The organism is Streptomyces sp. NEAU-W12 (genome assembly GCF_026242095.1).
Classification (GTDB): Bacteria; Actinomycetota; Actinomycetes; order Streptomycetales; family Streptomycetaceae; genus Streptomyces.
Map to the genome: position 1 here is coordinate 169,468 of NZ_JAPJDM010000003.1, position 57,157 is coordinate 226,624.

General features: G+C 73.6%; 49 protein-coding genes, 1 other RNA gene and 4 pseudogenes (1 of these 54 cut by a window edge). 29 read left to right on the top strand and 25 right to left on the bottom strand.

Annotated elements, in window-relative coordinates; translation table 11 throughout:
- Positions 1-32 precede the first annotated feature (32 nt).
- A complete protein-coding gene (locus tag ORI94_RS05025; protein ID WP_266072839.1) occupies positions 33-1,346 on the bottom strand; it encodes a peptidoglycan-binding domain-containing protein in 1,314 nt (437 codons plus the stop codon).
- Between the two features lie 161 nt (positions 1,347-1,507).
- Here ORI94_RS05025 and ORI94_RS05030 point away from each other — a divergent pair, with 161 nt between their 5' ends.
- On the top strand, positions 1,508-3,700 hold the full coding sequence (locus ORI94_RS05030; RefSeq protein WP_266072841.1) for an MDR family MFS transporter: 2,193 nt from the start codon (positions 1,508-1,510) through the stop codon (positions 3,698-3,700).
- Between the two features lie 29 nt (positions 3,701-3,729).
- On the opposite strand, the gene ORI94_RS05035 is transcribed toward ORI94_RS05030, so the two are convergent.
- Positions 3,730-4,386: a GNAT family N-acetyltransferase gene (locus ORI94_RS05035; protein WP_266072843.1), complete on the bottom strand. Its 657-nt coding sequence runs from the start codon at positions 4,384-4,386 to the stop codon at positions 3,730-3,732.
- Between ORI94_RS05035 and ORI94_RS05040 the strand changes: the two genes are divergently transcribed.
- From ORI94_RS05040 to ORI94_RS05060, 4 genes are all read left to right on the top strand, one after another.
- A complete protein-coding gene (locus tag ORI94_RS05040) occupies positions 4,367-5,041 on the top strand; it encodes a hypothetical protein (RefSeq protein WP_266072845.1) in 675 nt (224 codons plus the stop codon). The two genes, ORI94_RS05035 and ORI94_RS05040, sit on opposite strands and share 20 nt — an antisense overlap.
- A 5-nt stretch (positions 5,042-5,046) precedes the next feature.
- A complete protein-coding gene (locus ORI94_RS05045) occupies positions 5,047-5,670 on the top strand; it encodes a hypothetical protein (protein WP_266072847.1) in 624 nt (207 codons plus the stop codon).
- A gap of 770 nt (positions 5,671-6,440) precedes the next feature.
- Positions 6,441-6,833, top strand: coding sequence for an FHA domain-containing protein (locus ORI94_RS05055; RefSeq protein WP_266072849.1), 393 nt, complete (start codon positions 6,441-6,443; stop codon positions 6,831-6,833).
- Between the two features lie 315 nt (positions 6,834-7,148).
- The gene (locus ORI94_RS05060) at positions 7,149-9,278 is read left to right on the top strand and encodes a bifunctional glycosyltransferase 87/phosphatase PAP2 family protein (protein ID WP_266072850.1); all 2,130 of its coding nucleotides are present in this window, start codon (positions 7,149-7,151) and stop codon (positions 9,276-9,278) included.
- 80 nt (positions 9,279-9,358) lie between these two features.
- Here ORI94_RS05060 and ORI94_RS05065 read toward each other — a convergent pair whose 3' ends face one another.
- The 4 genes and pseudogenes from ORI94_RS05065 to ORI94_RS05080 all read right to left on the bottom strand — a co-directional run bounded on the left by ORI94_RS05065 (position 9,359) and on the right by ORI94_RS05080 (position 13,215).
- A complete protein-coding gene (locus ORI94_RS05065) occupies positions 9,359-9,769 on the bottom strand; it encodes a transglycosylase SLT domain-containing protein (protein ID WP_042170228.1) in 411 nt (136 codons plus the stop codon).
- A gap of 357 nt (positions 9,770-10,126) precedes the next feature.
- A pseudogene (locus ORI94_RS05070) lies at positions 10,127-10,754 on the bottom strand (ECF transporter S component); the annotation flags it as partial.
- A gap of 135 nt (positions 10,755-10,889) precedes the next feature.
- Entirely contained in the window at positions 10,890-12,266 is a 1,377-nt protein-coding gene (locus tag ORI94_RS05075; protein WP_416237776.1) for an endo-1,4-beta-xylanase, read from the bottom strand.
- Between the two features lie 289 nt (positions 12,267-12,555).
- On the bottom strand, positions 12,556-13,215 hold the full coding sequence (locus ORI94_RS05080) for a TetR family transcriptional regulator (RefSeq protein WP_416237777.1): 660 nt from the start codon (positions 13,213-13,215) through the stop codon (positions 12,556-12,558).
- Positions 13,216-13,471: 256 nt separating this feature from the next.
- On the opposite strand from ORI94_RS05080, the gene ORI94_RS05085 reads away from it, so the two are divergent.
- From ORI94_RS05085 to ORI94_RS05095, 3 genes are read left to right on the top strand one after another with little or no spacing between them, the layout of a single operon-like run.
- Positions 13,472-14,893, top strand: coding sequence for a glycosyltransferase family 4 protein (locus ORI94_RS05085; RefSeq protein ID WP_266072854.1), 1,422 nt, complete (start codon positions 13,472-13,474; stop codon positions 14,891-14,893).
- Positions 14,887-15,684, top strand: coding sequence for a class I SAM-dependent methyltransferase (locus tag ORI94_RS05090; RefSeq protein WP_266072856.1), 798 nt, complete (start codon positions 14,887-14,889; stop codon positions 15,682-15,684). Before ORI94_RS05085 ends, ORI94_RS05090 begins: the two co-directional genes overlap by 7 nt.
- Positions 15,681-16,757 carry a prenyltransferase gene (locus ORI94_RS05095; RefSeq protein WP_266072858.1) on the top strand — a complete coding sequence of 359 codons (1,077 nt, stop codon included), beginning with the start codon at positions 15,681-15,683 and terminating at the stop codon, positions 16,755-16,757. Before ORI94_RS05090 ends, ORI94_RS05095 begins: the two co-directional genes overlap by 4 nt.
- A gap of 265 nt (positions 16,758-17,022) precedes the next feature.
- On the opposite strand, the gene ORI94_RS05100 is transcribed toward ORI94_RS05095, so the two are convergent.
- The 5 genes from ORI94_RS05100 to ORI94_RS05120 form a co-directional block, all read right to left on the bottom strand.
- A complete protein-coding gene (locus ORI94_RS05100; RefSeq protein ID WP_266072860.1) occupies positions 17,023-17,316 on the bottom strand; it encodes a hypothetical protein in 294 nt (97 codons plus the stop codon).
- Positions 17,317-17,447: 131 nt separating this feature from the next.
- Positions 17,448-18,275 (bottom strand): DUF5336 domain-containing protein, encoded by an 828-nt coding sequence (locus ORI94_RS05105; RefSeq protein ID WP_266072862.1) that lies wholly within the window; start codon positions 18,273-18,275, stop codon positions 17,448-17,450.
- 157 nt (positions 18,276-18,432) lie between these two features.
- Positions 18,433-19,428, bottom strand: coding sequence for an N-acetylmuramoyl-L-alanine amidase (locus ORI94_RS05110; protein ID WP_266072864.1), 996 nt, complete (start codon positions 19,426-19,428; stop codon positions 18,433-18,435).
- A gap of 89 nt (positions 19,429-19,517) precedes the next feature.
- Positions 19,518-20,180: a class I SAM-dependent methyltransferase gene (locus ORI94_RS05115; protein WP_266072866.1), complete on the bottom strand. Its 663-nt coding sequence runs from the start codon at positions 20,178-20,180 to the stop codon at positions 19,518-19,520.
- A gap of 145 nt (positions 20,181-20,325) precedes the next feature.
- Positions 20,326-21,894 (bottom strand): MFS transporter, encoded by a 1,569-nt coding sequence (locus tag ORI94_RS05120; RefSeq protein WP_266072868.1) that lies wholly within the window; start codon positions 21,892-21,894, stop codon positions 20,326-20,328.
- 191 nt (positions 21,895-22,085) lie between these two features.
- On the opposite strand from ORI94_RS05120, the gene ORI94_RS05125 reads away from it, so the two are divergent.
- Entirely contained in the window at positions 22,086-23,513 is a 1,428-nt protein-coding gene (locus ORI94_RS05125; protein WP_266072869.1) for an MFS transporter, read from the top strand.
- Positions 23,514-23,849: 336 nt separating this feature from the next.
- Here the strand turns inward: ORI94_RS05125 and ORI94_RS05130 are convergent, their stop codons facing one another.
- Both ORI94_RS05130 and ORI94_RS05135 read right to left on the bottom strand, forming a co-directional pair.
- Positions 23,850-24,017 (bottom strand): hypothetical protein, encoded by a 168-nt coding sequence (locus ORI94_RS05130; protein ID WP_266072870.1) that lies wholly within the window; start codon positions 24,015-24,017, stop codon positions 23,850-23,852.
- A gap of 97 nt (positions 24,018-24,114) precedes the next feature.
- The gene (locus ORI94_RS05135) at positions 24,115-25,317 is read right to left on the bottom strand and encodes a hypothetical protein (protein WP_266072872.1); all 1,203 of its coding nucleotides are present in this window, start codon (positions 25,315-25,317) and stop codon (positions 24,115-24,117) included.
- A 195-nt stretch (positions 25,318-25,512) separates the two neighbouring features.
- Here ORI94_RS05135 and ORI94_RS05140 point away from each other — a divergent pair, with 195 nt between their 5' ends.
- The 3 genes from ORI94_RS05140 (at position 25,513) to ORI94_RS05150 (ending at position 28,879) form a co-directional block, all read left to right on the top strand.
- On the top strand, positions 25,513-26,379 hold the full coding sequence (locus ORI94_RS05140; RefSeq protein WP_266072874.1) for a Nif3-like dinuclear metal center hexameric protein: 867 nt from the start codon (positions 25,513-25,515) through the stop codon (positions 26,377-26,379).
- A complete protein-coding gene (locus tag ORI94_RS05145; protein ID WP_266073219.1) occupies positions 26,376-27,119 on the top strand; it encodes a zinc ribbon domain-containing protein in 744 nt (247 codons plus the stop codon). Before ORI94_RS05140 ends, ORI94_RS05145 begins: the two co-directional genes overlap by 4 nt.
- Before the next feature lie 68 nt (positions 27,120-27,187).
- Positions 27,188-28,879 carry a bifunctional RNase H/acid phosphatase gene (locus ORI94_RS05150; RefSeq protein WP_266072876.1) on the top strand — a complete coding sequence of 564 codons (1,692 nt, stop codon included), beginning with the start codon at positions 27,188-27,190 and terminating at the stop codon, positions 28,877-28,879.
- Positions 28,880-28,963: 84 nt separating this feature from the next.
- On the opposite strand, the gene eda is transcribed toward ORI94_RS05150, so the two are convergent.
- The 4 genes from eda to ORI94_RS05170 form a co-directional block, all read right to left on the bottom strand.
- Entirely contained in the window at positions 28,964-29,644 is a 681-nt protein-coding gene (gene eda, locus ORI94_RS05155; protein ID WP_266072878.1) for a bifunctional 4-hydroxy-2-oxoglutarate aldolase/2-dehydro-3-deoxy-phosphogluconate aldolase, read from the bottom strand.
- 98 nt (positions 29,645-29,742) lie between these two features.
- On the bottom strand, positions 29,743-30,525 hold the full coding sequence (gene yaaA / locus ORI94_RS05160) for a peroxide stress protein YaaA (protein ID WP_266072879.1): 783 nt from the start codon (positions 30,523-30,525) through the stop codon (positions 29,743-29,745).
- 22 nt (positions 30,526-30,547) lie between these two features.
- A complete protein-coding gene (locus ORI94_RS05165; protein ID WP_266072881.1) occupies positions 30,548-31,177 on the bottom strand; it encodes a hypothetical protein in 630 nt (209 codons plus the stop codon).
- Positions 31,174-31,953: a MerR family transcriptional regulator gene (locus ORI94_RS05170; RefSeq protein WP_266072883.1), complete on the bottom strand. Its 780-nt coding sequence runs from the start codon at positions 31,951-31,953 to the stop codon at positions 31,174-31,176. The genes ORI94_RS05165 and ORI94_RS05170 overlap by 4 nt, the downstream gene beginning before the upstream one ends.
- A 164-nt stretch (positions 31,954-32,117) precedes the next feature.
- Between ORI94_RS05170 and ORI94_RS05175 the strand changes: the two are divergent.
- From ORI94_RS05175 to ORI94_RS05205, 7 genes and pseudogenes are all read left to right on the top strand, one after another.
- Positions 32,118-32,709 (top strand): annotated as a pseudogene (locus tag ORI94_RS05175) (Uma2 family endonuclease).
- 16 nt (positions 32,710-32,725) lie between these two features.
- Positions 32,726-32,887 (top strand): hypothetical protein, encoded by a 162-nt coding sequence (locus ORI94_RS05180; protein WP_266072884.1) that lies wholly within the window; start codon positions 32,726-32,728, stop codon positions 32,885-32,887.
- Positions 32,888-33,016: 129 nt separating this feature from the next.
- Positions 33,017-33,925, top strand: coding sequence for a DUF3800 domain-containing protein (locus ORI94_RS05185; protein ID WP_266072885.1), 909 nt, complete (start codon positions 33,017-33,019; stop codon positions 33,923-33,925).
- Between the two features lie 55 nt (positions 33,926-33,980).
- A pseudogene (locus ORI94_RS05190) lies at positions 33,981-34,217 on the top strand (AraC family ligand binding domain-containing protein); the annotation flags it as partial.
- Positions 34,206-34,637: pseudogene (locus ORI94_RS05195) on the top strand (EamA family transporter); the annotation flags it as partial. The pseudogenes ORI94_RS05190 and ORI94_RS05195, both read left to right, overlap by 12 nt.
- Before the next feature lie 117 nt (positions 34,638-34,754).
- An RNA gene (gene rnpB / locus ORI94_RS05200) (RNase P RNA component class A) lies at positions 34,755-35,156 on the top strand.
- A 696-nt stretch (positions 35,157-35,852) separates the two neighbouring features.
- Positions 35,853-37,517 carry a serine/threonine-protein kinase gene (locus ORI94_RS05205; RefSeq protein WP_266072887.1) on the top strand — a complete coding sequence of 555 codons (1,665 nt, stop codon included), beginning with the start codon at positions 35,853-35,855 and terminating at the stop codon, positions 37,515-37,517.
- A 151-nt stretch (positions 37,518-37,668) separates the two neighbouring features.
- On the opposite strand, the gene ORI94_RS05210 is transcribed toward ORI94_RS05205, so the two are convergent.
- Entirely contained in the window at positions 37,669-38,226 is a 558-nt protein-coding gene (locus tag ORI94_RS05210; RefSeq protein ID WP_266073221.1) for a TetR/AcrR family transcriptional regulator, read from the bottom strand.
- A 5-nt stretch (positions 38,227-38,231) separates the two neighbouring features.
- Positions 38,232-38,594, bottom strand: a complete 363-nt coding sequence (locus tag ORI94_RS05215; protein ID WP_266072889.1) for a DUF1304 domain-containing protein — start codon at positions 38,592-38,594, stop codon at positions 38,232-38,234.
- A gap of 681 nt (positions 38,595-39,275) precedes the next feature.
- Here ORI94_RS05215 and ORI94_RS05220 point away from each other — a divergent pair.
- Positions 39,276-40,007 (top strand): hypothetical protein, encoded by a 732-nt coding sequence (locus ORI94_RS05220; protein ID WP_266072890.1) that lies wholly within the window; start codon positions 39,276-39,278, stop codon positions 40,005-40,007.
- A gap of 463 nt (positions 40,008-40,470) precedes the next feature.
- On the opposite strand, the gene ORI94_RS05225 is transcribed toward ORI94_RS05220, so the two are convergent.
- Both ORI94_RS05225 and ORI94_RS05230 read right to left on the bottom strand, forming a co-directional pair.
- Positions 40,471-42,060: an acyl-CoA carboxylase subunit beta gene (locus ORI94_RS05225; RefSeq protein ID WP_266072892.1), complete on the bottom strand. Its 1,590-nt coding sequence runs from the start codon at positions 42,058-42,060 to the stop codon at positions 40,471-40,473.
- Between the two features lie 142 nt (positions 42,061-42,202).
- The gene (locus ORI94_RS05230) at positions 42,203-42,994 is read right to left on the bottom strand and encodes an AfsR/SARP family transcriptional regulator (protein ID WP_266072893.1); all 792 of its coding nucleotides are present in this window, start codon (positions 42,992-42,994) and stop codon (positions 42,203-42,205) included.
- 300 nt (positions 42,995-43,294) lie between these two features.
- Here ORI94_RS05230 and ORI94_RS05235 point away from each other — a divergent pair, with 300 nt between their 5' ends.
- The 4 genes from ORI94_RS05235 (at position 43,295) to ORI94_RS05250 (ending at position 48,014) form a co-directional block, all read left to right on the top strand.
- Positions 43,295-43,531 (top strand): hypothetical protein, encoded by a 237-nt coding sequence (locus ORI94_RS05235; protein WP_266072894.1) that lies wholly within the window; start codon positions 43,295-43,297, stop codon positions 43,529-43,531.
- Positions 43,528-45,930: a TOMM precursor leader peptide-binding protein gene (locus ORI94_RS05240; RefSeq protein WP_266072897.1), complete on the top strand. Its 2,403-nt coding sequence runs from the start codon at positions 43,528-43,530 to the stop codon at positions 45,928-45,930. Before ORI94_RS05235 ends, ORI94_RS05240 begins: the two co-directional genes overlap by 4 nt.
- A 94-nt stretch (positions 45,931-46,024) precedes the next feature.
- Positions 46,025-47,374, top strand: a complete 1,350-nt coding sequence (locus ORI94_RS05245) for a sensor histidine kinase (RefSeq protein ID WP_266072899.1) — start codon at positions 46,025-46,027, stop codon at positions 47,372-47,374.
- A 31-nt stretch (positions 47,375-47,405) separates the two neighbouring features.
- Entirely contained in the window at positions 47,406-48,014 is a 609-nt protein-coding gene (locus ORI94_RS05250; protein ID WP_266072901.1) for a response regulator transcription factor, read from the top strand.
- An 18-nt stretch (positions 48,015-48,032) separates the two neighbouring features.
- On the opposite strand, the gene ORI94_RS05255 is transcribed toward ORI94_RS05250, so the two are convergent.
- From ORI94_RS05255 to ORI94_RS05275, 4 genes are all read right to left on the bottom strand, one after another.
- On the bottom strand, positions 48,033-49,268 hold the full coding sequence (locus ORI94_RS05255) for an acyltransferase domain-containing protein (protein WP_323056024.1): 1,236 nt from the start codon (positions 49,266-49,268) through the stop codon (positions 48,033-48,035).
- A gap of 108 nt (positions 49,269-49,376) precedes the next feature.
- The gene (locus ORI94_RS05265; RefSeq protein ID WP_266072903.1) at positions 49,377-51,110 is read right to left on the bottom strand and encodes a fatty acyl-AMP ligase; all 1,734 of its coding nucleotides are present in this window, start codon (positions 51,108-51,110) and stop codon (positions 49,377-49,379) included.
- Between the two features lie 225 nt (positions 51,111-51,335).
- Entirely contained in the window at positions 51,336-51,581 is a 246-nt protein-coding gene (locus ORI94_RS05270; RefSeq protein ID WP_266072905.1) for an acyl-CoA carboxylase epsilon subunit, read from the bottom strand.
- Between the two features lie 342 nt (positions 51,582-51,923).
- On the bottom strand, positions 51,924-52,559 hold the full coding sequence (locus tag ORI94_RS05275) for a hypothetical protein (protein ID WP_266072906.1): 636 nt from the start codon (positions 52,557-52,559) through the stop codon (positions 51,924-51,926).
- Between the two features lie 176 nt (positions 52,560-52,735).
- Here ORI94_RS05275 and ORI94_RS05280 point away from each other — a divergent pair, with 176 nt between their 5' ends.
- The 5 genes from ORI94_RS05280 to ORI94_RS05300 form a co-directional block, all read left to right on the top strand.
- The gene (locus ORI94_RS05280; RefSeq protein ID WP_266072908.1) at positions 52,736-52,975 is read left to right on the top strand and encodes a hypothetical protein; all 240 of its coding nucleotides are present in this window, start codon (positions 52,736-52,738) and stop codon (positions 52,973-52,975) included.
- Positions 52,976-53,030: 55 nt separating this feature from the next.
- Positions 53,031-54,800 (top strand): acyl-CoA dehydrogenase family protein, encoded by a 1,770-nt coding sequence (locus tag ORI94_RS05285; RefSeq protein WP_266072910.1) that lies wholly within the window; start codon positions 53,031-53,033, stop codon positions 54,798-54,800.
- Between the two features lie 43 nt (positions 54,801-54,843).
- Positions 54,844-55,644, top strand: coding sequence for a 4'-phosphopantetheinyl transferase family protein (locus ORI94_RS05290; RefSeq protein ID WP_266073224.1), 801 nt, complete (start codon positions 54,844-54,846; stop codon positions 55,642-55,644).
- A gap of 76 nt (positions 55,645-55,720) precedes the next feature.
- Entirely contained in the window at positions 55,721-56,581 is an 861-nt protein-coding gene (locus tag ORI94_RS05295) for a thioesterase II family protein (protein ID WP_266072912.1), read from the top strand.
- A gap of 37 nt (positions 56,582-56,618) precedes the next feature.
- A protein-coding gene (locus tag ORI94_RS05300) for an AfsR/SARP family transcriptional regulator (protein WP_266072914.1) crosses the window boundary here: on the top strand, positions 56,619-57,157 show its 5' portion. It continues 343 nt past the right edge of the window; only the first 539 of its 882 coding nucleotides appear in the window; it begins with the start codon at positions 56,619-56,621; the stop codon falls past the right edge of the window.

Consider the following 57,157-nt stretch of genomic DNA (forward strand, 5'->3'; position numbering starts at 1 on the left):
CTGTCCGGGGCCGGACCCACCGGCCCGCCGCGTCAGAGGTTCTGGGTCTCGGACTCCAGCCGGGCGCGGGTCTCCGGTCCGTACACGCCCAGCTCGTCACCGCGGATGCCCCGTGACCACTGGTAATTGCGGAGGGCGCCCTCCGTGTCACGGTCGAACCGGCCGTTGACCTCGTCGTTGTACAGGTACACCTTGCTCAGGCGCTCCTGGAGCGCGGCGACCTCCGGCCCCCGGTCACCGCGCTTCAGCGTGGGACCGGTGGCGTCGCCGCCGTCCAGCTCCTCCGCGTCCTCGGGGGCCTCGGCCGGCGGGACGGTGGTCGGGGTCGCGGACGGCTCCGGATCATCCGACGGGGCCGCCGAGGCGCTCGCCTCCGCCGACTCGGAGCCCGACGGCGACGCCGACGGGCTCGCGCTCCCGGACGGCGTGGCCGAGGCCGACGCCGGGGCGGACGCCTCCGGTGAGCCGGACGCGCTCGTGACCGGTGCCGCCGAGGGCGCGTCGGACGGCGCGTCCGGCACGCCCGCCCGTACGTCGTCCGCCGAGACGCCGTCCCGGGACGGCGTCTCGTAGGCGAACAGCCCGCTCGCCCACCCGGCGGCCCCGATCACCGCCACCACGGCCCCGGCGGCCACGAACAGCGCGGTGCGGCGACGGCGGCCACCGCCGGGGGGAGCGGCGTCGCCGGCGGCCGGAAGCGGGGGTGTGGCCGGGCCTGCGGGTGGGCGAGCGGCGGCGGGCACCGCCCTGAGAGGGCGGGTGGAGTCGAACAGATGCAGGTCGGTCGCGTTCGGCTCGGTCGTGGGCGGCGCGAGGGGCGCGGCGAGGGGCGCGGGCCGGGAGGCCGGGGCCTCAGGGGCTCCGGCGGTGCCGGGTGCGGCGAGCGCGTCGGGGGTGACGGCGCGCAGCTGCACGGTGGCGTCCGCGGCCGGCTCCGGCGCGCCGGGCGCCGTCTGCCCGGCCCGGGCCTCGGGCGCGCCCTGCCCGTTCGGGCCGTCCTGGGCGCGGGCCTCCTCGGCTCCCTGCCCGGTCTCCCGCTCCGGAGGGCGGCCGTTGTCCGGCGCGCCGCCGTCCGCCGGGGCGTCACCGTCCTCCGGTGCCGCGTTCGGCGTACTCACCGCCCCTGCCCCCGCTCCTGCCTCCGTCTCCGCTGCCGTGGTGCCGTCGTCGAGTTCGACGTACGGGCGGATGCGGAGCGGAGTGAAGTCCTCGGCCTGGGCCGCCTGCGCCGTCCGGGCGTCGCGGAGGGCGTCGGACGCGCGCAGAGTGCAGGCGCAGGAAGGGGTGTTGTCCCTGTTCCTGGGCGTACCGCATTCCGGGCACGGGGTGCCCGTCGAATCGTTCACGCGTAGTCCCTCCCCTCGCGATCTCCAGAGATTATGCAGATCTCCTCCACCACTCCGACGCGCCCGCCCCCGGAACGCGGCCTTCCGGAAGGACTCAACAGGCCATAACCGGTCACACCGATCACGATGGACCGTGGAATCGAGAACCTGTGGAGGTGGTCATGTCCGGGCACGCGCACGGCGGGGCGGAGAGAGCGGGCGGCACGCGGCCCTCGCGCGGTGCCGGTTTTGGACCACCGGCCCCCGGCGCCGGTCCGGGCCGTCCGGGGGGTCCGGGCGGCCCGGGTGGTCCGGGCGGTTCCGGCGAGCCCCCGGAGCAGGTGTCCCGCAACGTCGTCGTCTCGATGGGTGCCCTGCTCCTCGGCCTGCTGCTCGCCGCCCTCGACCAGACCATCGTGGCCACCGCGCTGCCCACCATCGTCAGTGAACTGGGCGGCCTGGAGCATCTGTCCTGGGTGGTCACCGCGTATCTGCTGGCCTCGACCGCCGTGACCCCGCTGTGGGGCAAGCTCGGCGACCAGTACGGCCGCAAGCGGCTGTTCCAGGCCGCCATCGTCATCTTCCTGGTGGGGTCCGCGCTGTGCGGCGCGGCGCAGGACATGGTCCAGCTGATCGGCTTCCGAGCGCTCCAGGGGCTGGGCGGCGGCGGACTGATCGTGCTGTCCATGGCGATCGTCGGGGACCTCGTCCCGCCCCGCGAACGGGGCAGGTACCAGGGCATGTTCGGCGCCGTCTTCGGCACGACGAGCGTCCTCGGGCCACTGCTCGGCGGACTGTTCACCGAGCACCTGAGCTGGCGCTGGGTGTTCTACGTCAACCTGCCCCTCGGCATCCTCGCCCTCGTCGTCATCGCGACGGTGCTGCACATCCCGCGCACCTCGACCCGCCACGTCATCGACTACCTCGGCACCTTCCTCATCGCCTCCGTCGCGACCTGCCTGGTCCTGGTCGCCTCCCTCGGCGGCACCACCTGGGCCTGGGGCTCGCCGCGGATCATCGGCCTCGCGGTCCTGGGCGCCGTCCTCGCCGCCGCGTTCGTGGCCGTGGAGCGGCGGGCCGTCGAACCGGTGCTGCCCCTGGGGCTGTTCCGGATCCGCACCTTCACGCTCACCGCCGTGATCAGCTTCATCGTCGGCTTCGCCATGTTCGGCACGAGCGTCTATCTGCCGACGTTCCTCCAAGTGGTCCAAGGCACCAGCCCGACCATGTCCGGTGTGCACATGCTGCCGATGGTGGCCGGAACGCTGCTGGCCTCGACCGCCTCCGGACAGATCGTCAGCCGTACCGGCCGCTGGAAGGTGTTCCCGATCGCGGGCACCGGCCTCATCGCCGTCGGCCTGCTGCTGCTCCACCAGCTCGACGAGAACAGCCCCACCGTCGTGATGAGCGCCTTCTTCTTCGTCTTCGGCCTGGGGATCGGCCTGGTGATCCAGGTCCTGGTACTGATCGTGCAGAACGCCGTCTCCTACCAGGACCTCGGCGTCGCGACCTCCGGCGCGACCTTCTTCCGCTCCATCGGCGCCTCCTTCGGCGTCGCCGTCTTCGGCATGATCTTCACGAACGGTCTCGACGACAGACTCACCGCCGCCTTCCGCGGTGTCCAGCTCCCGCCCGGCGTCTCCGCCGACGCGCTGGAGTCCGACCCGCGCGGCATCGGGGACCTGCCGGCCGCCCTGCGACCGGAGGTCGTCCACGCGTACGCCTCCGCCATCACCGACGTGTTCCTGTACGCCGTTCCCGTCGTCCTCGCCGGGTTCGTCCTGTCCTGGTTCCTCAAGGAGGACAGACTGCGTGCCTCGGTCACCGCGCCCGACGCCACCGAGACACTGGCCAGCAACCCGGTGGAGCGCTCCTCGTACGACGAGGTGTGCCGTGCGCTGTCCCTGCTCGGCACCCGGGAGGGCCGGCGAGACATCTACCGGAAGACCACCGCCCGTGCGGGCTACGACCTGCTGCCCGCCACGAGCTGGCTGCTGCTGCGGATCAGGAGGCACGGCTCGGTGGAACCGGCCCTGCTCGCCGAGCGCAGCCCCGTCCCGCTCGGCATCGTCCTGGAGGCCGCCCGCCAGGCCGAGGTGCGGCACCTCGCCCGGCGCGAGGGCCTCGGCCTCGTCCTGACCGACGAAGGGTTCGAGGCCGCCGAGAAGCTGGCCCGGGCCCGGGAGGAGTCCCTGGCCGAACTGCTCGGCGACTGGTGGGGGCCGGACCGGCCGACCGATCTGGTCCACCTGGTGCACGAGTTGTCGCGGGAGCTGGGCGGATCGCGCGGGGAACGCCCGCACGGCGACGGCGACGGCGGGCGTCCGGGCGGTACGCGCGACGGGCGCCCGGGTACGGGTACGCCGGTCGGCTGAGCCGGCGTGGAGTCACCCGGACCGCCCGTTCACCCCACCCGGCCGTCCGCCCGACCGAGTTGCCTGGCGAACCAGTGCTCCGCGGTCGGTTCGTCGTGGTGCGGTTCCGTCTCGGTGAAGCCGAGCCGGGCGTACAGGGCGCGGGCCTCCACCAGGTCGCCGCGCGTGTCCAGGATCAGCCGGATGGCCCCCGAGGTGCGGGCCACCTCCTCGGCGGCCCGCACCAGGAGCACCGCACCACCCCTGCCCCGCATCCCCCGGTACAGGAAGACCCGGGTGGGTTCGGCGGTCGCACCGCCCAGCAGCCGGATCCCCGCGCTGCCCGCCGCCTCGCCCCCGTACCGCGCGATCAGCAGACGCCCGTGCGGCGGAACCAGGTCGGCGCCCGACTCCGCGGCGATCTCGCGCTCCAGCTCCGCCGGGTCGGTCCGGCGCCCCTCGTGCAGCAGGTACCAGCGGTCGCTCACCTCGGTGCAGTACGCCCGCCAGAGCGCGGCGGCGACGGGGGAGCCGGGGAGTTCGGGGGCGACGGTCCAGACCGTGACCGCATTCTCCGCTCCTCCGGCACCGGGCCCGCAACCCTGTTTGCGGGCGGGTCTTCGGGCAACACGAACGGAGAACCGGCGCGCGAGAAGTGCCGGTTGGCCGAGATACCGGAAGGCATCCATGTCCACTGGCCTGATCATTGCGTTGATCGTGATTGTGGCGGTCGTTGTCGTCGCGGCGGCCGTACTGACCCTGCGCGCCCGTGGCCCACGCCACGGCACGAACCTGAAGCGGCGCTTCGGCCCCGAGTACGACCGGGCCGTCGCCCGGCACGACGGGGACGCCGAGGCCGCAGAACGTGAACTGGCCCAGCGCGTACAGCTCCACGGCGACCTGCGGACACGACCGCTGGAGTCCGCCGAACGGGAGAGGTACGAGGCGGGCTGGACGGCCGCGCAGGAGCGGTTCGTCGAATCGCCGCGGGAGGCGGTCGCCGAGGCGGACCGCCTGCTCGCCGACCTCGCCTCCGCCCGGGGCTTCCCCGACGGCGCACAGTACGAGGAGCAGCTGGCCGCGCTGTCCGTGCACCACGCCCACCACGTCGACGGCTACCGGCGCGTGCACCGGGTCGCGCAGACCCGCGTGAACGGCGGGCACGAGGGCGGCGCGGGCACCGAGGAGATGCGCGAGGCCATGGTCGAGGCCCGTGCCCTCTTCGACGACCTGGTGCGGTCCTCCCACCACGACGGCGGAGACCACCGCGGCGGCCCGGACGGCCACCAGGCGAGGACGGCCGAACGCGGCCGCCTCCACACACCCTCATTGCTCCACCGGCGACAGGCGAAGGAGAGCTGAGCGAGATGACCGACAGGACCCGCCGCCCCGGCGGCGACCCGCTGACCGGAACGCCCCGCACCACCCCCACCACCCCCATGGCCGCCGACGGGACCCGTGACGGTGTCCACGGGGACCTCCCCCAGGACCTCCACGGCGACCCGCGCCGTGACGCCTACGAGAAGGGTGCCCGAGACGGCACCCCGGACCTCCGCGAGCACACCGGCACGGTGCCCCCCGCCCGTGGCGGCGCGGACTCTCCGGGCACCGACCGCCCGCGGAGCGGCGGCACGCCGGACCCGTACACGTCCCTGGACGACCGCCAGGCCGGTGACCGCACCCCCGGCGCGGCGCGCGGCGCCGGTCTGCTCCCGCACGACGACTGCGACAAGCTCTCCGCGCAGCTGCAGCACGCCGTGTCCGGTTTCGTGGACGCCCCGAGGGACTCCGTCGAGGAGGCCGATCACCTGCTGGAGGAACTCGCCGCCCGCTTCACGGACGCGGTCACCGAGCGGCGCCGTACCCTGCGCCGGTCCTGGCAGACCGCGGAGGTCGGCGAGGGCCCGAACGCCGCGGAGACCGGCACCGAGCAACTGCGCCTGGCCCTGCGGGACTACCGCGAACTGGCGGACCGGCTCCTGCACGCCTGACCGGCTCCGGGCCCGGGGCCGCCGTCAGACATCCCCGGGCCCCGGCCCGTCCGCCCCCGCCCGGCGCTCCCGCCACTGCCGTACGACGTCCCCGACGTCGTACGGCCTCTTGCTGAGGGGGCCTTTCCCCGGACCCGGGCGGGGCCGGGGGGGGGGGGGGGGGGCGCCCCGCCGGGGGGGGGCCCCCCCCCCCCCCCGGCGCGGGCGGGGGGGCCCGGTCCCGGGCCGCCCCGCGGGCCCGGACCACGCGACCCGATCGGACGCTCACAGGGAGAGGCCCCCTCAACGGGGGTCCGGACGGCGGCTTGTACGCCATGTCGCGATCCTGGTGTCGGCCTCCGTGAGGACCTTCCGCACGATCCGCTCCGAGGGAGCCGCGAAGGCCGCCCCCGGGGGCCCCGCCCTCCTTGCGCAGGGCCCCGGCGTCGGCGGCAGCACCGAGCAGCCCTCGCGGGCCGGCTTCCGCTCGGGGGCCCACCGCATCTCGTCGTACGCGGCCGTGCGAAGTCCCCGCGCGCCTCGGCATCATGGATCTGCCGGTCCGCCCTCCCCCACTCCCCCTCCGTTCGAGCGGGGCCCCACCTCGAGATCGACGTCCGGCGGCTTCCGCCCGGTCATGAGGCCATGGTGCCCGCGGAACGGGCGGACGGGAGGCAGCCGGGCGTTTTATCATGCGGCGACAGCGGGCCTTCCGGCCACCGCACCAGGCCGCTTCGGTCGTTGCCGGGCCGGTGCCACCGGCCCGCCGGGACGTCTCAGGAGGAGCGCACGTGCTCGAACTCACCATGGCCACGGTGTCGTCGGCGGAATCGGGGGCCACGGCCGGCATGCTCATGGCCGACGCGCCGACCGAGCCGGGCGCCGTGCTGCGGGTGGGCCGGGACAGGTCGGTGTGCCGTCTCTCCACGCCGGACGACTGGCTGTTCGTGTCCAGGGTCCACCTGGAGTTCCAGTGCGCCCAGGACGGCACCTGGTACCTGAGCTGGCTGCGCGGTTCGCTCCCCGAGCCGTCCTCCGAGGTCCGGCTGACCATCGGGGACCGGACCCACCCGGTCGCCTACGGCGGCAGCGTCGCGCTGCCCCGGGGAGGCAACGGCGAGGTCGTCGTCCTGGACCGCGCGGCCCCGCGCAGCGTCAACGTGGGCTTCTACCACGAGGTGTGAGGCCGGCCGGCTCCTCGGGGATTTCGCGAGGGGCCGCCCCGGGACGGCTCGCTTTGGCACCCGCGCCGGGGCGAAGCCGTCGTACCGGCCATGCGGGTGAGGGTACGTTTTCGGCCTCCCGCGTGGCCCGTCGCGCACTCGGGGAGGCAACCCGACCCCCCTCCGTCTATCGTCATCCGGACCAAAGAGGGACGGACGTCAGGTGAACCGGGGGTTGCCTGCGTCTCTTCCGGGGGCGGGGCGAGCCTCATAGGGTTCGCAGAGGGATCCTCACGCGCGGACGCGGGGACCAACGGGGCGGGAGGCCGACGAGGCGTGGCAAACGCGGAACACAGGGGGCGGCCGGCGGAGGCTTTCGCGGCCACGGACGTCGGCGACACCGGAACACGCCTGCACACGGTGCGACTCGGACTGTGGCTGCTCGCCGCCGTCCTCGCCGTACGCCAGGTCGCCGCCGTCCTGACCACCCCGCACGGGGAGCGGCTCACGGACCTGGAGACCTGGTTCGGACACGACGGCGTGCTGCGGGTCAGCGGCTCACTCTACGAATCGACCCGTTTCACCGGTACGCCGTTCGGCGGGCTCGTCCTCAAACCCCTCACCCGAGCGGCCGAACAAGCGCTCGGCTGGGGCTGGACCTTCGGCACGCTGCTGCTGGTCGTCGCGCTGGGGCTGGTCGCCGCCCGCGCCCTGCCCCAGCCGGTCGGCCGCCGCACCGCGCTGCTGGCCGCGCCGGTCGCGGTCAGCCTGCTCATGCTGTCCCTGCCGGTGCGCAACACCCTGTGGCTCGGGCAGACCAGCATCCTCCCGGTCCTCCTCGTCCTGCTGGGCTGCTTCGTCGCCCGCGGGCAGCGGGCCGGCGGCATCCTGATCGGTGTCGCCGCCGCCCTCCAGCCGACCCTGCTGCTCTTCGCCCCGCTGCTGTGGTTCACCGGCCGCCGCCGGGCCGCCGCCGCGTCCGCCATCACCTTCGCCACGGGCACCGCGCTCGCCTGGGCCGCGCTGCCCCAGGACTCGTACACCTACTGGGTGCACCACATGGCGGGCGCCGGACTCGGCGGCCGGGCCGACGACCTCGCCAACCAGTCCCTGCACGGTGCCCTCCTCCGCCTGGGAGCCGAGGGCCCCCTGGAGATCGGCCTCTTCCTGCTGCTCGGCGCGGCCGTCGCCACCCTCGGCCTGCGCCGCGCGGTGCGCTACGCCCACGACGGCCAGCTGCTGCTCGCCGTCGCGATCACCGGCTGCACCGCCGTCGCCGTGTCCCCGACCGCGTGGCAGCACCAACTGCTGTGGGTGCTGCTCACCGTCGTCGGCACGGTCGGCAGACGCGCATCCGACCGGCCGGTGTGGCCCGTCGCCGTCATCCTGGTGATGACGCTGCCGGCCCCCATGGTCCTGCCGAACATGGCGGCCCTCCACCCCGTCCGCGACAACGTCGTCCTGCTCGCCGCGCTCGCCGCCGCCACGGTGATCCCGTTCCTGTCGCGCACCTCGCCGTACTTCCGGGCGCCCGTCCCGACCCGGTACGCCGACCCCGTCCCCACCCGCCTGCGGTACGTTCCGCTGCTGCCGTTCCTGCGCCGGGTCCTGACCCGTCCCAACCTCCTGCTGGAACTGCTGCTGATCCGGGTCACCTACGCCGCCTACTCCAAGGTGCGGCTCGCGGCGACCGGCGGCCGGGAGCGGGCGGAGGAGCACGCCCGGCAGATCCTCGACCTCGAGCGTCTGCTCCACCTGGACATCGAGTACGCGGTCAACCACGCCGTCGTGCAGATCGGCTGGCTGCGGAACTTCTTCGACTTCTACTACACGTCGTTCCACTTCGCCGTCCCGCTCACCGTCCTCGGCCTGCTGTACTGGCGGCGCCCCGTCGACTACCGCTGGGCGCGCGCGAGCCTGGGCTTCACCACGCTGCTGGCCCTGGTCGGCTTCTGGCTCTACCCGCTGGCCCCGCCGCGCCTGATACCGAACCTCGGGATCATCGACACCGTGCACGGCGTGCAGGACTTCTCCAAGCCGGACTACGGCACCCTCACCGCCCTCACCAACCAGTACGCGGCGATGCCGTCCCTGCACTTCGGCTGGTCCCTGTGGTGCGGCCTGGTCATCGCGGTCATCGCGCCCAGGGTGTGGATGAAGGCGCTCGGCCTGCTCCACCCCCTGTTCACCGCCGCCGCGATCATCGCCACCGGCAACCACTGGGTCCTGGACGCGGCGGGCGGCGCCCTCGTCGTCGCGGCCGGCTTCGGCCTGACGTACCTCTTCCAGGGGCCTCGGGCCCGGGTGGCGAGGGCCGCCACCGACGCCGACGCCACCGCGCCGACGCCGAAACCCGCGGAGGTGAGGTCCACGGACGTGAAGTCGACGGACGTGAAGTCGACGGACGTGAAGCCGCAGGTCCCCGCTCCCGCACCCCCCGTGCGGGAGGACCCGGTCCGGAAGTAGCGGCACGACCATGGCGAAAGCGGCGGCCCCGGGGATCTGGGGGCCGCCGCTTCCGGTCTGCGGGGTGGTGCCGGGGCCGGTCAGTACCAGTTGTTGGCCTGCCAGAAGTCCCAGGCGGCGCACGGGCTGCCGTAGCGCTCGTTCATGTAGCTGAGGCCCCACGAGATCTGGGTGGCGGGGTTGGTCTTCCAGTCCGAGCCGGCCGACGCCATCTTCGACGCGGGCAGGGCCTGGACCAGGCCGTAGGCGCCGCTGGAGGCGTTGGTGGCGGTCGGGTTCCAGCCGCTCTCGTGCTGGACGATGTTCGAGAAGCACTGGTACTGCGCGGAGTCGCCGATCATCGACTGCGCGGTCGCCTGGGCCGAGCCCGTGGTGGCTGCCTGCGCGGGTGCGGCGGCGATCAGCGTGCCGCAGGCGGCGGCGGCGAGGGCGGCACCGGCGACGGCCTTCTTCGGGGTGGCGACGGTGCGGAGGATGGAAACGGCGGACACGTGGAGCCTTTCTTCGGGTACAGGGCGGTCGTCGTGGGCCCGGTGCCCGAACACCCGGAGGGCGTGGGGCGGGGCACACGGCGGCGCCGCGGCCCGTGGGGGCACGTCGGCGCCTGGCGACTGCTCCACAGAAACAGCTTCCGGTGTTTGTCCGCAAAGGTCCCTTTTACTAGCTCTGGTCGCATTCAAGGGAAATGCGGATTCGGTGCCGGTGGCCGTCTGCGCAGGTCGGGGCGACGGACGAGGGGGCGGGGGAGGATGTGAGGACTACGACCCCGCTTCGTATGTGACCCGGGTCATGTGGGGTGCCTCACGACGGGCCGTCAGCTGCGTCACTGTCGGCGTGCGCGGGGACACTCAGGGGTGACCGGTGAAAGTGACCGGCGTCTCGAAAGCCGCCCTGCGGGTGGCGCGGCGCCGGGCGCGCAGGACCGGGGCCCCGGGGCCAGGGCCGGCACGACGGTGAGCAGGTCCCGGCCCAGTGACGTGGCCAGGCGGTGCGCCAGGAAACGGGCCAGGTTGGCGGGGGCCGACGCGTCCGGGTCGAAGGAGATGTTCGAGGCGAGGGCCGCTTTGAAGGGTCGGCCCGCCATGTTCATGGCCGTGCCGCAGGCGAAGGCCGCCAGGAAGCCGTAGGCGGCGAGCAGGCGCAGCTCGTCCCGGCCCCGCAGCCCGTCCTGGCCCGGGAGCAGGCCCGGGCCCGTCGTGAACCAGCCCGTCGCCGGCATCTGGAACGGAAGTCACGGGCCCACCCCGCCCGTGAGCAGCGCGGGCGCGAACATCGTCACCGAGCCGAGCCGAGCCGAGCCGAGCCGAGCCGAGCCGAGTCGAGCACGAAGCCGAAGCCCGGCCCGAGGAACCGGCCGCTGAGGACCATCGGGAGGAACACGGGCTCCAGGCCCGCGGTCCCCGCGCCGATGGGGCGCAACGCCGCGCCCGTCGCAGCCAGGACGCCCAGTCGGCCGCCTGCGCCCGGACCGCGCCCGTCGGCAGGAGCAGGAACGCGGCCGGGAACAGGACGGCGGCCCGGCCGCGCCGGCCCGGCGGTGCACACCGCCGGGCCGCCCCGTGGGCTCCGGGGCGGGCCGGCGGGTCTGCCTGTGGTGCGGGGCGGGGGCGGTCAGGACGCGGTGCAGGCGCCGACGCTCGGTGGTGTCGTGTTGCCGTTCGTCATGACGGTGAACCCGAAGCTGGTCGACGCCCCGGCCGCCAGCGAGCCGTTGCCGTTGGGCCGCATCGTCATCACGTTGCCGCTGCCGTCCCAGCTGGGTGAGCCGTTCCAGGTGGCCGAGACCTTCTGCGGGGACGTCACCGTGACGTTCACCGACCAGTTGCTGATCGCCGAACTGCCCGCGGTGATGGTCACCCTGCCGTTGAAGCGGTCACCCCACACCTCCGCCCTGCTGTAGACGGCGGTGCAGCCCGCGCCCGGGTTGCCGGGGTCGCCGCCCCCGCCGTCGGAGCCGCCGAGGGCGCTCAGCACCGCGTGGTAGGCGGGCTTCTTGTTGTAGTTGTCGTCGAACAGCAGGGGTGTCCCGCTCGACCGCCACGAGTACTTGTCCGGGATGCCCCACACCGTGATGCCGGTGCACCGCGCCACCGCGAGGCAGGCCGTGACGACGTTGCCGTAGCTGGTGGCCTGGGACGAGCCCGAGCCCTCGATGTCCAGCTCGGTGATCTGCACGTCGACGCCCAGGTCGGCGAAGCGCTGGAGGTTGGCCCGGTAGTCGGACGGGACCGGGGAGGCGTTGTTGAAGTGCGACTGGAAGCCCACGCAGTCGATGGGCACGCCACGGGACTTGAAGTCGCGGACCATGGTGTAGACCGCGTTGCTCTTCGCGTTGACGCCGTCGGTGTTGTAGTCGTTGTAGCAGAGCTTGGCGTTCGGGTCGGCCGCGCGGGCCGTGCGGAAGGCCTCCTCGATGAAGCCGTCGCCGAGCCTGTCCTGGAAGGGCGAGCTGCGCCGGGCGCCGCTGTTCCCGTCCTGGAAGGCCTCGTTGACCACGTCCCAGGAGTGGATCTCGCCCCGGTAGCGCCCCATGACCTGGTTGATGTGGTTGTTCATCGCCGAGCGCAGGTCGGAGGTGCCGAGGCCGGAGACCCAGCCGGGCAGCTGGGAGTGCCACACCAGGGTGTGCCCGCGGATCGCCATGCCCCGGCTCTGGGCGTGGTTCACGATGCGGTCGGCGTTGCCGAAGCTGAACGAGCCGCGGCTGGGCTCGAGCGCGTCCCACTTCATCTCGTTCTCGGCCGTCACCGAGTTGAACTCGGTGTTCAGCGTGTTGACGTACTGCGCCTCACCCAGGTGGTTCGCGGCGACCGCGGCACCGAAGTAGCGGCCCTTCTCGGCCGCCGCCGCGCCCAGGGTGTCGGCGGCGTGCGCGGCGCTCTGGGGGAGCGCCACGAGCGCGGTCGCGGTGAGCAGCGCGGTCGCGGCGACGGCCAGGGGGCCCCTGGCCGCTCCGGCTCTCGTCTTCCGGACTCCCAGCTTGATCATGCGCATGTCATCCCTTTTCCGGTGGGGGTGCCGTAGTGGTGCGGAGGTATGGAGGTACGGGTGTGCGGGTCTGCGTCTGCCGCCGTGCTCGCTCCGCGCGCCCAGGGGGCCGGAGGCTGCATCGGGTGGTCGAATGTTTCGGAATGAATTCCGAATGACAGCGCAGACGATAGGGATGAACGGAGGGCCGGTCAACCGTCTGTACGCAACTGGAGTGCGCATGGCTGAAGGGTGACAGGTGCTGGGCGGGGGCGGGTGCGTCGACCCGGCGTCGAAAGTTTCGACGCCCTCAGTCGGAATCCTTCGCCGCCGTCGGGTCGATCAGGCGGCACACCGTCTCTATGTCGATCCTGACCTGGGCGATGGAGGCCCGCCCCGACAGCCAGGTGATGAGCGCCGAGTGCCACGTGTGCTCGATGACGCGGACCGCCGAGAGCTGTTCCGGCGTGGGGTCCGCCAGACCCATGGCGTCCAGAATGATCATCGTCGTCTGACGGGAGACCTGGTCGACCTCCGGGCTCACACTGCGGTCCGCGAACGTCAGGGCGCGCACCATCGCGTCGGCCAGCTGCGGCTCGCGCTGGAGCGCGCGAAAGGCCCGCATCAGGGTCTCGGCGACCCGTTCGGCCGCCGTCTCGCCCGTCGGCGGCCTCTTCCGCAGGGTGCCGTGCATGTGCTCCAGCTGGTCCTGCATCGTGGCCACCAGCAAGTGGATCTTGGACGGGAAGTACCGGTACAGCGTGCCCAGCGCCACCTGCGAGGACTCCGCGACCTCGCGCATCTGCACCGCGTCGAAACCGCCCCGGCCGGCCAGCTGGGTGCTCGCGCGCAGGATGCGGCGCCTGCGCGCCTCCTGCTGCTCGGTCAGGGGGGAGGCAGGGGGGGTTCGGGTGGTGCCGGCTTCCATCTTCGCCGCCTTGTTCGCCTTGTGGGTCCTGGCCGGTTCCATCCGGCTCCGCCGCCCCGGCCGCCTTGTCCCTGAGGGCTTCCGCGGGCATGGGCCCCGTTTCGTGACCGTCGGTGAGGGTTGGTGATCGGACAGCATGGCACGCATCCCGCCGTGGCGTGAATCACCTGATCCACTGCTCGCCGCGTCCTTACCTGCCGGTAGATTCGAAGCCTCCGAACGATCAACTCTATAACTTGTTCTAGGTTAGCGTCCCGGCGTACAGTCGCGGGACCATGCAGGGAGAAGGGGGCCCAGGGTGACCGCTGAGGCCAGTCAGGCCGGGCTCTCGCAGGGCTCGGCCTCCGATGGCTTGCGACCGCTCCGCATCGCGCTCCTCACCTACAAGGGGAACCCGTTCTGCGGCGGGCAGGGCGTCTACGTCCGTCACCTCTCCCGTGAGCTCGCCCGCCTCGGCCACCGGGTCGAGGTCATCGGCGCCCAGCCCTACCCCGTCCTCGACGAGGGCTACGACGGGCTGAGCCTGACCGAGCTGCCCAGCCTCGACCTCTACCGTCAGCCGGACCCCTTCCGCACCCCCGGCCGCGGCGAGTACCGCGACTGGATCGACGCCCTCGAGGTCTCCACGATGTGGACCGGCGGCTTCCCCGAACCACTGACCTTCTCGCTGCGTGCCCGCCGCCATCTACGGGCCCGGCGCGGCGACTTCGACGTCGTCCACGACAACCAGACGCTCGGCTACGGCCTGCTCGGCGACGTCGGCGCGCCCCTGGTGACCACGGTCCACCACCCCATCACCGTCGACCGGCAGCTGGAACTGGACGCGGCGGGAAGCAGGCGCCGGCGCGCGTCGGTGCGCCGCTGGTACGCGTTCACCACCATGCAGAAACGGGTCGCCCGCCGTCTGCCCTCCGTGCTCACCGTCTCCGGCACCTCCCGTGACGAGATCGTCGACCATCTGGGCGTACGGCGGGACCGCATCCACGTCGTCCACATCGGCGCCGACACCGACCTGTTCTCGCCGGACGCGTCGGTGCCCGTCGTACCGGGCCGGATCGTGACGACGTCCAGCGCGGACGTGCCGCTCAAGGGCCTGGTCTTCCTCGTCGAGGCGCTGGCGGAGGTCCGCGCCGAACAGCCCGGGGCGCACCTGGTCGTGGTCGGCAAGCGGCCCGCCGAGGGGCCCGTCGCGCAGGCCGTGGAGCGGCACGGGCTCGGCGACGCCGTCGAGTTCGTCAAGGGCATCTCGGACGCGGAACTGGTCGACCTCGTGCGCTCCGCCCAGGTGGCCTGCGTACCGTCGCTGTACGAGGGCTTCTCGCTGCCCGCCGCCGAGGCCATGGCCACCGGCACCCCGCTGCTCGCCACGACCGGCGGCGCGATCCCGGAGGTCGCCGGCCGCGACGGCGAGACCTGCCTGGCCGTCCCGCCCGGCGACCCGCAGGCGCTGGCCGTCGGACTGAACCGGCTGCTCGGCGACCCGGAGCTGCGCGCCCGCCTCGGCGCGGCCGGACGGGAACGGGTGCTGCGGCACTTCACCTGGGCCCGCGCGGCCGAAGGCACGGTGGCCCGCTACCGCGAGGCGATGGCCCGTGCCGCGGCCGCGGCCGGGGGCGCCGGGACCGGTCCTGCCGCCGCCGGCCCGGCACCCGGGGCCGCTCGGACGCCCGTCGCAGAAGAATCCGTCCCCTCCGACCGTGAAAGCAGGGCCACGTGCTGACCGTCGACTTCTCCCGGTTCCCGCTCGCCCCGGGCGACCGTGTCCTGGACCTCGGATGCGGTGCCGGCCGGCACGCGTTCGAGTGCTACCGGCGCGGGGCGCGGGTCGTGGCGCTGGACCGGAACGGCGAGGAGATCCGCGAGGTCGCCCAGTGGTTCGCCGCGATGAAGGAGGCCGGGGAGGCGCCCGCCGGGGCCACCGCCACGGCGATGCAGGGCGACGCCCTCGCCCTGCCCTTCCCCGACGACTCCTTCGACGTCGTGATCATCTCCGAGGTCATGGAGCACATCCCCGACGACAAGGGCGTCCTCGCCGAGATGGTCCGCGTGCTCCGGCCCGGCGGCCGCATCGCGGTCACCGTGCCGCGCTACGGACCCGAGAAGGTGTGCTGGACCCTGTCCGACGCCTACCACGAGGTCGAGGGCGGCCACATCCGCATCTACAAGGCCGACCAGCTGCTGGCCAGGATGCGCGAGGCAGGCCTGCGCCCCTACGGCACCCACCACGCGCACGCGCTGCACTCGCCGTACTGGTGGCTGAAGTGCGCCTTCGGCGTGGACAACGACAAGGCGCTGCCGGTACGGGCGTACCACAAGCTGCTGGTCTGGGACATCATGAAGAAGCCGCTGGCGACCCGCCTCGCGGAGCGGACCCTGAATCCGGTGATGGGCAAGAGCTTCGTGGCGTACGCGACCAAGCCGCACCTGCCGCGCGCCGGCGCCACGTCGGCCGCCGACGCCGCGACGGCCGACGCCACGAAGGCCGCCGGCGCCGGAACGGCCACCTCGTGACGACCCCCCGGACAGAACACCTCGTCCTGCCCGGGGTCCTCACCGCCGAGGATGCCGCCGACACCGTCGCCGGCATCCTCGCCGTGCAGCGTGAGGACGGGGCCATCCCGTGGTTCAGGGGCCACCACCTCGATCCGTGGGACCACGTCGAGGCCGCGATGGCACTGGACGCCGCGGGCGCCCACGAGGCCGCCGAACAGGCCTATCTGTGGCTGGCCAGGCACCAGTTGGCGGACGGATCCTGGTACGCGGCGTACGCCGACGGCGACCCGGACGACGTCACCGACCGGGGGCGGGAGACCAACTTCGTCGCCTACGTCGCCGTCGGCGTCTGGCACCACTACCTCTCCACCGGCGACGACCCCTTTCTGGACCGCCTGTGGCCCACCGTGTACGCGGCCGTGGAGTGGGTGCTGCGGCTCCAGCAGCCCGGCGGGCAGATCGGCTGGCGGCGCGACGACGACGGCACGCCCACCGCGGACGCGCTGCTCACCGGCTGCTCCTCCGTCCACCACGCGCTGCGCTGCGCCCTCGCCATCGCCGAGCAACGGGAGGAGCCCCAGCCGGACTGGGAGCTGGCGGCCGGCGCGCTCCGGCACGCGATCCGGCACCACCCGGAGCGGTTCCTCGACAAGGACCGCTACTCCATGGACTGGTACTACCCCGTGCTGGGCGGCGCCCTCACCGGCGCCGAGGCCAAGGAACGGATCGAGGAGGGCTGGGACCGTTTCGTCGTCCCCGGGCTCGGGGTGCGCTGCGTGGTCCCCAACCCGTGGGTGACCGGCGGCGAGTCGGCCGAACTCGCCCTGGCCCTCTGGGTGATGGGCGAGTCCGACCGCGCGCTGGAGGTGCTCCAGTCCATCCAGCACCTGCGCGATCCGAAGAGCGGCCTGTACTGGACGGGGTACGTCTTCGACGACGAGGCGGTCTGGCCGGTCGAGCTGACCTCCTGGACGGCCGGCTCACTGCTGCTGGCCGTCGCCGCGCTCGGCGGCCACGAGGCCACCTGCGCGGTCTTCGGCGGCGACCGCCTCCCCAGGGGACTCGCCCCCGACTGCTGCGCCCTGGACTGAGCGGCACGGCCGCCGGGGCGGGCCCGGCCCGGTGCTGCGGACGGGGGAGGGAGAGCGGAGGCTCTCGCCCTCGGTGCCGGTGGAGGCTGTTGGCGATGGCGTGGCCGGTGAAGAGGTGGGCCACGGCGGCCGGGCGGTGTCCGGTGACGGCGTGGGGGTGCTCCTCGTCGAGCGTGTCGTGTTCCCCGGGAGCGTGTTCCCGGGCCCGCCCGGTCACGTGCGCGTTGGCCGGGCGGGCGGTGGGGGAGGGTCCGGGAGGGGTGGGTCAGCGGCGGTGGAGGCTGTTGGCGATGGCGTGGCCGATGAAGAGGTAGACCACGGCGGCCAGGCCGTAACCGGCGACCACACGGGCCCACTCCTCGTCGAACGTGAACAGGTCGCGCGACCAGCCGGCCAGCCAGTTGGCCGCGTCATGGACGAACTGGACCAGCTCATTGGCCCGGTTGGCGTCCAGCAGGTACATCAGGATCCAGAGTCCGAGAATGAGGGCCATGATGTCCGCGATCACCGCGACGGCCGTTCCGGCGGAGTTGGAACCACTGCGATTTCGTGGGGACATGGTCTCCGTCTGGCCCCGAAACCGCGATTGAAACCCGCACGTGCGGACGACCGACCGGGCGTCGACCGCACGACGACGGCCCCCCGCCGGAAGGGCGGGGGGCCGTGCGTGCTGTGGCTCGCAGGGGCGGGTCAGCCGCGCTGGATGCCCGAGGTGTCCTGGAGGACACCGCGACGGCCGTCCTGCGTCTGGGCGACGAGGGCCGGGCCGCGCTGCTCGACGGCCAGGTACCAGGTACCGGGGGCCAGTTCGGCGATCGGCGTCTGCGAACCGTCCTCCGGGAACAGCGGCCGGGGCACCGGCACCGCGAACCAGAACGGGGAGAAGTCACCGGCGGGCGGCGCGGCCGGCTGACCGGGGAACGACTGGCCGGGCTGGCCGGGCTGGCCGGGACCGCCCGGCTGCGGCTGACCGCCGAACCCGGCCTGCTGCGCACCCGGGTAGCCGTAACCACCGGGCGGCTGGGCGCCGTAGGGCTGCGGGGCGGCGGGGCGGGGCGCCGGTACGAGCGCGCCCTTGAGGGCCGGAACCAGCGGGGTGGCCACCGCGGCGGCGGCCATGACCAGTGTCGCGATGAGGGCCAGGATGAGGCCGACACCGGAGTCGGGCCCGTCGGAGGACGAACCGGTGGTGACGTTGTTCGCCCCACCGGCCGGGTCGAAGATGTTGCCGAGCGCGCTCCAGGCGGCGAAGACCGTGAACGCGACCCCGAACTGGCCGAGGTCCAGCCCCGCGACCTTCAGCGGCTGCGGCAGGGCACGGGACGCGACGACGAGCGCCGCACCGATGATGCCCGCCAGCACGACACCGAGCACGACCGGGCCACTGCTCCACAGGTTCGGGATGATGTCGTCGGGGGCGCCGTCGATCGAGTAGAGGTCGAGGAACGACGCGATGAACAGCAATACCGCTGCTCCGATCACCACGCCGTCGCCTCGAGTGAGGGAGCGGATATTCACTTCAGGTCCTTCTCGGTCGTCTCGTCGTCAGCAGAGGCGTCGCTGTCACCACGTCGCCCTCAGGGCCCGGTGTGAAGCGCGGGGGTGACCCCTCGTCGTGCGGACGACACTATCGTCCGCACGATCGGGCTGTCCGCCCGGACCGGAGCGCCGATCCCTACCCGCGCAGGAAACTCACGATTCCCTCAGAGATTCCCTGCGCCGCTTTCTGCCGCCAGGCACCGCTGGTCAGAAGTGCCGCGTCCTTGCTATCGCGCATGTTGCCGCATTCGACGAACACCTTGGGAACCGTTGACAGATTGAGACCGCCCAGGTCCTTACGTGTGACGAGACCGGTCCTGCCGCCCACGTAGTTGGACGGCGCGTTGCCGGTGACGCGTACGAAGTTGCCCGCGATGCGCTCACCGAGGTCGCGGGACGGCTCGACGATGGCCCGGGTGTCGGCGGCGCCGGAGTTCACGGAGCCGGGCAGGATCACGTGGAAACCGCGGTTCCCGGCGCCCGAACCGTCCGCGTGGACCGACACGACGGCATCCGCCCGCGCCTCGTTGCCGATCCGTGCCCGCTCGTCGATGCACGGCCCGAACGGCCGGTCGTCGTCCTGGGTGAGCTTCACCGTGGCGCCCTGCTCCTCGAGGAGTGCGCGCATCCGGTGGGCGACGTCCAGGTTGAACTCCGCCTCGGTGAAACCGTCGTCGGTGGACGTACCGGTGGTGTCGCACTCCTTGGAGTTCGTCCCGATGTCCACCCGGCGGTTGATCTCGGCGGTGTGCTGGAAGTTGCCGGGATTGTGCCCGGGGTCGATGACCACGATCTTCCCCTTGAGCGGCCCGGTCCCGGCAGGCGCGGACGCGGACGGGGAGGAGGCGGCCGGGGAGCCGGAGTCGGGGGAGGGGCTCGGCCTCCTGCCGTCCGTGGCGTCGGCCCCGCCCGGCGCACCCCCCGACGGCGAGGCGCCGGCGGAGGACGCGGCGGCGGACACCCCGGCGGACGTGCTCGCGCCGCCCCCGTCGTCGTCCGGCCCCCCCACGGTCGCGTAGACGGCCCAGCCGAGCAGCGCGCCCGGTACGAGCGCGGCGAGCACCACGGTCAGCGGTCCGCGTCGGAAGCGGCGGGACTGCGGCGGATCGAAGTCGGGCCCGGTGTACGACACGCAGCCACCCTAACGGCCGCCCGCACCGCCCTCGTCCCGGTCGGGAGGCGCTCACCCCCGGCGGTGTTCACGGCCGGGCGGCACCCGTCTCAGATCCCGCCCCCCGTGCGGCGCAGGACCCGCAGCGAGTCCGTCGCCGGGAGTTCCGTGAAGGCGCCGGAGGCCAGGGCGCGGAGGTAGACGCGGTACGGGGCCTGACCGGTGAACTCGTCGGCCGGGTCGGGGAAGACGTCGTGGATGACGAGGAGACCGCCCTCGGCCACGTGCGGGGCCCAGCCCTCGTAGTCGGCCGTGGCGTGCTCGTCCGTGTGGCCACCGTCGATGAAGACCAGGGCGAGGGGGGAGTTCCACAGGGCCGCGACCCTGGGGGAGCGGCCGACCAGGGCGACCACGTGGTCCTCCAGGCCCGCCCGGTGGAGCGTGCGGCGGAAGGCGGGGAGGGTGTCCATCACGCCCAGCTCGGGGTCGACCGTCTCCGGGTCGTGGTACTCCCAGCCCGGCTGCTGCTCCTCGCTGCCCCGGTGGTGGTCCACGGTGAGCGCGGTGACCCCGGCCTCACGGGCGGCACCCGCGAGCAGGACCGTGGAGCGGCCGCAGTAGGTGCCGACCTCCAGCAGGGGGAGGCCCAGCCGTCCCGCCTCCTCCGCCGCCGCGTACAGGGCCAGGCCCTCGCCGACGGGCATGAAGCCCTTCGCCGCCTCGAACGCGGCCAGGACCTCGGGCTCGGGGGCCGGGGGGTTCGGTGTCGGCATCGGTTCCGGCGTCCTCTCGGTCGTGTGCGTCTCGTGATGTGTCCCGGGGACGCGTCCGGGGGTGCCCATGCTGCCCTACCGCCTACCGCCTACCGCCTGCCGCCTGCCGCCTGCCGCCTGCCGCCTGCCGCCTGCCGCCTGCCGCTTACCGCCTGCCGCGCGGCCCGGCAGGGGCACCGGCGGCCACCGCGGAGTGATCCCGGTCCCGGAGCAGGTCCGGCGGTCGGACCGGGACCGGTCCGCGCAGGGCCTGTTCCGCGCGGACCGGGTGGGCGTCCTCCGCGCTGCTCGCGCGCAGCCGCAGGGTGCTCGACGGGCGCCGGCCGGGGATGAACAGGGCCAGCACCAGGCCCACGGTCACCGCCGCCGTCGCGATCAGGAAGGAGAGGCGGAAGCCGTGCATGCTCGGGATCTCCGCCCCGCCCACCGTGTTGGCCGTACTGGCCAGCACCATCCCGACGACCGCGCTCGACACCGACGTACCGATCGAGCGCATCAGGGTGTTGAGGCCGTTGGCCGCGCCCGTCTCCGAGGCCGGGACCGCACCGACGATCAGCGCGGGCAGGGAGGCGTAGGCGAGCCCGATGCCCGCGCCGATGACGACGGAGATGACGACGGCCCCCCAGACAGCGTGCAGCAGGCCCAGGCCGCCGCCGTAACCGGCCCCGATGACCAGCAGGCCCAGGACGAGGGTGACCTTGGGCCCGTAGCGGGCGGACAGACGGGCGTAGACGGGGGCCGTGAACATCATCGTCACGCCCAGCGGTGCCACGCACAGCCCCGCCACCACCATCGACCGGCCGAGGCCGTACCCGGTGGAGGCGGGGAGCTGGAGCAGTTGGGGCAGCACCAGGGAGATGACGAAGAAGGAGGCGCCGATCATGATCGACGCGAGGTTGGTGAGCAGGACCTCGCGGCGGGCGGTGGTGCGCAGGTCCACCAGGGGTGCGGGCACCCGCAGTTCCATCAGGCCCCAGAGCAGGAGCACCACGACCGCCGCCCCGGACAGGCCGAGCGTGGTCCCGGAGGTCCAGCCCCAGTCGGCGCCCTTGGTGAGGGGCAGGAGGAAGAGGACGAGACCGGCGGACAGGCCCAGCGCGCCCGGCAGGTCGAAGGTGCCGGGCGCGCGTGCCGGGGACTCCGGCACGAGGGCCAGGGTGAGTGCGACGGCGAGGACGCCGAGGCCGGCCGCCCCGAAGTAGAGGGCGTGCCAGTCGGAGTTCTGGGCCACCAGCGCGGCGGCGGGCAGCGCGAGACCGCCGCCGACGCCGATCGAGGAACTCATCAGCGCCATCGCGGAGCCCAGCCGCTCCGGGGGCAGCATGTCGCGCATCAGACCGATGCCGAGCGGGATCGCACCCATCGCGACGCCCTGGAGCGTACGGCCGGCGATCATCACCAGCAGGTCGCTGGTGAGCGCGCTGACGAGCGCGCCGGCCACCATGACCGAGAGGCTGGCGACCAGCATGCGCCGCTTGCCGTAGAGGTCGCCGAGACGGCCCATGACGGGGGTGGCGACGGCACCGGACAGCAGCGTCGAGGTCAGGACCCACGTGGCGTCGCCGGGCGTGGTGTCCAGCAGGCGCGGCAGATCCTTGATCACCGGGATGAGCAGGGTCTGCATCACCGCGACGACGATGCCCGCGAAGGCGAGCACCGGGACCACGGCCCTTCCCGCTCCGCCCGCGGGACGGCCGTTCGTCGACTGCGTCATGTGAAGGGGCCTCCAGGCCGGGAACGTGAGGTCGGCACGGGAGAAGGCGTGCCGGATACGTGGGCACGGAACCTGTGCGCCAGGGCAACTATTCCGATGCTTTGACATACTAACGATTTCTTGACCAACCCTTGGGCCCGCCCGGCGAAATCCCGGTGCAAGGGGCGCTGGGCGGTTGAGACCATGACCCCATGCTCAGAGTCCCGGACGCCGCCACCGCCCGCGCACCCCGTCGCCGTACGCCGCCCCCGTGGCTGGCGGTGGCGCTCGCGTGCGTCGGGCAGTTCCTCGTCGTGCTCGACATCTCCGTGGTCAACGTCGCACTGCCGTCGATGCGGACCGGCCTCGGGCTCAGCGAGCAGGGCCTGCAGTGGGTGGTGAACGCGTACTCGATCGCCTTCGCCGGCTTCATGCTGCTCGGCGGACGCGCCGGGGACCTCTACGGGCGCAAGCGGATGTTCCTCGTCGGCCTCGGCCTGTTCACGCTGGCCAGCCTGGCGGGCGGGCTGGCCCAGGACGACTGGCAGCTGCTGCTGGCGCGGGCCGCGCAGGGGCTCGGGGCCGCGGTCCTGGCGCCGTCCACCCTCACCCTGGTCACCTCGGCGGTCCCCGAGGGCCCCGCGCGGGCCCGCGCCATCGCGACCTGGACCGCCGTCGGCGCCGGCGGCGGCGCGGCCGGCGGCTTCGTCGGCGGGGTCCTCGTGGACACCCTGTCGTGGCGGTGGGTGCTGCTGATCAACGTGCCGATCGGGGTGCTGGTGCTGGCCGGCGCCGCCTGGTGGCTGGCGGAGGGCCGGGCCGGCGACGGACGGCGGCTCGACCTGCCCGGCGCCCTGCTCGTGACGGCCGGTCTCGCCACCCTGGCCTTCGGCATCTCCCAGACCGAGGCCGAGGGGTGGACGGCGCCGCCCACCCTGGTGCCGCTCGGTGCCGGACTCGCCCTCATCGCCCTGTTCCTCCTCGTCGAGGCACGGGCCAAGGCCCCGCTGATGCCGCTGGGACTGTTCCGGGTGCGGTCGGTGTCGTCGGCGAACGGGGCGATGTTCCTGAGCGGCGCCGCCATGTTCTGCATGTGGTTCTTCATGACCCTCTACGCCCAGAACGTCCTCGGCTACACCCCGCTCGAGGCCGGCCTCGCCCTGGTGCCCAGCTCGCTCGCCGTGGTCGTCGGCTCCAAGATCGCGCCACGGCTGATGCGTGCCGCCGGGGCACGGACCGTGGCCGTGCTGGGCACGCTCGTCGCACTGTCCGGTTTCGCCTGGCAGTCGACGATGACGGCCGACGGCGCGTACCCGACGGCGATCCTGTTCCCCGGCATCCTGATGATGCTGGGTGCCGGCCTCGCCGGGACCCCGCTCGCCGCACTCGCGACCTCCGGCACCGCACCGGAGGAGGCCGGCCTGGTCTCCGGCCTGATCAACACCTCGCGCACGATGGGCGGTTCACTCGGCCTCGCGGTCCTCTCGACGGTCGCGGCGGCCCGTACGGGGGACAGCGCCACCCCGCAGGCCCTGACCGAGGGCTACGCCCTCGCCTTCCGCACCGGAACGGGGGTCCTGGCGGTCGGCCTGGTCCTGATGTGGCTGTGGCTGCCGCGGAAGGCCGCGGCAGCCCACTGAACCCGTCGGCGGGGGCGGGGGCCCGTCGGGCGCTCGAGCGGGGGCGGACAGCCGGGCGCCTCGTGCTGCGGCAGCGAGGTTCCCCCGGGGCCGGCGGGCCCGCGGGGACGAAGCCGTCCAGGGCGGCGCACGCCGCTCACCGTGCAGCCGGAGAGCGCGGAGGCCGGTGTACGGGCCTGCCGGGCCTGCCGGGGCAAGGCCCGGCGGACGCGGTGTCCGGGCGGTGGGAGCGGGACGCGGGTCAGGCGCGGACGGGCGAGCGGCCCCGCTCGTCGTGTGACGAACGGGGCCGCTCACCCGTCTGTTCGGCGCCCGCGGAAAGTCCCTGACGTGACGTCAGACCCTCGCCTCCGCGGACTCCTTCTCCTCGGCAGGCCTGCGGTGGCGGCCGCGAGGGGCCGCCATGACGTCCTGCTGGGACACCGGTCCGCGGTGCTTGCCGTGCCCCGTGGCGGTCTGCCCGCCCTCGGCGGCCTGCGCCTGGTTCGTGCTCGCGTCGTTCATCGGAAGGAACTCACCCCGTAAACATGATCTTTCCTACAGCCGGGCGAGTTTAACCGGCGGACCCGGGGGTGGATCCAGGCGGCCACGCGGACCGCCGCTACTTCGTTACCAGCCTTCCCAGGGGGGCCTGTTGAAGGGGCACGGGGCGGGGCGCGGCCGGTGTGGCCGAAGGCGCGGGCCCTCTGCCCGGAAAGGGCTGTCCAGGCCCTGCGGAGGATCCCTTTCCGGTCTTCCCCCGCTCCTGCCCCGCCTGCCGCTGCGGCCCGGGCGGGTGCAGTACGGCCACCGCGCAGGGCATCACCGGGGTGGCGCACGGCAGGAGCAGTTCCCCGCCCGCCGTCCACCGCCCGGTCCCGGCCAGCCACCCCTCGGGCGCCGGGAGATGATGCATCCGCCGCCGGGCCGGCCACCACACCCCGACCCAGCTGCCGAGCACCCCGTCGACGCGCAGCGCCACCGCGCAGCCCTCCGGCGTCAGCGCCTGGCCGGGCTGGATCGCGAACGGCGTGACCGCGCAGTCCGGCAGCCGCAGGCACTCCGGGAAGCGCACCGGCAGCGTGCTGCCCAGCACCCCCCAGCCCAGCCGCCCCTGCCCCGGCGAGGGCGCGTCCGAGCGGATCAGCAGCAGACCGCTGTCCGGGTCGGCGAGCAGGACCCGGTCGTCGCTCTCCTCGGCGATCTGCAGCAGCGGTGACACCTCGCCCCCGCGCCCCAGGTCCACGACGACCGCCTTGGTGCACCCGCCGGCCTCCCGGTCCAGGACGAGCATCCGGCCGGCGCGGTCCAGCCACGCCCCGCCCGAGCAGCGGCCCGGCACCTCGGCGACGCGCTCGGGCCCGGAGGTGCCGCCCGCCACCAGCCACAGAACCGCCGACCGCGGGCCCGCGGCGAGGGCGTACGCCCGCCGTCCGCACGGCGCGGGCGGCAGGAGCCGCAGCCGGGTCCCCTCGTCCGCGCAGGCGACCGCGCCGAGTGCCACCTCGCCCGTTCCGGGACCGGTCGGGTACAGCAGGCAGAACACGTGCCTCCCGTCCACCGGCCGGTGGACGAGGACCCGCCCGTCGCCCATGGGCTGCACCTCGGTGCCGGGCTCCTCGGGGCGGCCCCCGGGCAGCGGCACCGCGTAGGGCTCGGGGCCGTCCAGGGTCCAGCGCTCCGGGAACAGGCGGTCGCCGGCGCGGGCGAGGCGCGCGCCGTAGGAACCGTCGGCACTGAGGACGCAGCCCGGCGGCGCCGGCACCCCCTCCTCGTGCCCGGCGTCCCCGCGCTCCGTCGATGGCTCGATCGCACACATCGTCATCGTTCGGTCACCTCCGGCGACGAACGTAGTTTTCGTACGCGCGGCCGGGAGACCCACCGGACCCCGCTTCACACATAAGGGTGTCCCGGGAACGATTCCCCTGAGGAAACGGAGGCGTATGTGCTGGCCGGGGCGGGCGCCGTTCCCTCACCCGCACCGGTACTCCCGCGGCATACGGGCAGGTAGCCTTGCGGTGTGCCCCGTCTGTCTGAAGTCATCACCGCGCTGGAGACCCTGTGGCCCCCCGAGCGGGCCGAGTCCTGGGACGCGGTCGGCACCGTCACGGGCGACCCCGACCAGGAGGTCGGCCGGGTCCTGTTCGCGGTGGACCCCGTCCAGGAGATCGTCGACGAGGCGGTGAAGCTGGGCGCCGACCTGCTCGTCACCCACCACCCGCTCTACCTGCGGGGCACGACCACCGTCGCGGCCTCCACCTCCAAGGGCCGCGTGGTGCACACGCTCATCAGGAACGACGTCGCGCTGCACGTCGCCCACACCAACGCCGACACGGCCGACCCCGGCGTGAGCGACGCCCTGGCCGGCGCCCTGGACCTGCGCGTCGTACGGCCCCTGGTGCCGGACACCACGGACCCCGAGGGCCGCCGCGGGCTCGGCCGCGTCTGCGAACTGGACCACCCGCTGACCGTCCGCGAGCTCGCCGCCCGCGCCGCCGAGCGCCTGCCCCGCACCGCGCAGGGCATCCGCGTCGCCGGCGACCCCGAGGCGCTCGTGCGGAGGGTCGCCGTCAGCGGCGGCTCCGGCGACAGCCTCTTCGCCCACGTCCGGTCGGCCGCCGTGGACGCCTACCTCACCGCGGACCTGCGCCACCACCCGGCGTCGGAGTTCGCGGCGGAGCACGCCACAGGCCGCTCGCCCGCGCTGCTCGACGCGGCGCACTGGGCCACCGAGTGGCCCTGGTGCGAGCTGGCCGCGGCCCAGCTCGACGCGATCTCCGACCGTCACGGATGGGCCCTGCGGGTCCACGTCTCCGCCACGGTCACCGACCCCTGGACCGCCCACGCGGCGTCCTTCGAACCCGATACATCTGGAGCCCCCAACTGAACGCCGAGCCCGCCGACCAGATCCGACTCCTCGACGTCCAGGACTTCGACGTCCGCCTCCAGCAGCTCGCGTACAAGCGTAAGTCGCTCCCCGAGCACGCCGAGATCGAGTCGCTGACCCGGGACCTCGCCCAGCTGCGCGACCTGTACGTGGCCGCGCAGACCGAGGAGAGCGACTGCGCCCGCGAGCAGACCAAGGCCGAACAGGACGTGGACCAGGTGCGCCAGCGTGCCGCCCGCGACCAGAAGCGCCTCGACTCCGGCGCCGTCTCCTCACCCAAGGACCTGGAGAACCTCCAGCGCGAGATCGCCTCCCTCGCCAAGCGCCAGGGCGACCTCGAGGACATCGTCCTGGAGGTCATGGAGCGCCGCGAGTCCGCGCAGGAGCGGGTCGGTGAACTGTCCGAGCGGGTCACCTCCGTCCAGTCGCGGATCGACGACGCGACCGCCCGCCGGGACGCGGCCTGCGCGGAGATCGACGGCGAGGCCGCCACGGTCACCAAGGAGCGCGCGGTCGTCGCCGGATCGGTCCCCGCGGACCTGCTCAAGCTGTACGAGAAGCTGCGCGAGCAGCAGGGCGGCATCGGCGCGGCGAAGCTGTACGCCCGCAGCTGCCAGGGCTGCCGCCAGGAACTCGCGATCACCGAGCTGAGCGAGATCCGCCGGGCCGCGCCCGACACCGTGGTGCGCTGCGAGAACTGCCGCCGCATCCTGGTCCGCACGTCGGAGTCGGGCCTGTAGGGGGAGCCCTTGGAGGGGGATCCGAGGAGATCTGAGAAGAACCGAGGGGAACCGAGGAGATTTTCCCGGTGCGGGAGTTCATCATCGAGGCGGACGGCGGGTCACGGGGCAACCCGGGACCCGCCGGCTACGGGGCCGTGGTCAGCGACGCGGCGACGGGGGAGACGCTGGCGGAGGCGGCCGAGTACCTGGGCGCCACCACGAACAACGTCGCCGAGTACTCGGGCCTGCTGGCCGGCCTGCGGGCCGCGCGTGAGCTGGACCCGGAGGCGACGGTCCACGTCCGGATGGACTCCAAGCTCGTCGTCGAGCAGATGTCGGGCCGCTGGAAGATCAGACACCCCGCCATGAAGCCGCTGGCGGCCGAGGCGGCCCGCGTCTTCCCGCCGGGCCGGGTCACGTACGAGTGGATCCCGCGCGAGCGGAACGAACACGCGGACCGGCTGGCGAACGAGGCGATGGACGCGGGGCAGCGGGGCGAGCCGTGGAACGCGTCGGCCTCGCGCGCCGCACTGGACACACCGACCGCGCGACTGGCGACACCCGAGCCGCCCGATTCGCCCGAGCCACCCGAGCCGTCCGGATCGCTCGGGGAGGGCGGTGTGCGGGGGGCGGATGCCGCCGGTGGGGAGGAGCGCGGCGCCCCTGCCGGGAAGGCCACCGCTGACGTGCGGGCCGCATCGAACACGCAGGGAGGGCGGCCGGCAGTAGTCGAGCCGTCCGGATCGCTCGGGGAGGGCGGTGTGCGGGGGGCGGATGCCGCCGGTGGGGAGGAGCGCGGCGCCCCTGCCGGGAAGGCCACCGCTGACGTGCGGGCCGCATCGAACACGCAGGGCGCACGGCCGGCGGCAGCCGGGCGGTCGGGCCCGCCCGGGGACGCGGTGACGCGCGCGCCCCGGGCCCGCGCGGTGCCGGCCCCGGCCTCCGCCTCCGGCCCGGGGGCAGGCGTGCGGGGGACCGGCGAGTCCGAGGTCGGCCTCGCCGCCGATGCGGGCACCGCTCCCGTCGGAAAGACCGCCGCTGACGTGCGGGCCGCGCAGGCCGTGGCCGCCCCCGGCACGGAGACGGACACCGCCCGCGGCACCGGGCCGGCACCGGCTGCCACCCCCTCCTCGGGGTGGGCGCCCGCGGACATGGGACCGCCGGCCACCTTCGTGCTCCTGCGGCACGGCGAGACCCCGCTCACCCCCCAGAAACGGTTCTCCGGCAGCGGCGGCAGCGACCCCTCCCTCTCCGACGTCGGCCGTGAGCAGGCCGAGAGGACCGCCGCCGGACTCGCCCGGCGCGGCACGGTTCAGGCGATCGTCGCCTCCCCCCTCGCCCGTGCCCGCGAGACCGCGGGCGTCGTCGCCGCCCGCCTGGGGCTCGAGGTCACCGTCGACGACGGACTGCGCGAGACCGACTTCGGCGCATGGGAGGGCCTCACCTTCGCCGAGGTGCGCGAGCGCCACCCCGACGACCTGAACGCCTGGCTCTCCTCCCCGGACGCCGAACCCACCGGCGGCGGCGAGAGCTTCGCGGCCACCGCGACCCGGATCGCGGCCGCCCGGGACCGGCTGGTCGCCGCGTACGCAGGCCGCACGGTCCTGCTCGTCACCCACGTGACCCCGATCAAGACCCTCGTACGCCTCGCCCTGGGCGCCCCGCCCGAGGCCCTGTTCCGGATGGAACTGTCGGCGGCCTCGCTGACGGCGGTGGCGTACTACGCCGACGGCAACGCCAGCGTCCGCCTCTTCAACGACACGTCCCACCTGCGCTAGTCGAGCCGCCCGCCCGCAGGCGCCGACGGAGGCAGCCCTGCCGACGTCGGCAGGGCAGCGTGTCGGCAGGGCAGCGCCATCGCGTCAGCGAGCCGCCCCGCCCGCCGAGAGGTCCGCCGCGGCGCGGGCCAGCCGCTCGACCCGGGCCCAGTCGCGCGCCGCCACCGCGTCCGCCGGGAGCATCCAACTCCCTCCCACGCAGGCGACGTTGGGCAGCGCGAGATAGTCCGGCGCGGAGTCCGGTCCGATCCCTCCGGTCGGGCAGAAACGGGCCTGCGGAAGCGGCCCGGCGATCGCCTTCAGGTACGCCGTGCCGCCCGCGGCCCGCGCCGGGAAGAACTTCATCTCCCGCACCCCGCGCTCCAGCAGCGCCACGACCTCCGACACCGTCGAGACCCCCGGCAGGAACGGCACCCCGGACGCCCGCATCGACTCCAGCAGGACGTCCGTCCAGCCCGGACTGACCAGGAACCGCGCCCCGGCCGCCACCACCTCGCGCACCTGCCCCGGCGTGATCACCGTGCCGGCCCCGACCACCGCGTCCGGCACCTCGGCGGCGATCGCGCGGAGGGCATCCCGGGCGGCGGGTGTCCGCAGGGTCACCTCGATCGCGGGCAGCCCACCGGCGACCAGCGCCCGCGCCAGCGGTACGGCGTCGGCGGCGTCCTCGACCACGACGACCGGCACGACGGACGCGAGATCCAGTACGGATGCGGTGGCAGCGGGGGCGGGGGCGGGTGTCGATGAGGGCAGGGGGGAGCTCATGGCGACATCCTGCCCGCGGCAAAGCACCCTGCGCAAAGGGTGTTGCGCAGGGTGCAACGCAACGGTATCCCCTCTGTCGTCAGTGCACCTCTCTGCCGTCAGTGCACCTCGTCCACCAGCACGTCCAGCGCCCACGGTGTCCCCGCACGGGCCGGTGCCCGCGCCTCCACCACGTACCCGAGGTCCCGCAACGCCTCCACCAGCGCGGCGGGATCCTCCGGCGCGGCCCCGTCCGTCAGCAGACTGCGCACGATCCGTCCCTTGGTCGCCTTGTTGAAGTGGCTGACCACCTTGCGGGTCGGCGCGTGCAGCACCCGCACGGTCGCCGTCCGGGCGGCCACCTCGCCCTTCGGCTTCCACGCCGTCGCGTACGCGGCCGACCGCAGGTCCAGCACCAGGCCGCTGCCGGCCGCCTCCGGCAGCACCGAGGCCATCGGCGTACGCCAGTACGCGCCCAGCGCCCCGAGCCCCGGCAGCCGTACGCCCATCGAGCAGCGGTAGGAGGGAATCCGGTCGGTGACCCGGACCGCGCCCCACAGCCCCGAGAACACCAGCAGCGAACGGGCGGCCCCGCGCTGGGCGGCCGCGTCGAGGGAGGCCAGGGCCAGGGCGTCGTAGAGCACCCCGGTGTAGATCTCCCCGGCGGGCCGGGCCCCGGCGGTCCGCAGCTCCAGGTTCTTCGCGACCTCGCCCCGCAGCCCCTCGCTCAGCCCCAGCACCTCACGCGCCTTGTCCTCGTCACCGGCGCACAGCTCCACCAGCTCGGCGAGAACGGCCTCCCGGGCACCTGCCAGCCCCGGCAGCGACAGGGACTCGGGCTTCAACGGGGCGCCGCGGCCGGAAGCGGCCTTGCCTTCGGACGGCGGCAGCAGGACAAGCACGCGGTACTCCTCACGGTAGAGCTCAGCCGCCAGGGTACGGTGCCGGGCCCTGCGCCCGATCGGCCCACCGCCCCGTGGTCAGCGCCCGGACCAGCACGTCGGACGCGTCGGCATGGAACCGCACGAGGCGCATCTCCCGGCGCCGCCCGAAGAGGGTGACGTGGGTGACCGGTTCCGTGAGCTCCAGCGTGACCGTGGTCTGCGAACCGACCTCGAGGTTCAGCTCCCCGTCGGCCGGTTCATGGCTCATCCGCAGCTCACGCCGCACGGAGGCGATCCGCTCCAACGGTATCCGCAGATCGACGTGGACGGCCCGGCGGATCCGCAGCGTGCCGGAGTCCGGGTCCAGCACGTGGGGCCGTACGACGTTCGCGGCGTGCAGCGCGACGACGAACACGACGGTGTACACGTCCAGGAACAGCACCACCGCGTGGACAACCGGCCAGTCGAGCAGCAGCACCGACAACGCCACCGTCTCGACGACGCACACGAACGCGAGCCCGAACATGACCGCGCCCTGCCCCCGCGTGTACCCGAAGGCCGTCCCGCCCCCGACGCCATGCGTCCGCCGCGCCAGCCACAGCACGAGGCTCACCACCAACCGCAGCTCATGCCGGACAAGGGCCTGGCCCACCCGCACGCCGCCGGTCATGTCGTCAGCTCCGTCCGTTCCGTCCGCTCCTCCGTGATGATCCGCAGGGCCCGGCGGACCGCCTCCGCCTGGGCCGGGGGGAAGTCCGCGTACATGGCACGCAGGAAAGTGTTCTCCTGGCCGAGTGAGGGCGCCCCCTCCGGGAACAGGCCGGCGGGCAGGCACTCGGCGAGGACGCGGGCCGCCTCGTCCACGCGGGGGTCGTCCGGTTCGGCGTCGGCGAGTTCGTCGAGCAGCGCGTAGGCGGCGAGCACGCGCTCCACCCCGCCCGGCACCTTCATGAACCCGGTGAGCAGGCCCATCAGTTGCTCCCGCTGCTCCGGGGGCGCCGCGGTCTCGACGAGGGCGAGCATCTCGCGGTCCCTGGCGGCCATGGGAGAGTCGGACAGACCCGACACCTCCCGGAACAGCGCGGCCAGCTCGGGGGAGACGGGCCCCTCGGTGGTCGGCCCGCCCTCCGTCTCCAGCAACGCCCGCAGCCGCGCCCGGCGGTCCCGGAGCGCCGCCTCCTGCCGTGCCAGGTCCTCGTCCAGCTCGGTCAGCACCTCGACGAGGTCCTTGCCGGCGTCGTCCGCGAGCACGTCCCGCACCTCGGCCAGCCCGAGCCCCAGCTCGGTCAGCCGTCTGATCCGCGCCAGCACGACGGCGTGCCGCAGCGTGTAGTCCCGGTACCCGTTGGCCCGCCGCTCCGGCTCCGGCAGCAGCCCCAGGTGGTGGTAGTGCCGCACGGCCCGCGTGGTGACACCGACGGCCGCGGCGAGTTCTCCGATCCGCATGACTCCAGTAGAGACGTTGACGTCGCGGCAGGGTCAAGCCGGCGGCCGTGGCACCTGACGAGGGCCGTGAGCCTGTGCCACGGTCGAGTGGACGATTCCCGATATCACGGACAGGTGATCAGCCGATGTCCCAGTCTGACGGGCGACAGAAGGAGGGGCGTGACATGACTGCCATGGCCCACGAGCCGCTCACGCAGGAAGACGTCCTGCTGGAGGGCTTTCTCGCCCTGGACACCCCGGAAGGTTTCCGGGCGGAGCTGATCGAGGGGGAGATCGTTGTGACGCCGCCGCCGGACGGGGATCACGAGGACTGCATCGGACTGATCGTGGAGCAGGTCCTCGAGCGTTCCCGGATCAGGATGCAGTTCTCCGGGAACAAGGGGCTGAAGCTGCGGAGCGGTGGTGGCTGTCCGAAGGACCGCCTGATCCCGGAGGGGCACTTTCGCCCCAAGGGAGCTACGGCTCTACCGGGGAGCCGATTCCTGGATGCCCTGTGACGGGGTCGCCCTGGTCCTTGAGGTGACCTCCTCCAAGCCGAAGACCGACCGCGAGACCAAACGCCGCTGCTACGCCCGAGGCGGCATCCCCCTCTACCTCCTCGTCGACCGCGAAGCCTCCTCGATCACCCTGTTCAGCGCCCCGGAACGTGACGACTACCGCGATGACTACCGGGAGGCCTGCACCCGCCCTCTGGGGAAGACCCTGTCCCTCCCCGCCCCCTTCGCGTTCGACCTGGACACCGCCGACTTCCTCTGATCCCCCGCGGCCGGGCGTGGTGCGCAGGGCGACCGCGGTGGTCCTGGCCGCGGCGCCGAGAGCCCTGCCCCTGCCCGGTGCCACGTCGGCGGTGAACTGGCCGACCGTGTGCGCCGCCGAGTGCTTCGCCCATGCCTGGAAGACGGCCGCCGGGCAGCAGCTGAATGACAATCCGTAGTTGTGCGTGCACGGGGAGGCGTCGTAGGCTGGGTCCAGCATCAAAACAAGGCTGCGCCCAGCGCAGCAACCCCTATGGCCGCCCGTCAGGATTCCGGGGCGGCCATAGTTGTTTCCGGCGGAGGAAAGTTTGTACCTGTGCTATGTCGACGAGTCCGGCGACGGCCAGACGGTCGACCCCTCCACGCCGGAAGCGCCACCGGTCATGGTCATCGGTGGCATCGTCGTCGAAGAGTCCGCACTGCGCGCTCTCACCTGGGACTTCATCAACCTGAAGAAGCGGTTCCGCCCCACGTTGCGGACTGCCGTCAAACTGAGCGAGGTCATCCGCACCGAGATCAAGGGCTCGAGCATCCGGTCCCACCTCCGCAACGGCAACCGCAACCAGGCCCGCATGGCGCACGGTCTGATCGACAAGCTGCTGACGATGCTGGAGCGCCACGACTGCCGGGTGCTGGCCAAGATCTGCGTCAAGCAGGACGGCGTCACCAACGCGGAGGACGCGATGTACGGCGCGTCGGTCGCCTCCCTCTGCGCCCACTTCGAGCACTTCCTCGCCGGGCGCGAGGGCCGGGGTGTGGTGATCCTCGACAGTCGTACGAAGAGCAAGAACGTCGACAACGTCCACTGCGTCACGACCCGGAAGTTCCGGGTGGGCGGCGACCTGATGCCGCACCTCGCCGAGTCGCCGGTGTTCGGCCACAGCGACTCCCACATCGGCCTGCAGATCGCCGACCTGCTGGTCTCCGCCGTCCTCTTCCCGGCGGCCTGCGCCACCTACGCGGAGGACCTGACGTGGAACACCCACTGCCATCCCGCCTACGCGGCCATAAGGGATCGCCACTGCCCTCGTGTGGGTGAACTGCAGCATCGGTACCGGACGGCAACGGGCAAGTGGACGGGTGGAGTCGTGGTGTCGGACCGGCGACGCGGGCGGTCGGCGGCGGAACTGTTCCGGGTCGCCGAGCGGGCGCCCGTGCCGACGGCGCTCATTCCCACTCAGCAGCCTCCCGCCGCCCCTGCCGTGACCGAGTCGTGAAATCCGACCCGGACACCGCCGACTTCCTCTGATCCCCTGCGGCCGGGAGTGCCGGGTGACGAACGTACGGGAACAGGCCGGCTGGGCCGGGGCGCGGCTCGGGCGCTGCGGGCCGTCGGCCGACCTGCTCACCACGTGCTTCGACCGGCACGGGTACGCCCCGCACGCCCACGACGAGTTCACGGTCGGCGTCACCGTCGGCGGCCTGGAGGTCCTCGCGTACCGCGGTGGGCGCATCGTCTCCGGACCCGGCACCATCGTCGTCCTCGAACCCGGTGAGATGCACACCGGCGCCCGGCCGCCTCGCCGGTCCGGGGCTCGGCCCGGTGGGAGTGGGCGTCCTCGCCGTCCCGCACCTGACCGGCGGCAACGCCCGCTCACTGGCGGAGGTGCTGGTGACGGTCCTGGGCTACGCCGTCGCCCCGCTGATCGCCGCCCGTCATCTGAAGCAGGTCCCGCCCCTCCGGCTCACCGCCGTCTGCCTGGCGCTCGCGGCCCTGGTCCACGCCCCGGCCGCGGTACTCACGAGGCCGGCCGAGATGCCCTCGGCCGAGATGCCCTGATCTCCTTCGCGGCCCTGGGCGCCGTCTGCACGGTGGTCGCGTTCGTCGCCTTCCTGGGACTGATCAGGGAGGCGGGGCCGACCCGGGCGAGCGTCATCACGTACGTCAACCCGGCGGTCGCCGTGACGGCCGGGGTGTTCCTCCTCGGCGAGCCCTTGACGACGACGGTCCTGACCGCGTTCGGCCTGATCCTCACGGGTTCGGTCCTGGCGAGGCCGCCGCGCCGAAGCGGGGCTCACGCCCGGTACCATGGTCGGCACGGCAGACGAGCCGGGCGGACGGCCGCGTGGAGTCCCTTGCGGGACTTCCCGAGGAACGTCCGGGCTCCACAGGGCAGGGTGATGGCTAACGGCCACCCGGGGTGACCCGCGGGACAGTGCCACAGAAAACAGACCGCCGAGGGCTCCGGCCCCCGGTAAGGGTGAAACGGTGGTGTAAGAGACCACCAGCGCCTGGGGCGACTCAGGCGGCTAGGTAAACCCCACCCGGAGCAAGGTCAAAAGGAAACACCCCGGTGTTTCTGCGCGGATGTTCGAGGGCTGCCCGCCCGAGTCCGCGGGTGGACCGCACGAGGCCGGCGGCAACGCCGGCCCTAGATGGATGGCCGTCTCCCCGGCCGCCGCGAGGCGACCGGGCGACAGAACCCGGCGTACAGCCCGACTCGTCTGCCGCCTTCGTTTTTTGCGGGTCATGAAGCAGTGCGTCCCGGGCGAACGGGGGACGGCAGGGTCCTGCGGATCGAGATGGCGCGGCTTCCCGGAGACAGCCGTCCGCGGTGTCAGCGGCTGCACAGTCACGCACCGGTCCAACCGCTGACCGTCCGCCGACCACATCTCGCTCATGTCGCCTCTGCCGAGTAGCTCAGCCGGTTCGTGGCGGCCGTCGGTCGGCTCGCCCTTCGCCGTGTGCTGGTTCCACACCAGCCTTTCCCGCACGCCGTCGACGCCCCGGGCTGCCAGTGGCCTCGGAGAAGCCGTGCACCGAACCGACCGGGTGGCGTCCGTTTTCTGTGCGGATTCCGGTAAGGGGCGCACCGGGATGCGAGGTGTGGTGATCGAGGCATGGCTCGCTGCTGCCGCGCCGTGCCCCTCCTCGTTCCGGACGGCCACACCGGGGCAGCCGGCCGGCGTGGTGGTGATCGTCCACGCCGGACCCGGTGGACTCGGACCCGTGCCGCGTATGCCCGGCACAAGGGCCTCGGTTCCATGGGCTGTTGGAGAATGGATTCGAGTAGGGTGTCGGTGATGTCGACATCGCCTCTCTTGCTGCCCGGATCTGGCGCGGGCCTGTCCGTTTGTGGCGCTGTGGAGGCCGCGACGGTCGTCAAGGGCCGGGCGTAATAGCGAAGGGGACGTGAGGGACCGGTGCTGTCCGGTATTCCTGATCGGCAGGCGGACCAGGGCTCCGGACGCCTGATCGCCGACCGCTATCTGCTGCACGACATGCTCGGCAGGGGCGGCATGGGCACCGTCTGGCGGGCGCACGACCAGCTGCTGGACCGTCAGGTCGCCGCGAAGGAACTGCACATCGCCGCCGGCGGCGACGAGGAGCACCGGGTGCGGATGCGCCGCGCGGTCCGTGAGGCGCGTGCCGTCGCCCGGGTGCCGCACCCCCATGTGATCGGTGTCCACGACCTGGTCGAGTACGAGGACCGGCTCTGGATCGTCATGGAGCTCGTGCAGGGGCCCTCGCTCGCCGACCACGTGGCCAGGACCGGGCCCCTCACCCCGCAGTACACCGCGGCCCTCGGCCTCCAGCTGCTCGACGCGCTCGGGGCCGTTCACGTCGCCGGGACACTGCACCGCGACGTCAAGCCGGGCAACGTGCTGCTCCGCCCGGACGGCGGCGCCGTGCTCACCGACTTCGGCATCGCCGCCCTGGACGACGGCGAGTTCCTCACCTCGACCGGCCAGCTCGTCGGCTCCATCGAGTACATGGCTCCGGAGCGGGCGCTGGCGCAGGAGTCCGGGCCCGAGTCCGACCTGTGGTCGCTGGGCGCGACCCTGGTCACGGTCTGCGGCGGGCAGTCCCCCTTCCTCCGGCCCGCGTACCCCGCGACGCTGCACGCGGTCGTGTACGACGAGCCCGTGCTCCCCGAGCAGCTCGGCCCGCTCCGCCCCGTGGTCGAGGCGCTGCTGCGCAAGGCGCCGGGCGCGCGTCCCGCCGCCGGGGACGTGGCGGCCGCCCTGCGGCGGGTCGCGGCGGGGGAGACGGACACCGGTCCGCTGCCCGCGGCCGATCCCGGTGCGGCCCGGTTCGCGGACGGTGCCGTGAACGGCGCGGACACCGTCACCGGCCTGCACCGGCAGCCCGTCCGGGCGGGGGACACCCTGCTCGTGCCCGCGGGTGGGGCCGGGGCCGCGGGCGGGGCCGGGGGCACCGCGGTCCACACCGCCGTGCCGGTGCCCGCGCGGCGCCGGCCGGGGCGCCGCCGGAAGTGGCCGGGACCGGTACTCGCCGGTGCCGCCGCGCTCGCCGTGGGGGTGGGCGGCGGCCTGTTCCTCGTGGGCGCGCCCCCGTTCCAGGCCAAGGAGCAGGGGCGGGAGGAGAAGGCGGCCGATCAGGGGCAGGAGAAGGTGAACGGCCGGGAGCAGGAGCAGGAGAAGGGCGTGGAACCACCTGCGGTGACCTCTGCCGAGCAGGTCGTTGCGGCCGACGTGGGCTGGCAGCCGGTGAAGGAGGCGGTGGTCCGGGAGGGCGACAGCGTCACCGTGCGGTTCCGGGAGGGCGAGTGGACGGTCGACAGCAAGGCCATGCCCATGACCGGGCCCACCGGCTACGACGCGGAGAACGACCGGAAGCTGGAGTTCGCGAAGGACTGCAAGGTCGACCCCGAGGCGCCGTTCGGCACCCTCCTGACGCGCCTGTCCGGTGCCCAGGACGCGCAGGTCCGTCCCGTCGGGGACGCCGTCACCTTCCAGGCGGCCGGCGACGGCATGGTCGAACTGCGCGTCAACGACGGCGAAGGCTGCCTCCAGGACAACCAGGGCGAGCTGACCGTGTCCGTGGAGATCACCCACACCCCGTGACGGGGCCCCCGTCCGCTCCCGTCCCTCGGCCCCGTGCCCGGGGGCCGGTCACCCGAAGGGGGCGCGGGGCACGGCGCGACCCCTGCGGCCGGGCGGTCGCGTGTGCCGCGACCTCATGGCAGCGCGACAGCAGCGCGCACGTCACGTCCGGTCAGGGCAGCGGGGTGCGGTGCAGGTTGATGAGCAGACGCCAGACCCGCTGCGCGATCCCGGTGGGCGTGGCCTCGATGGAGCCGTGCAGCCAGTCGGCGAGAACTCCGGTGAAGGTCGCGGCCACGGCCGAGGCCACCAGGTCCGGCTCCGGCGCACCGGCCAGGGCGCGCTCGGTGCGGCTGCGGGCGCGCAGATCCTGGTGGAGGACACGGCCGAGGGGGCCGCTGCCGCCCGGGCGCAGCAGTTCCCGGTAGAGCCCGGCGTGCGGGGCGAGACGGTCGAAGAAGGCGAGCAGGGCGGGCGGAGGGCTCCCGGGATCGGGTGTGCCGCGCCACGCGTGCAGGGCGTCCACGGCTTCGCGGACGATATCGGCGCACACGTCGACGGCGAGTGCCTCCAGGTCGGCGTAGTGGAGGTAGAAGGTGGCGCGGCCGACTCCCGCCCGGCGCACCAGAGCGGCGACGCTGACCTCCGCCAACGGCCGGTGGGCGCACTCCTCGAGCAGGGCCCGGCCCAGCTTGGCCCGCGTCCGTGCCGTACGGGGGTCCGCCCGCACGTCGGTCACCGGGCGAGCAGAACGGCGGCGAGCGCCAGGGCCCCGGGCGCTGCCTGGGCCATGAGGATCCGCCGGTTGGTGGTGAGTCCGCCGTACAGTCCGGCGACGAGCACGCAGACGAGGAAGAAGACCTGGACCCGGAACCCGGTCGGATCCTCCGCGATCAGAGCCCAGATCAGCCCGGCGGCCAGGAACCCGTTGTAGAGGCCCTGGTTCGCGGCGAGCGGGGCAGTGGCACGGGCCATGGCCGCGTCGAAGCCGGAGAGCTTGCGGCCCGGCCCCCTCTCCCACAGGAACATCTCCAGAACCAGGAAGTACGCGTGCAGCGCGGCCACCAGCCCCACCAGCACGTTCGCGGTCGTCTCCATCGGGTGCCCCCGTCTCCAGGCGTCATGGACAGGTGTCCAATATATATGGACCCCTGTCCATTAAGTCTGAGTGGGGTGACAGCCACCGCCGCGTCCGCGTCCGCTGCAGCGTGTCCACCGCAAGAAGGAAATGCGGGCCGCCTGCGAGAAGTCCGCCCGACGCCCGCGCGGCCGGCTGGGGACCCGGTGACACCGCCCCCCGGACGGGGCCGAGAGGTGATCAGGCACCCCGCACACGTGAGAGCCCTGTCGTCCCGAAGGAACCGGCAGGGCTCTCACGACCGCACGTGCGTCAGACGCTCCGCTCCGAGAGGGCCGCCCTGACGAACCATGACCTGCACGGATGGACCTCCCGTCGGCCCCATCGGCACGGCCCGGCCCACCACCCGCACGCCTCACCCGACCACCCCTCAGCACACGGCCCCGCTCACGGACCGGGCCTTTGCGATGCGCTTCACCTCCACACCGCGCGGAGCCCGTCCCGCCCCGCCCCGCGGCCCCGTGGGCGAGGCCCACGGCGCTCAGGTCCCCGACGACGGCTCCGTGACCGTCGGGGGTCGTGTCCTGGCCCCGCCCTCGTCTCCCCGGGGTCCCGGGGGACCGCCGTCCGGGCCGCCGGAAAATGCGGCGACGGGAGAGGGGGCGACCGGCTAGGTTCCTGAGTGTTCTCAGGGGGATCACATGACCAGGCTGAACCAGATCATCGCCGTCGAAAAGGGCGTCAAGAGCAAGGCCGTCCAGGACGTCAACGGGGCGCACCAGAAGATGCAGAAGCCGGCGCTGCTCGCCGGGATCTCGCGTACGTACCAGCCCAAGGACGAGGAGGGCGAGCAGCTGCCGCCCGAGTCCACGCGGGTGCAGGTGCAGGGCGAGGACGTGCTGCGCGAGATGGCGGCCTCGCTGACCCGGCTGTTCGACGTGACGGCGACCAAGGACTGGGCGAATTGCACGGCCCGCGCGGACGTCACCGTCGAGGGGCGGACCGTCCTCGCCGAAGTCCCGGTCGGCTACCTCCTCTTCCTGGAGAAGCAGCTCACCGAGCTGCACGCCTTCGTCCGGAAGCTCCCCACGCTCGACGCCGCCGAGTCCTGGTCCCACGACCCGTCCACGGACTGGTGGAAGACGGACCCGGTCCGCACGATCCGTACCAGGAAGGTCCCCCGCAACCACGTCAAGGCCGAGGCGACCGAGAAGCACCCGGCGCAGGTCGAGGTGTACTACGAGGACGTGCCCATCGGGTACTGGACGACCGTGAAGTTCTCCGGGGCGCTTCCGGCGCGGCGGGTGAACGAGCTGGTGGAGCGGGTCGAGAAGCTCCAGCAGGCGGTCAAGTTCGCCCGCGAGGAGGCCAACGCCACCGAGGTCACCGACCAGCGGGCCGGCGACGCGGTGTTCGGCTACCTGTTCGGCTGACGCCGGGCCTGTGCAGCCTCCATGATCGCCCCCGCGTGCGAGCGCGGGGGTGCGCGACGGCGCGGGCCGGACCTGAGGACCGGTCCGCGCGACGAGCGCAAGCTGAAACTGACGTTCAGCCTGAAGAAACGGCGTTCCGCACGTGGAAGCCGTATCAATCTCAGACTCTCGCTCCAGTCTCAGCATCGCCGCCGATCGCCGGAACGACCGGGGAAGGACGACTGCCGTCGGATGCGAGTTCAATTCTCGCCTGCACCTCTGCCTGGTGCGGTAGTTCAAAGGAAGAACACGACGGCCTGATGACTGATCCTTCCTCTTAAACGCGCCGGCGTGCGCAATGAGGTGGCATCCCCAGGGGCCCGGGAGCTGGATACGACTCCCGGGCCCCGTCACGTCCGGGCTGTGCTGTCGGCCGTCGGCTGTCGCCCGTGCCGTGTCCCGCGGTGCTTCGTCCGTCGCGGGATCACATCGGCGGGTTGCCGTGTTTGCGTTCCGGGAGGCGGGCGTTCTTGGTGCGGAGCATGGCCAGGGAGCGGATGAGGACCGTGCGGGTTTCCGCCGGGTCGATGACGTCGTCGACCAGGCCGCGTTCGGCCGCGTAGTACGGGTGCATCAGCCCGGCCTTGTACTCCTTGATCAGGCGGGCCCGGGTGGCGCCCGGGTCGTCGGAGGCGGCGATCTCGCGGCGGAAGACGACGTTGGCGGCTCCCTCCGCGCCCATCACCGCGATCTCGTTCGTCGGCCAGGCGAAGGACAGGTCGGCGCCGATGGAGCGGGAGTCCATGACGATGTAGGCGCCGCCGTAGGCCTTGCGGACGACCAGGGAGATGCGGGGGACGGTCGCGTTGCAGTAGGCGTACAGGAGCTTGGCGCCGTGACGGATGATGCCGCCGTGCTCCTGGTCGACGCCGGGCAGGAAGCCGGGGACGTCGACCAGGGTGACCAGGGGGATGTTGAAGGCGTCGCAGGTCTGTACGAAGCGTGCGGCCTTCTCGGAGCCGTGGATGTCGAGGACGCCGGCGAGTGCGGCGGGCTGGTTGGCGACCAGGCCCACGACCTGGCCGTCCAACCGGGCCAGTGCGCACACCACGTTGCGGGCCCAGGCCTCGTGGACCTCGAAGTAGTCGCCGTCGTCGACGATCTCCTCTATCACCCCGCGCATGTCGTAGGCCTGTTGGGGGTCGGCCGGGACCAGCGTCGCCAGCGTCTCGGTGCGGCGGTCGGCGGGGTCGTCGGACCGTACGGCGGGGGGCAGTTCGCGGTTGTTCTGGGGGAGCAGCGAGAGCAGGTGGCGGACGTCGGCCAGGCATTCGGCCTCGTCGTCGTGGGCGAAGCCGGAGACGCCGGAGAGCGAGGAGTGCACGTCGGCGCCGCCGAGGCCGTCATGGGTGATCTGCTCGCCGGTGACGGCCTGGACGACGTCCGGGCCCGTGATGAACATCTGGGAGGTGCCGCGCACCATGAACACGAAGTCGGTCAGGGCGGGGGAGTAGGCGGCGCCGCCCGCACACGGGCCGAGGACGACGCTGATCTGCGGGATCACCCCGGAGGAGCGGGTGTTGCGGCGGAAGATGCCGCCGTATCCGGCGAGCGCCGTGACCCCCTCCTGGATGCGTGCGCCGGCACCGTCGCTGAGCCCGACGATCGGGGCACCCGCCGCCTCGGCCAGGTCCATCACCTTGTGGATCTTCTCGGCGTGTGCCTCGCCCAGGGCGCCGCCGAAGACCCGGAAGTCGTGGGCGTAGGCGAAGACCGTACGGCCGTGCACCAGGCCCCATCCGATGACGACTCCGTCGCCGTGCGGCCTGCGGTCCTCCAGGCCGAAGCCGGTGGCGCGGTGCCGGCGCAGGGGCTCGATCTCGGTGAACGTGCCGTCGTCGAAGAGGAGTCGCAGCCGCTCGGGCGCGGTGAGCTTGCCCTTGGCATGCTGGCGCAGGGTCGCCGCGGGGTCGGGGCCCCGGCCCAGCTCCTCCTTCAGGCGTGTCAGCTCGTCGGTGGAACGGCGCAGATCGGGAGCGGGCGGCAGAGCGAGGAGCTCGTCGAAGGTCGTCATTGCGGCACCGTAGGGACCGGCCCTCGAAGCCACCGACACGTCTCCTGGAGAGCGGCTCGACCGGCGGTGGACCGGTCGGGAGCACGGCGGCGGGTGCGGGGAGGCCCGCCCTGGCCGGCCGGGGGGCCGAAGGCGGTGCGGGTCAGTCCGCCGCGGCCGGCTGCAGGGCGTGGTCCGGGTCGCCGGAGAGGACCGCCCGGTGGAGCTCCCGGAGCGGTCCGGACGGTTCCAGGCCCAGCTCGCGGACGAGGCTGCCGCGCAGCCGCTGGTAGGCCTCCAACGCACGCCAGCTGCCGCCCGTTCGGTGCAGAGCGCGCATCAACTGTCCGCAGAACCCCTCGTGGAGAGGGTGGCGCGCGGCGAGTACCCGCAGTTCGGGCACCACCTCGGCGTAGCGACCGAGCCGCAGGTCCGCCTCGATGCGCCGCTCCAGGGCGGTGGTGCGCTCCTCGGTCAGCCGCAGCACCTCCAGCTCCAGCGCCGGGCCGGCCGGTACGTCGACCAGGGCCGGCCCCTGCCACAGCGCGAGCGCGCGGCGCAGTGTGGCGGAGGCCGCCCGGTAGTCGCCGACCTCGAAGGCGGTACCGCCGCTCACGGCGAGCCGCTCGAACTCGTGGGCGTCGACCCTGCCCGGCTCCACCTGGAGCAGATAGCCGCCGAAGCGTGTCACCAGGACGTCCTTCGCCCGCCGCGGGTCGCCGTCGAGGGCGGCGGTGATCCGGCGGCGCAGCTGGAGGACGTACGTCTGCAGGGTGGTGGAGGCGCTGCGGGGGATGTGCTCGCCCCAGATCTCCTCCATCAGCGTGGGCACCGACACCACCCGGTCGGCGTGCAGGGCGAGCAGGGCCAGCAGCTGGCGGGGCTTCGCCGCGCTCGGCACCACTGAGACGCCGCGTTCCTGCGCGGCGAGCGAGCCCAGGACCTGGATCTCCATGTGTGTCTCCCCCTTGGGCCACGGCCACCGGTGACGCGTGGCGGCCATATGGTTTCCGTCTCATGAGCGTCACACCGCGGACCGCGCCCGGCCCAGTGAGCGGAGCACGAACCCGGGCATGAAAATTTCATGGGAGGCCGATGACCCGCACACTGACGGACCGGCGAATTCCGGCCGCAGACTTCCGAACCGGGCGCCGATCGCACATTCGATTCGGCACAGCCTGTTCCCAGCGGGGACGTCGCCGGCGCGTGCGCCGCTTCGTCCGTCCACCGGTTTGTTCATCTGCAGGGGGTTGTCATGAACGTTACCGAAAAGCTTGCGGACTTCGTGGAACTGGCCACTCGTACCGGTCTCGAGGACATCTTCACGCCCGGACTCACCACCGTACGCGGCGCGTTCGGCGCGGCGTCGGGTGAACCGGCCGGCGCGGGCGGGGAGTCCGTCAGCGTCGAGAGCCTGAGCTTCGCGGAGCCGGCGGGGGCGGAGTGGTGCATGTGCATCTCCGCGCTCCTCGACGCGCCGACCGCTGCGTGACCGAGGTACAGGCCCCGGGGCACGGCCCGTTCGTGGCGCTCAAGCGCCATGTACGGGCCGTGCCCGCTCCGGGGGAGGCTGTGTTCATGTGGTCCGACACGGACGTGACGGCGGTGCGGGGAGCGGGCGCGAAGGCCCTGGTGTCGCTCCTCGACGGCAGCCGTACCCTGCCCGAACTGCTCCGGGACGCCGCGGCCGCCATGCCCGCCGAGGAGGCGGGCCGGGTCGTACGGCGTCTGGCCGAGGCCAATCTGGTGGGCTACCGCCACACCGCACCGTGCCCGGCCGGCCTCACCGGCACCGGCCCCGCTTCCGCCATCGGCTGCGCGTCCCCGCACTCCGACCGCGAGCCCGCCGAGGCCTACTGGGACCGCGCCGGGCTGGACGGCTTCGTCGCCGAGGGCACCGTGCGCGGCACGCCCGTGGCGCTCATCACCGTGGGGGACGTGGACCGCGACGAGGTGCGCGCCGCCTGCCGTGCCTCCTCGATCACCGCGGTCGACGACGAGGAGGGCGCGGACGCGCCCTTCGCACTCGTCCTCTGCGAGGACTACCTGGCGCCCGGACTGCGCGCGGTCGAAGCCCGGTTGCGCACGCAGGGCCGGCCCTGGCTGCTGGCCAGGCCGTTCGCGGCCGAGCCGTGGACCGGACCGGTCTTCGAACCGGGTGACGCCGCCGCCGCCTGCTGGGACTGCCTCGCCCACCGGCTGCGTGAACACCGCCGGGGCGAACTGACCGCGCGCCGCGCCCTCGGCCTCGACGACCTCCGGGGAGCCGGCGGCCCCGGCGCGGCCCCGTGCCCCGCTCCCGTCCCGCGCCCCGCGCCCTCCCCGGCCGCGGTGCGGGCCCTGGGGCTGCACAGCGCCGTGCTGGAGACGGCCAAGTGGCTGGCGGGACTGCGGAGTCCGGAACAGCGGGCGGTGTGCGTGCTGGACGGCCTCACCCTGCGCACCGGCCACCATCCGGTACGAAGACGCCCGCAGTGCCCGTCCTGCGGCGACCCCGCGCTCGTCGCCGAGCGGACACGCCGCCCGGTGGTGCCGGTGTCCCGTCCCAAGGCCGGCGGGTCCGGCAGCAACGACCGGGCGCTGTCCGCCGAGCAGCTCCTCGCCCGCCACCGCCACCTGGTCGGACCGGTCACCGGCATCGTGACGGACGTACGCCCCATGGCCGGCATGCCCGAGGGACTGCACGCCTACGACTCCGGGCACAACCTCGCCCTCGGCGGTCACTCGCCCGCCGCGGTGAGCCGGGTGCTCAGGTCCCGCAGCTCCGGCAAGGGGGCGACCGCCGTCGAGGCGCGGGCCAGCGCCCTGGGCGAGGCGGTGGAACGCTACTCCGCAGCCCGCCAGGGCGACGAGCTGACGCTCACCGACTCGCTCACCGGCCTCGGCCCGGCCGCCGTCCACCCCAACACCTACCAGCTGTTCCACGAGCGCCAGTACGCCGAACGCGACCGCTGGAACGCCTCCCACACGCCGTTCCACCACGTGTGCGCGCCGTTCGACCCCGGGGCGCCCACCGAGTGGACGCCGGTGTGGTCCCTCACCGCCGGCACCCAGCGGCTGCTGCCCACCGCCACCCTGTACTTCGACACCTCGTCCGGTGGCACCCGGGACGGACTGTGGGCCGACTCCAACGGCAACGCGGCCGGAAGCAGCCTGGAGGACGCCCTGGTGCAGGGGTTCCTCGAACTGGTCGAACGGGACGCGGTGGCCCTGTGGTGGTACAACCGCCTGCGGCTGCCCGGCGTCGACCTGGACGCCTTCGACGAGCCGTGGCTGAGCGGCCTGCGCGACGCCCTCGGCCGGGCCGGGCGCCAGGTGTGGGCCCTCGACCTCACCTCCGACCTGGGCGTCCCCGTGATGGCGGCGGTCTCCCGGGGCGCCGGGGGCACGGACACGGCCGCGCCCGTCCTGTACGGGTTCGGGGCGCACCCCGACCCGCGGCTCGCCCTGCGCCGCGCCCTCACCGAGATGGTCCAGATGCTGCCCGCCGCCGGCCCGCGGGCGACCGCCCCCACCGGCCGCCCGGGGGGCGCCGGAGCCGCCGCCGGACCCCGTACCCCCCGGACCGACGAGCAGCCCCACCTGCTGCCCGACGCGACGCAGCCGGCCCGTACTCCCGGCGCGTGGCGGTGGTCCGGACGCAACGACGACCTGCTCGCCGACATCGAGGAGATCCGCACCCTGGTGGCCGCGCACGGCATGGAGTTGCTGGTGCTCGACCAGACCCGGCCGGACGTGGGGATTCCGGCGGTGAAAGTGCTGGTGCCGGGGCTGCGCCCGTTCTACGCCCGGTTCGCGCCGGGGCGGCTCTACGACGTACCGGTGGGTCTCGGCCACCTCGCACGGCCGCTCGCCTACGAGCAACTCAACCCGTTTCCACTGCTGTTGTAGATCACGTGAAGGTGTTGTACCGGCCCCGGACCCGGCAGGGTCGGCATATAGTTCGGTCACGCATAGTCCCGACATCCATGCGAGGAGTCGACACATGGCGGGCCGTTTCCGGACTTCGGACAACGACCTCCCTCGAGACGACGAGTCGGCGGAAGGGGCGCGTCCGGACCCGGAGGGCGGGCAGCCGCCGGCCGTCGCCGCGAGAGCGGGGCGGGCGCCGGGGTGGTACCACCGGGCCGGGGCACGGGACCTGCTGGCACCCCGGCTCGCCCAGGGAATCAGCGCGGTGGTCTTCTCGGGCTACGGCATCGTCACCCTCCTCAACGTGCAGAACGAGGTGTCGGGCACCAGCGCCCTGATCGTCTGCACCGGGGCGGTCGTCGTGCTCTACGCGGTGCAGTTGCTGCTGATCTCGCCCGGCACCCTCAAATGGTCCGCGCGCCGCAAGACGCTCACCCTCGGCGTGCAGGCGGCCCTGACCCTCGTGCCCGTCCTGTGGGTCGGCGGCGTCTGGGGCAGCACGGCGGGACCCCTCACCGGGTCGATTCTGCTCCTGCTGCCCGGGCGGCTCGCCTGGCCCTGCTACGCCCTCGTCCCGCTGGCGATACTCACCTGGTCGCTCGTGGAGGGTGTGACCGCCCTGGAGGCGGGTTACTACACCATCTCCACAGCGCTGACCGGACTGGTCATCTACGGCCTCACCCGGCTCACCGACCTGGTCCGCGAAGTCCACGACACCCGCGCCGAGATGGCCATGATGGCGGTCACGCAGGAGCGGCTGCGCTTCGCCCGGGACCTGCACGACCTGCTCGGCTACAGCCTCTCCGCGATCACCCTCAAGAGCGAACTGATCCACCGGCTGGTGCCGGTCCACCCCGAGCGGGCCCGCGACGAGGTCGCCTCGGTGCTCGGTGTCGCCCGCCAGGCACTCGCCGACGTACGGCTGGTGGCCAACGGCTACCGGGACATGTCGCTGGAGGCGGAGGCCGCGTCGGTGGCCGAGGTGATGGCGGCGGCGGACGTCGACGTCGGGGTGGACATCCGGTGCGGACGGCTCCACCCCCTGGTGGACACCGCGCTGGCGACCGCCCTGCGCGAGGGCGTCACCAATATTCTCCGTCACAGCAAGGTGGAGTCCTGTACGGTCACGGCCGCGGTCACCGGCGACACCGTCCGTCTCGACCTGGTCAACGACGGGGTCGCCGCCCCGGACCGCTTCCTCGCCCAGGACCGCGGCAGCGGCCTCGGGAACCTGAGCGCCCGGCTCGGCGCGATCGGCGGGAAGCTGACGGCGGGAGTCGTCGAGGACGGCCGGTACCGGCTGACGGCGGTGGCCCCCGTCAGGCCGCCGGCCGGCGCGGAAACGGACCCGTGCCCGCGCGTGGACGAGGCCGCCGACGGCGCGGCCGACCGGAGCGGAGAGGAGGACGGGCCGGCCGTCTGAGTGCCGTGAAAGAATCGGGGGAGCAATGGGGATGGTGAGAATCCTTCTCGCCGAGGACGTGCACATGGTCCGCGGCGCGCTGGTCGCGCTGCTGGAACTGGAACACGATCTTCAGGTCGTCGCGTCGGTGGACCGCGGCGACCTCATCGTGCCGTCCGCGCTCGAGACCCGGCCCGATGTCGCCGTCATCGACATCGACCTGCCCGGCACCGACGGCCTCACCGCCGCCGCGGACCTGCGCATCAGGATGCCGGAGTGCCGCACCCTGATGCTCACCAGCCTGGGCCGGCCCGGCACGCTGCGCCGGGCGATGGCCGCGCGGGTCTCCGGCTTCCTGCTCAAGGACTCCCCGCCCTCCCGGCTGGCCCAGGCGGTGCGCTCGGTCGCCGCGGGCGGACGCGTGATCGATCCCGAACTCGCCCTCACCGCCTGGGAAGCGCCGGACAATCCGCTCTCCCCCCGGGAGACCCAGGTGCTCCGGCTCGCGGCCCGCGGTGCCGACGCGGCGGAGATCGCCGACCAGCTCTACCTGACCCAGGGCACGGTACGGAACTACCTCACCGCCATCGTCGACAAGCTCAACGCCCGCAACCGGATCGACGCCATCCGCATCGCGGAGGAGGCGGGCTGGATCCCGTGAGCGGGGCCGGCCGGTGGCTCATGTGCCCGCCAGCGGGCCGGCGTCGAGCTGGGACAGGACCCCCGCCAGATCCACCGCGTTGCTCCCAGGACCGCGGCACACCGCCAGGCAGGCGGGGCCGCGCGCGCCGGCCATCCGCCGCAGGAAAGGCGTGAGCACCGCCCTGGGGCCGATCTCCACGACGTGGCTGGGCGTCTGCTCGGCCAGCATCCGGCGGGCGGCGTCGGCGAACCGCACCGGCGCCGTGATCTGCTCCGTCCAGTACCCGCCGGCCAGTGGCTCGTCGTAGCGCCGCCCGTACACCGTGGAGTAGTACGGCACGGCCGGCCTGCCGGCCGCCACGTGGCGGGCCGCGTCCGCGAACCGGGACGCCACCGGCTCCATCAGCGGCGAGTGGAAGGCGTGCGTCACCTGGAGGAAGGTGCCGGCGATACCGACCGCCGCGAGCCGCTCCCGGACCCGCTCCAGAGCGTCGACCGCACCGGAGAGCACCGTGGCGCGCGCCGCGTTGAACGCGCCGACCGACACCTCCGGCTCGCCCACGGCCGCCTCCGCGGCCTCGAACGGGCTGGCGCAGGTCGCCATCATCCCGCCGCCGGACGGCAGGTACTGCATGCAGGCGCCCCGCGAGCACACCAGCCGGGCAGCTTCCTCCAGGGACAGCGCCCCGGCGACCACTGCCGCCGCGACCTCACCGGTGCCGTGCCCCAGTACGGCCGCCGGACGCACCCCCTCCTCCTCGAGGAGGGTCATCGCCAGGGCGTACTGGACGGCGAACAGCGCGGGCTGGGTCAGCGCCGTCTGGTGCACCCGCGGATCACCGCAGAGAATCAACTCCCGTACGGAACGGCCGAGGCCCGGGGCGATCGCCTCGTCGGCCGCCGCGAGGTGACGCCGGTAGGCGCTCAGGGCCTCGTGCAGGCCGGCCGCCATCCGCGGGTGCTGGCAGCCCTGGCCGGTGAACACGAACACCGCCCGGACCCGGCCCGGTTCGCGTCCCATGCCGTGCCGCATCGCCAGATGGCGGGCGAGGTCACGGACGGTCGGATGGGCCCAGATGTCCGCCGGGTCGAGCAGGGAGCCGAACTCCTCCTCGATGTCCCCGAACAGACCGAGCAGAGCGACCGAGTCGAGCCCCCACGCGGACAGTTCCTCGTCCTCGCCGACCACCCTTCGCGCGTACCCGCCGATCCGTTCGGCGAGCCAGGCGGCGAAGTCCCCCTCGCCGGGATCGCCCGGTGCCGTTGCGCTCACGTCCTGCCCCTTCCCTGCCGTCGACGACCTGCCCCCGCACGCTGGTCCGCGCGTGTGCCTCCTCCACCGGTCCGGCGCGCTCCCCGCGGGAGGGCGGCGCGCGGACCGCTACCCCCGGCCCGACGGCACCATGAGGTCCTCGTCGAGGTACTGGTACATGGGCCGCAGCCCGCCGTTCAGGAACAGCCGGCGCATCGCCGACCGCTCGACCTTCCCGCTGGTGGTGCGGCGGACGGTGCCGGGCCGTACCAGCAGCACGCCCGCCACGGACACCTCGAACTCCTCGGTCAGACACCGCCGTACGTCCGACGCGAGCTCCTCAAGGTCCAGTGCGTACCGCCGGTGGGTGCGCAGCTCCTGGACGAGGACCACGCGTTCGCGTTCCCCGGGCACCGAGAACGCGCTGCCCGTGCCGAACAGGGTGCTGACCCGTTGGACGGTGCGCTCCAGGTCCTGCGGATACAGGTTCCGCCCGGCGACCACGATCACGTCCTTCAACCGGCCGGTGACATGGAGGTGCCCGCCGGCCAGCGCGCCCAGGTCTCCGGTGCGCAGCAGGCCGCCGGTCCCGTCGGCCGTCACGGACCCGAAGCGTTCCGCGGTCGCTGCCGGGTCGCGCCAGTAACCGCGGGCCACCCCCGGGCCGCGCACCCAGATCTCGCCCACCTCCCCGTCCGGCAGCACCCCGCGCGTGTCCGGGTCCACGATCAGCACCTCTCCTGCCGCACCTGCCGCGGTGCCGCAGGACGACAGGGTGCGCGCGGGCCGTCCCGCGCGGGGCGCGTCGAGCCGGCCGTTCTCCAACGCCTTTGCGTCGACGGTCAGTTCGCCGTCGGCAGCCGGACCGCCGGAGATCAGCAGCGTCGCCTCCGCCAGCCCGTAGGCGGTACGCATCGCCTCCGGGCGCAGACCCGCCCCCGCGAACCGTTCCACGAACGCCTGCCGGGTCTCGGCCCGTACCGGCTCCCCGCCGGAGACCGCCACCCGCCAGCCGGACAGGTCCAGCCCGCCGAGCTGCTCGTCGGTGACCCGCCGCGCGCACAGGTCGTACGCGAAGTCGGGGGCGCCGCTCACCTCGATGCCGTAGCGCCCGACGGCCTCCAGCCACCGCACGGGACGCCGCACGAAGGCCTCGGGGGACAGCACCACCGAGGTCGCGCCGAGCCACAGCGGGTGCAGCAACTGCCCCACCAGTCCCATGTCGTGGTGGAACGGCAGCCAGCCGCCGATCCGCGACCCGGGGCCCGCACCGAGCAGCTCCGCCAGCGCCTCCTGGTTGGCGAGGAGGTTGCCGTGGGTGACGACCACCCCGTGCGGGCTGCCCGTCGAGCCGGAGGTGAACTGCAGATACGCCACCGAGTCCCGGTCGAGCACGGGCAACCGCAGGTCGGCGGGCCCGGACACCGCGTCGGCGGCGAGGCACGGCACCGAGCCGTGGCCGTGCCTCGCCAGCAGCCGGGACACATCGGGGGCCAGCGCGGCGTCGGTGAGCGCGGCCCGGGGCGACGTCAGCCGCACGATGCCCGCGACCCGCTCCTCGTGATGGCTGTGGCCCCCCGACGGAGGGACGGGCACGGCGACCGCACCCGCGTACAGACAGGCCAGGAACGACACGGCGAACTGACGCGGCGAGGCGTGCAGCAGGAGCACCGGCTCCCCCGCCGCGCCGTCGGCCAGCAGCCGGCCGGCGAGGCGGCGGGCCGAGGCGTCGAGCGTGCGGTAGGTGACCGTGGCGGGACGACCGTGTTCGTCGCTGTCGGGCAGCAGGAGCAGGGCGACGCGATCAGGCGTCCGCCCGGTTCTTTCGGTGAGCACTTCGGTGAAGGTGCGATAGCCGGTCATTCGGGACCCCCATGCGTGTCGTACGGGTGCGGGCGCTCCCCGTCATCGGCGCCCGTGCCACCCGCTCCACGACCGTATGCGCGCTGTCTTGAAGGGCACTTGACCGCTGCTGGGCCGCCGGGCCTGCGAGGTGGGCGGAGGACGGCCGGAGCACGGTCGGAAGGAGGGCGGAAGGCGGTTGTCCGGGGCGGGGGCGCCGCGGACCGGTGGAGCGCCGGCGGGCGGTCAGCAGGGCGCCGTCCAGCCGACGCGCGGGCGGCTGCGGGCGGGGGCGCCCCAGGGGGCCCGCGGGGCCGTGCCCGGGGTGCCGGCCTGCTGCTCCCGGACCTCCAGCGCACGCAGACGGGCGAGGAGCACGGCGGTCAGGGCGGCGAGTTCGACGGCGTCGGGACACCCGCGGACGACGCGGAGGGCGGGAGGTCCGTCGGCCGTCGGCGGGGCGGGCGCGGTGGGCTCGGTGGGCTCGTCCATGCCGCCGGATGGTGCCGCCGGGCCCTCGAGAAGCACTCGGGACCGGGCGGCGGAGGGGAGGGGCGAGGGACGGGCCGAAGAGGCGCGAGGGGAGGCGCCGGGGGCCTGCCCGGCGGATCGGCCGGAGACGACGGGCGGTATCCGTCCGGCCGGGGCGGGCCGGGGCTGGTGCGTGCGGCCGCACGGCGCGGGAGGGCGTCGACGCGACGGGGGAGCCGGCAACCGACGACAACGCCGCCGGGGCACCCCCTGCTCGAAGAGCCCGGGGGAGAGCGTGCCGGCCCTCGCGTCTCCGGCATGGTCCGCCGGACGAGCCCCGGGCGGGAAGGCGCACAGGCCGGTTCAGCAGGCCGGGGGGGTGATCCGGTCGACGGGGTGGGCCAGTTCGACCGTGATGTGGGCCGTGGCGGCCAGCCTGGCGCGGTGGGTCCCGTACCCCTCGCTCGTGCGGGCGTGTTCGCAGGCGGAGGTCTCCAGCCACCACAACAGGCCGGTGTAGACCCGTGGATCGGCCACCGAGCGCAGCAGGTCGCTGCCGCCGAAGGCCCCGTCCGACACGCACTGGCCGACCAGCGAACCGAAGGCCAGCTCGAACCGCTCCGTGCCGCCCGTCACCACAGCGCGGACCAGCACCAGCCGTTCGGCGTCGGCCGGAGAGCTGTTCACGGCCATCCGGCCCACGCTGACCAGCAGTTCCGCCTCCGACCGGAGGGTGGTCACGAGAGCGCGCGGACCGGTCGGCGCCGCCGGGTCCTGGTGCACCACCCGCAGCAGCCGGTCCAGGCCGGTCCACCGCTCGAGGTGCACATACGCGCCGGGCCGGTCCGTCAGGGCCACCGTCACCCGGGAGACGAACCCCTTGCGGGACTCGCGGCGGCGGGCGTACCCGAGGAGTTCACGCTCGAACACCGGCCCCGCGGCCCTGGTCGTGAAGCGTTCCACGACGGTCAGTTCCCGGTCGCTCCCGCGCTGGGACACCAGCCCTCACCCCCTCCTGGCCCCGTGTGCGTGCACCCCTGGGCGCATCCGACCACACCCCGCTCGAGTCCCGCTCGAGCACGGACGGAGCGCCCCGCGCACGAGAGTTCCTCGAGGCTCCACCGAGCCGCCCGCACGACCGTGGCCTTCCCCGATCCGCAGGAGGGACCGCACACATGAGCGCGTCCAGGACCCACGGCAGCACCGTCACCCGAGTCGTACGCGAGCGGCTGCTACGGCCGGTCTGGAACTCCCTGGTGGCTTACGGAGCGATCTGGCTCCCCCCCGACCAGAACCCGTTCTGGCAGCAGTACCGGTACGAGGCCGCACCGGAGCAGCGCCCGGTGACCCCGGAGCCCGTTCCCGGCGGGAACGACACGACCGAGTCTGGCCGGACGACCTTGAGCGCGTCTTGAGCCGTACCGCTCGCCCAGAGGCCCGCGAGGGCCACGACGAGGACGGAGGAACGCCATGACCACGGCGGTGACCACGGCGGCGGACCGGGCGGACTCCTCGGAAGCCGCCGTCCAGGAACGCATCGCCCGGCTCGAGCACGGCTTCGCGGACCTCGACGATCCGGGCAACCCGCTCGGCCTCCAGCAGTTCCTCGTCGCGGACGCGGACCGGCGCCTGCTGCCCGCCGCCGAACGGCTGCTCGACGCCTTCGGGCTGAACGCCGAGTTCGTGCCCGGGGAACTGGGCGGCCGGCTCGACCGGCTGGACGCACTGGCGCGGGTGCTGCGCGTCGTGTTCCGGCGCGACGCGGCCCTCGGCCTCGGCCACGGGCTGACCTCGTACCTGGCCGCCGCCGTCGTCTGGGCGGGCGGATCCGCGCGCCAGCGCCGGGAGACCGCCGGGCTGCTGCTCGACGGCGGCCGGATGGCCTGTGCCTACCCCGAGCCGCCCCAGGGCAACGACTTCCTGCGCAACCGGCTCACCGCGCTGCCGGACGGCACCGGCCACCGCCTCAGCGGCCGCAAGGAGGCCGTCAACAACGCGGGCCGCGCCGACGCGCTCGTGCTGTTCGCGCACACCCCGGACGGGCTGAGCGCCTTCCTCGCACCGGGCCCGGCCGACACCGCGGGCCGGGGCCGGGAGGTGGCGCTGCTGCCCCGCCGGCCGACGGCCGGAGTACGCGGCTGCGCCATCGAAGGACTCGCCTTCGACCGGTACCCGCTGCCCCCCGGAGGCCTCGTCGGAGCGGTCGGGGACGGGGCCCGCCTCGCCGAGCGGGCCTTCTCGCTCACCCGGGGCGCCGGCCTGTCGATGGCGCTGGGCTGCGCCGACACGGCGCTGCGCACCACGGTCGCGTTCGCCCGCGCGCACCGCTCCCGCAGCCGCGCCTCCCTGCACTCGGCCCGCACCCGGACCGCGCTGGTCAACGCCTTCACGGACCTGCTCGTCTGCGACTGCCTCTCGCTGGTCGCGACCCGGGCGGCGCATGTGCTGCCCCGCGAGAGCCGGACGCTGGCCGCCGTGGCCAAGTACCTGCTGCCGACGGTCCTCACCGAGACGATGGACGACCTGTCGATCGTGCTCGGCGCCGAGTCCTACGCCCCCGACGGCAGTTACGGTGCCTTCCGTAAGACCGCCCGCGACCTGCCGATGATCGGCCTCGGCAGTGCGGGCGCCTCGGCGAGCAGAGGAGTGCTCGTCGCCCAGCTGCTGCGGCTGCCCTCGCTCACCGGGGCCGCCGCCACCGACGCGCCGGCCGTGCTGTTCCGTCCGTTCGACGCCGGCCTGCCGCCCTGCCGCCCCGAGGACCTCGAACCCGCCCCCGACCGGGACTCGTTGCTCGACAGCATCGAGGCCTCGGCACGGGAGGCGGACGGCACCGCCTCCGGCGGGCGGAGGACGTACGGCGGTGCGTACGGGGGTGCGCCGACGGAGGCCGCCGGGGTCCTCGTGGCCCACCTGCGCGAGCTGCGCGCACACTGCGCCGAACTCGCCGCCCGGCCCGCCGGCCGCCCCGTGAGCCCCCGCGCCTACGCGCTGGCCGACCGGTACGCCCTGATCGTCGCCGGTGCCGCCTGCCTCGGCGTCTGGCGCCACCGCCCGCCCGGCGGTTTCCTGGCCGACCCGGTCTGGGCGGCCATGACGCTCACCCGCATCGCCGGCCGCCTCGGCACACCGGCGGTCCGCCCACCCGCGTCCGCCGCCGACCACATGCTCACCGAACTCCTCCACCGCTTCGACGACGCCCGCAGTTACGACCTGTACTCCACCGCGATCGGCCGCTAGGGCCTCTCGTGGACATCCCTCGTGGCGAAAGGACGGTGGCGTGATGCGGCCCGTGCGGCAGTGGGGGCCGGAGGAGTCCTGGGAGGACGTGTGCCGGGCCGTGGTGGAGCAGGGGACCTGCGTGGTGCACGCGCTGGTCGACGACTGGACGCCCTCCGGGGGGCGGGACCCGCGTGCGCTGGCCGCCGACCTCGGGGCGGACCACGAGCGGTACGCGCGGATGCCCGCCTCGCGCAACCGGGACCGGTTCGTCGCCTCCCGGTTGCTGCTCAAGTCCGCGGCCAGTGCCGTCCTCGGCACCCTGCCCCGCGAGCTGGAGCTGGCGTACAAGCCCGGTGGACGTCCGTACCTGCGCGGCATCGACCAGCTCGACGTCGGGCTCAGCCACACCGACGGGCTGCTCGTCGTGGGACTGACCCGGTTCGGCCGGATCGGCGTGGACACCGAACCGGCCGACCGCCGGATGCTGGAACTCGGCACCGAGCTCAAGGCCTGCACCCCGTTCGAACTGGAGGCCCTCGAGCGGATGCCCGCCGAGCGGCGCAACCGCGAACTGGTACGGCTGTGGACGCTGAAGGAGGCCTACAGCAAGGCGATCGGCCAGGGGCTGCGGCTGCGCTTCACCGAGTTCGGCTTCGGGCCGCAGGGCGAGCGGCTGAGCGTGCTGCGGCCCGACGGCACACCCGGCACCGGGCGGGACTGGTCGTTCCACAGTTGGCTGGTCGAGGACGCCTACACCGTCAGCGCCGCCGTCCACGACCCCGGCTTCGGCGACCGCCCGCAGCCCGGCGCCGGCCTGCCGCTGCTGCCCGTGCTTCCGGACCCGCGCTCCAGCGCCAGTTGAGCGGTGACCGAGGACCTGCGGTGACGCTTCGGTTCGCGCATCTGACCGAAAAGATGCGGAACAAAGGGGGATCCGGGTGCAGCGCTATCTCGCGGTCCGGCCGGTGTCCGGCACAGGCATCCGGCTGTTCTGCTTCCACCACGCGGGAGCCGGAGCCCTGGCCTTCGCCGGCTGGCAGCGCAGGGTCGGCCCCGGGGTGTCCGTCCTGCCGGTACGGCTGCCCGGCCGGGAGACCCGGCGCCGGGAGGACCGGATCACCGACGCCGCCCGGCTGGTCGAGGAACTGCAGGACGACCTCGGCCCCCTGCTGGACGAGCCGCACGCGTTCTACGGGCACAGCATGGGGGCGCTGGTCGCCTACCGCTTCGCCCAGCACCGCGCGCACACCGGCCAGCGGCCGCCCCGGCTGCTGGCCGTCGGTGCCTGTTCCGCGCCGCACCTGCCCGCACCGCTGCTGCAGACCCTGCTCCGTCCCGAACTCCCCGACGAGGAACTGATCCTCTCCCTCGGCGGCCACGACAGCATTCCGGCGCCGCTGCGCGACCGGATCGGCTGGCTCACCGCCACCCTCGCCACCCTGCGGGCCGATCTGGCACTCGCGCAGAACCTGCGGCAGGCGCCCGTCACCGGACTGCCCTGCCCCCTCGACGCCTACGCCGGAGAGGCCGACCCCCTGGTCCCGGACACGGAGGCGCGGGCATGGAAGCACTGCACCCTGCACCGTTTCCGGTTCCGTCCCGTCCGCGGCACGCACTTCTTCGTACGGGGCCGTGACGTGCCCCGCGCGGTGGGGGAGGCCCTGCGGTGTGACGGGGACCCGACGACAGAACCCGGGACCGCGCCGGCGGAGACCCCGCGGCCGGACCTCGCGCGCCAGGACACCGCCCGCCACGACGCGGCACCGCACCGGGCCGGCCCCCGGCCGGCCCACGGCTGATCCCGGCCGCCCCACGCAACGCGAAGGAGATCCGCGCATGGAGATCAATGTGCTCGGCCCGTTCCGGGCCACCCTGTCCGGGGTGCCCGTCCACCTCACCGCCGTGAAGCCGCGCAAGGTCTTCGCGCTGCTCGCCCTCCAGGCGGGCCAGGTCGTCTCGGTGGCCTCACTGGTGGAGGAGGTGTGGGGCGAGAGCCCGCCCCGCAGCGTCCAGACCACCCTGCAGACGTACATCCTGCAGATACGCAACGCCATCGCCGCCGCACTCGGCGACGGCGCCACCGGGGAGGGCGCCCTCCTCCCCAACGGCGCCAAGAGCGTCCTCGTCACCGAGCCCGGCGGCTACGGGCTCGACATCCACGGGGGACTCCTGGACGCCCACGAGTTCGACGCCCTGGCCTCGGCCGGCCACCGCGCCCTGGACCGGGGCGAATGGCCGGACGCCTCCTCGTACTTCGGCCGGGCGCTGTCGCTGTGGCACGGCCGCGCGCTCGCCGACGTCCAGTGCGGACCGCTGCTCGAAGTGGAGGCCACCCGGCTGGACGAGTCACGGATGAGCGTTCTTCAGCGCCGGAT

Bases quoted from the DNA above. Each gene is read 5' to 3' on its own strand.
- ORI94_RS05030 (WP_266072841.1), top strand. From the start codon at position 1,508: ATGTCCGGGCACGCGCACGGCGGGGCGGAGAGAGCGGGCGGCACGCGG.
- ORI94_RS05040 (WP_266072845.1), top strand. From the start codon at position 4,367: ATGTCCACTGGCCTGATCATTGCGTTGATCGTGATTGTGGCGGTCGTT.
- ORI94_RS05035 (WP_266072843.1), bottom strand. From the start codon at position 4,386: ATGATCAGGCCAGTGGACATGGATGCCTTCCGGTATCTCGGCCAACCG.
- ORI94_RS05045 (WP_266072847.1), top strand. From the start codon at position 5,047: ATGACCGACAGGACCCGCCGCCCCGGCGGCGACCCGCTGACCGGAACG.
- ORI94_RS05075 (WP_416237776.1), bottom strand. From the start codon at position 12,266: ATGATCAAGCTGGGAGTCCGGAAGACGAGAGCCGGAGCGGCCAGGGGC.
- ORI94_RS05080 (WP_416237777.1), bottom strand. From the start codon at position 13,215: ATGGAACCGGCCAGGACCCACAAGGCGAACAAGGCGGCGAAGATGGAA.
- ORI94_RS05100 (WP_266072860.1), bottom strand. From the start codon at position 17,316: ATGTCCCCACGAAATCGCAGTGGTTCCAACTCCGCCGGAACGGCCGTC.
- ORI94_RS05115 (WP_266072866.1), bottom strand. From the start codon at position 20,180: ATGCCGACACCGAACCCCCCGGCCCCCGAGCCCGAGGTCCTGGCCGCG.
- ORI94_RS05120 (WP_266072868.1), bottom strand. From the start codon at position 21,894: ATGACGCAGTCGACGAACGGCCGTCCCGCGGGCGGAGCGGGAAGGGCC.
- ORI94_RS05125 (WP_266072869.1), top strand. From the start codon at position 22,086: ATGCTCAGAGTCCCGGACGCCGCCACCGCCCGCGCACCCCGTCGCCGT.
- ORI94_RS05130 (WP_266072870.1), bottom strand. From the start codon at position 24,017: ATGAACGACGCGAGCACGAACCAGGCGCAGGCCGCCGAGGGCGGGCAG.
- ORI94_RS05135 (WP_266072872.1), bottom strand. From the start codon at position 25,317: ATGACGATGTGTGCGATCGAGCCATCGACGGAGCGCGGGGACGCCGGG.
- eda (WP_266072878.1), bottom strand. From the start codon at position 29,644: ATGAGCTCCCCCCTGCCCTCATCGACACCCGCCCCCGCCCCCGCTGCC.
- ORI94_RS05165 (WP_266072881.1), bottom strand. From the start codon at position 31,177: ATGACCGGCGGCGTGCGGGTGGGCCAGGCCCTTGTCCGGCATGAGCTG.
- ORI94_RS05170 (WP_266072883.1), bottom strand. From the start codon at position 31,953: ATGCGGATCGGAGAACTCGCCGCGGCCGTCGGTGTCACCACGCGGGCC.
- ORI94_RS05215 (WP_266072889.1), bottom strand. From the start codon at position 38,594: ATGGAGACGACCGCGAACGTGCTGGTGGGGCTGGTGGCCGCGCTGCAC.
- ORI94_RS05220 (WP_266072890.1), top strand. From the start codon at position 39,276: ATGACCAGGCTGAACCAGATCATCGCCGTCGAAAAGGGCGTCAAGAGC.
- ORI94_RS05225 (WP_266072892.1), bottom strand. From the start codon at position 42,060: ATGACGACCTTCGACGAGCTCCTCGCTCTGCCGCCCGCTCCCGATCTG.
- ORI94_RS05230 (WP_266072893.1), bottom strand. From the start codon at position 42,994: ATGGAGATCCAGGTCCTGGGCTCGCTCGCCGCGCAGGAACGCGGCGTC.
- ORI94_RS05235 (WP_266072894.1), top strand. From the start codon at position 43,295: ATGAACGTTACCGAAAAGCTTGCGGACTTCGTGGAACTGGCCACTCGT.
- ORI94_RS05245 (WP_266072899.1), top strand. From the start codon at position 46,025: ATGGCGGGCCGTTTCCGGACTTCGGACAACGACCTCCCTCGAGACGAC.
- ORI94_RS05250 (WP_266072901.1), top strand. From the start codon at position 47,406: ATGGTGAGAATCCTTCTCGCCGAGGACGTGCACATGGTCCGCGGCGCG.
- ORI94_RS05265 (WP_266072903.1), bottom strand. From the start codon at position 51,110: ATGACCGGCTATCGCACCTTCACCGAAGTGCTCACCGAAAGAACCGGG.
- ORI94_RS05270 (WP_266072905.1), bottom strand. From the start codon at position 51,581: ATGGACGAGCCCACCGAGCCCACCGCGCCCGCCCCGCCGACGGCCGAC.
- ORI94_RS05280 (WP_266072908.1), top strand. From the start codon at position 52,736: ATGAGCGCGTCCAGGACCCACGGCAGCACCGTCACCCGAGTCGTACGC.
- ORI94_RS05285 (WP_266072910.1), top strand. From the start codon at position 53,031: ATGACCACGGCGGTGACCACGGCGGCGGACCGGGCGGACTCCTCGGAA.
- ORI94_RS05290 (WP_266073224.1), top strand. From the start codon at position 54,844: ATGCGGCCCGTGCGGCAGTGGGGGCCGGAGGAGTCCTGGGAGGACGTG.